Source organism: Salinivibrio sp. PR6 (assembly GCF_001995955.1).
Classification (GTDB): domain Bacteria; phylum Pseudomonadota; class Gammaproteobacteria; order Enterobacterales; family Vibrionaceae; genus Salinivibrio; species Salinivibrio siamensis.
Genome location: NZ_MUFA01000012.1, coordinates 1 through 57,671 on the forward strand (window position 1 = coordinate 1; position 57,671 = coordinate 57,671).

Below are 57,671 nucleotides of genomic sequence, written 5' to 3' on the forward strand. Positions count from 1 at the left end.
CGTCACTAAGCCCAAGTTAAGTGAAGGCTGCAATGTGAATAATCGTTAAAACCGTAAAAAAGCGCGACGTTGACGTTATTTTCGTTAAAAAAAACAGCTAAAAAGGTTGGCCGCTTCAGGATGCAATTACGATTCTCTCCTGATAACGACCCTGGATGGAATTATAATAATATAAAAATCATAAGGTTATGTTTAATTGTCTTTTGGGCGATGCATGTCACACACCAAAACCTGCTTATTTTTTAACGAGAAAAATCAGTATCTATTTTGTTGTGACAAGTCGCGCATTTCTGAGTGATATCCGACATAAAAGGGGATTTTTGCTAAGAAGCATTGCGATTGAAATGAGGTTGGTTCGCAAAGATTATTAATGAGCGATTTTAGCTCGTCAGTCAGAGGACAGGCACGTTAAGAGAACCCAAGAAATACGACTGTCCTCATAAGAGACAGTGTCTGTTCCCGCGAACTATTCATAGGACAGTCACCGAGGTTTGCTCACTTACTTCGATGCGCCTGTCCTGATAGGGCGCTAAAAGGGAGTGCTATAAGTGTCTGTCCCCACAAGAGCTGGTCCCCACAAGAGCTGATAGTGTGTCGGACAGAACGAGGGGCCTGCGGCTAACATGTAGGTGCCTGTCCTTACAAGAAATGAGAGCGCAAGAAGTACGACTGTCCTCATAAGAGACAGTGCCTGTCCCCAGAAGAAGGGATGCTTAAGAGGGTGGAGAAACGATAGCGGGAACGCAGCAGTGCCTGTCCCGATAGGAGAGGCACTGGGAGAGGGAGCGATTTGGCTGTGTTAGTCTTCTAGCAGTAGCTGGCGAAGTTGTTGGTAATAGGACTCCAGCTGAGTACGGGTCGTACTACGTTTGTCACAATGATCGAGGATAAAGCGAATGGAGCTCAGCACTGTGCGCCATCGCGGGGTTTTTGGCAGGGTTTCGATGAGCAGGTACTTATCCAATGTGCGGGTTTGTAAGCTACTACGGTCAAGGTAGACGCGCCAAAGACCACTTTGCTCGGCAAAATCGAATTTGCTTTTGCCTGTGGCTTCTTCCCAGTAATGCAAGCTGGCTACCATGGCATCAACAATTAGCTGTCTGCGTGCGTTGGCTTTATCTTGTTGTTGGTGTTGCGCTTTTTCAGCGATAGCTTCAAATTCGCCCCCCATGGCTTTTAGCGTTTCAAGTTGGCGCGAGTCTCCGCCTAATGCGTAGCCAGATAAGGCTTCGATGGCGCTTTCTAGGCTCTGTATACGAGACTGAGACACGGGAGCGTCTGTGTTGATGACATACAGGCTGTCAATGTCAGACTCTGCGGGAAAACGCAGCACCATACCGTCGACGTCTCGGGGACGTCCTTCAATATAAATGGTCAGTGGGCCTTGATAGCGCTCCATCTGATTGGCTTGCTCGGGCGCTTTCACTAAGGCTTGGCCATGCATCCGTTTTACCTCGTCTTGCTCACGCTCAAACAAGGAGGCTGCCGCTTGGTTAACAAAGCGAACCTGGCCATCTTTTCGCATACCTAACATAGCTTCAGGAGCGAGAGAGAGCTGTGAAATCAACCAAGACTGGGTTTCGAGTAGACTGGCCTGTTGCCGAGCACTTTGTTCAAGCGCCTGCTCGAGGCGTTGATTTTCTTGGCGGCGCTGTTCCGCTTGGCTAGCGGCAAGATGTGTTGCTATCCGTGCGGCGAGCTCTCTTTTATCAAAGGGCTTACAGAGATAATCATTCGCGCCGACCTCAAAGCCATAGATGCGATCATCAGGCTGATTTAAGGCGGTTAGCATGATAATCGGAAGTGCAGCATGGTCATAGCGTGCACGCAGCTGCTCACAGACCTCGAATCCACTCATTCCGGGCATTAGCACATCGAGTAAGATGAGATCTGGCTTTGTGGTGGCGATATGAGCAATCGCTGTACGTCCATCACTGGCTGTACTGACCTGATAGCCTTCAATATTAAGAAAACTGGTCAGTACTTGTTGGTTGGTTGGCTCATCATCGACCACTAAAATATGTAAGCCATTGTGATTATGCTGGCTTTGCGAAACAACGTCCGAAGAGGAGTGAGAGAGGGTTTCTCGCGTGTCATCTTGATGAATGTGTTGGGCAGAGACGGCGGAAAGCTCGGTGGTCAACACCGGAGGCTCATTGACGCTCGGAAGGGTGAAGCTAAAGGTGGTCCCCACTTGCGGCTGACTACTGACGTACAGCTGGCCGCCCATCAGCTCAACAAGTTGACGACTGATGGATAGACCGAGGCCTGCGCCGTGTTGATAATGATAGTGGCTACTCACTGCTTGTGCGAGCGGTTCAAAAACGGTGCTTAGCTGTTCCGCGGGGATCCCTTTACCCGTATCAACCACTTGGATGCGAACGCGATCGTCCAAGGTGTCGGCGCTAATAACAATCTTACCCGCATCGGTGAACTTAATCGCATTTCCCAGTAAATTGTACATAACTTGCTCAAGCCGTTGGGGATCCGCGTGTACCCAGATTGGCGTGTCGCTAAGCTGATTAATGATGTCTAGCGGCTTCTCTTTTTTCAGGTGCTTGGCGAGTGACAGCACAAGCTGTGTGATGGCGTTGAGATTGACAGGACCTTGCTCCAAATCCAATTGCCCATAGCGCATTTTATGGTAGTCCAAGAGATCATCAACCAACTTGGCCAAGCGCTGGCCGCTGTTGACGATAATCGACAGTTGATACTGATGATCGCGACTAATCGGACCGTTCGCACCGTCAATCAGTGCTTCGGCAATCCCTATCATGCCGTGTAAGGGGGTACGAAGTTCGTGAGAGGTGGTGGCCAGGAATTCATCTTTCAGCTTGTTGGCGACATGCAGCTCGTCATTCTGAGCACGTATGGTGGTGATGTTAGCTTCTAAGGCCTGGTTTTGTTGGCGTATTAAGGCCAGTTTTTCGCGAATGGCATGGCGCATGCGGGCAAAGCTCACCGCCAAACGCCCGATTTCATCACGACGACGCGTGTGGTGGATTTGGGTATCAAGGTCACCTGCACTGACTTTTTCTGCCGCCCATGTAAGCTGAAGCAGCGGGCGAGTAATAAAGTTGGACATATAGTGCGAGGCAATGACCACCGCGAGAATCGCAAGTAACATGGCAACGATAAAAAGCTGTTGCAGCTGGTGGATTCGAGCGTAGGCCACTTGCGTAGGGACTTCAGCCACTAGCCCCCATTTGAGACCGTGGGCGTGAATGGGGGTGTAGGCAGCGAGCATGGTTTGGCCTGATTGGGTTTGATAGCGGGTGACGCCCGTTTCTCCGGCTAATGCTTTTTCTATGGCAGGCGTGTTATTGACAAGCTGACTGTTGCTGGTTGAATGCGCTCGAGTCTTGCCGTCATCGCCGACGAGGTGTGTTTCAATCGCATTGGTTTCTCTGGGGGCCATTAGCCTGGTAAGGGCATGATTAGGAAGCCGGAAGATCGCGTAGCTATGCAGGTACCCTTGCTGAATAATGGGGGCGCCAAGCCATGCAACGGGTGCGTCGGTATCTTCAGCAGAAAAGTCCGAGATAATCACCTTAGGCGTCGGATCTAACTTCCCTTTTGTTTGTTGCGTTTGTTGTTTTAGGGCCGCGAAAGTGTGTCCCAGTCGTGCATTGCGATGCGGGCCTGAGAGTAGGTTAGTGCCAAAATTGTCCAGCTTTTTCACCGAATAGGTGACGTTGCCTTGCTTGTCGACCAAGAGGAGGTCGTCAAAATCTGCGCGAGCGAGCAAAGCTTGATAAGCGCGGTGGTAGCGTTTGTGTAGTAGCCGATAACGCTCGGTGGCGGAATAATTGGGATCGTCCTTGTGCACAGGCGTTTTGACCCTTTCACCGGACCCAAGGTAATAGCGGCGTTGTGCGTAATCACGAGCGGCGTCGATGTTTGGTCGTAGTCGCTGAAAAGCATTGACCAAACCATAAAAATGCCCACCACTGGCGTAGGCGAGCTCTGAAGCAACAAATCCAAGGACTTCCGCCTCTTTCGCCTCAAAGTAATCGTTGATTTGCTGCTGCTTACCGTCGCGAACCGATAAAAGGTGTGCCGTGCTTTGTTCTTGTAGATCTTGGCTATGGGCGTTAAGAAAAAACAAGGCGACCAAAATCAGAGGGAGGAGGCTCAATAGCAGGAAGGCCAGCATCAAGGTGTGATGGAGGCGTTTAAATGGGTAAGCAGTAAACAAGGTTTTCATAAGCAACAGCATCTTCCCTACAGCAACGTTCCAATGTCGTGGCCAGCGTCTAAGCCTCTGATGAGCCTGTTTCTCGCGCGACGACACGACAATCATTGTCTGCCTTGACGTTACTGAGTTTTTTCGCTTTGACAAGGAAGTCGCGATGGAAGCGTGTGGATCGACGCACTTTTCCGTGTATCGCTGCAAGATTGCGTATGTTTTGCCCACGTTATTTCATGGAACAACGGTCAAATAAAAAAGGCCTCGACAGATGCCGAGGCCTTTAGCATTCCGAAAGCAAACGGAATTAGTACTGAGGTTTGGTCGCCGGTGCGTAGGCAGACGCTCGTGCCTCGGCGCTACCTGCTGCTTTCGCTTCTGGGTTAGGCGCTTTAAAGGCAGCGATTGCCACAGGGCTGTGATCAACCGTTTCGTTCGGTGCCGGAGCCTTCATCATTGGTGACGTAGCGCGGCGGTATTGAATCGTTGCCGTCGGGGCGTTGATTTCCGCTTCGCGCTCAATCACTTTCTCGGTCACCAAATCGACCTCTGAGTCTTGCTCAGGGGTTGTCGCTGGCGCGTCTGGCGTCGCGACCTTAGGCGCAGCGTCGATCACAGGTGTTGCTTGGCTTTGTGCTGGTTGCGGTGCAGGCTCAGGGGTGTTTATCGAAGCCATTGGTTGGGTCGACACTGTGTCCGTCTCCTCCGATTTAGCTTGCATGATAATGACTTTACCCATGGCCATTTCTGGACGAGCAACACCACTGACAATGGCCTTATTGTTTTGGCGCTTGTCTTGGCGGCGGCGATCTTGCTTCACTTTCACCGGTTGCTCTGCCGACCACACCTTGCCCATTGCCATTTCGGGTGACGCCATACCGGTGGTGAGTGGCATTGGGCTTTTCACCATTGGGCGACGGCGACGACGCTGTCCACTGGCGCGAAGGTGGCGCGGTGAGCGACGGTTACGGCGCTTGTCCTGCTGACCTTCTTTCTTCGCGTTATCAGGCTGCTGCTTGGCTTGTTGTGCCACTTCCGCCCCGACCTGTTGCAAGTCTTTGCTTTGATCAGATGTAGCGTCTGTGGTGGCCTGCGTCTCCGCATTGTCTTTGTTGATACGTACGCTGCGGTTCAGCTTACGACGCTGGCGACGTTGTTTAACCTGTTCGGTTTTCTCCGACTTTTGGTCTTGCTGCTTGTTGCCTTTATCCGCATTGTCAGACTGTGGCTTGGTTACCTTGGCCTCATCTTGTTGCGTCGTAGGCTTTTTCGCTTTGTCGTTGCGGTTATCGTTACGGGTTTTCTTCCCTTTACGATTGTTATCGCGACGCTCTTCTTGCGGCTTATTCTGGCGGCGTTGTTTGTTGTTACGTCCACGTTCGCCGTTGTTGTTATCACTTTGCTCATCGCGGTTCTGTGGCTTATGGCCACGCGACTTATTGCGTTGGTTGTGTGAGTCGTGTGATGGCTTCTGGTTTTGCTTCGTCTGAGCTGGCTCAGGCGCAGCGGCAGGCTGTGACGACGCGGTTGCGGTATCCTCCGCTGGCGCGGCAAACAGGCGAGAGAAAAACTTACCAACTGTCGCAAACAGGCCTGGCTTGGCTGTCTCGGCTTCAGTGGCAGACGTGGTGGTTGCGCTTGGTGCCGGCGAGCTTGGCGCTGCAAACCCTTGTAATACAGGTTCTTCACGTTTTTTCGCTGGACGCGCTTGTTGTGGCTCTTCGCGTGCTTCTACTTCTCTGAGCGCATCAATCTGGCTTGGCAGCTGATAAGACAGGTTCGCCATTTCTTCACCGCCGCGGACGCGAACCACATCAAAGTGTGGCGTCTGCATGTCGGCATTGGGTACCACGACCACTTTGACATTGTGGTATTTCTCAATGTGCTGGACCGAGCGGCGTTTTTCGTTAAGTAGGTAAGAGGCGACGGGGACAGGGACGATACCCAGTACTTGCGCCGTGTTCTCTTTCATTGCCTCTTCTTCCATCAAACGAAGAATGGACAATGCTAGCGATTCGTTATCACGAATTACACCGGTGCCTTTACAGCGCGGGCAGATATGATGACTGGCTTCTGCCAGAGACGGGCTGAGGCGCTGACGTGACATTTCCAGCAAACCAAAGCGTGAAATGCGGCCAATTTGTACCCGTGCACGGTCCATGCGGACAGAGTCACGCAATTTGTTTTCCACCTCGCGCTGGTGGCGGACAGGGGTCATATCAATGAAGTCGATCACGACCAAGCCACCCAAGTCACGCAGACGCAATTGGCGTGCAATCTCTTCTGCTGCTTCGATGTTGGTTTGGCGTGCCGTCTCTTCAATATCACTGCCTTTGGTGGCTCGGGCAGAGTTAATATCGATTGAGGTTAGGGCTTCGGTAGGATCAATGACAATTGAGCCACCTGAGGGTAAGCGCACTTCGCGTTGGAAAGCAGATTCGATCTGACTTTCAATCTGATAGTGGCTAAATAGCGGCACTTCGCCTTCATAAAACTTGATGCGGCTGACAAAGTCAGGACGAACCAGTTTGATGTGCTCTTGGGCGCGCTGGAAGACCTTTTCACTGTCGATCAAAATTTCACCGATATCACGGCGCAAATAGTCACGGATTGCACGGGCAATCACGTTACTTTCTTGATGGATCAGGAAAGGCGCAGGGTTGGCGCCAGCCGCTTCTTTCACCGCTTGCCAATGATTGAGCAGGACTTTCAAGTCCCATTCAAGCTCTTCGGCCGATTTACCCACACCTGCAGTGCGTACAATCAAGCCCATCCCTTGTGGCAGTTCGAGGCCAGACATGGCTTCTTTTAGCTGACTGCGTTCTTCCCCCTCGATGCGACGAGAAATCCCGCCAGCACGTGGGTTGTTTGGCATTAATACCAAATAGCTGCCCGCAAGCGAGACAAATGTAGTTAGTGCAGCCCCTTTGTTGCCGCGTTCTTCTTTGTCCACTTGGACAATCACTTCCTGGCCTTCTTTCACCACATCTTTGATGTTTGGACGGCCTTGATAGGTGTAACCGGAAGGGAAGTATTCGCGAGCAATTTCTTTTAGAGGGAGAAAACCGTGTCGTTCGGCGCCATAGTCAACAAATGCCGCTTCCAGGCTAGGTTCGATACGGGTAATGCGTCCTTTATAGATATTAGCTTTTTTCGATTCATGGCCAGGACTCTCGATATCGAGATCGTATAGCCGTTGACCGTCAACCAATGCGACGCGCAACTCTTCCTTCTGAGTTGCGTTAATCAACATTCTTTTCATCTGATTTTTCTCATTTATTTATCATTGTTATTAGCGGTTGATGACGAGAGCAGTCGTCAATGCTGCCTGACCCCAAGTCTGATATGGTGCAGCCTCCCGGCTGGAGAAAATCAGGGGTGCGCTCGGGCAAGTTTTAATCGGCCAGCTGCAACGGTTTTTATGGCTCACCGGATTACGCAGTTGGCGTCCGCCGTTTTTACCGATGGCGGAGAGCTCTGACACTGACTAACAGTCTCGTGTCAACACACTAAACGGGTGCTTTTGGTTTACGTCTTACGCCAATTGCCGCGTAACGCCTTAAAAGCATTCGGAATTATGGTTCTTTTACGGATATAACCGTATACAGCTATCACTTGATTGACTCATCGCAGACCAGGTCTTTTGTCGAAAAGTGCATGTTCCACTGATGAAATCGCTGTCACAGGCGATAAGCTGTGTTTCAGATAAGCGTTTGCTTTTCTGATTAACGCCGCAACTATAGCAGGGAGACTAAAGTCCAGCAATCGGCTTTATTCGCTTATGTTGTGTTGGTAGTAAAACCGCGCAGATGTGGTGTTTTTTTGCACGATAATGCCTTGTGCCGCTCGCGGTTACAGGGGGGAACACAACCCGCTGCTGTGCTAAGTGAGGGGTGACTTGCCGTAGCAGGTGCATGTCGCTGTGCTTAGCGGTAGAATGAAGGTTATGACAGAACAAAAAACTCAAGTGCGATTCATCGACATCGATGACGACATCGCCGGCCAACGAATTGACAATTTTCTGCGAAATCAGCTGAAAAACGTCCCAAAAAGTATGATTTATCGCGTACTTCGTAAAGGAGAAGTGCGAGTTAATAAAAAACGCATAAAACCAGAGTATAAGCTGCAAGCCGGAGATGTGGTGAGGGTGCCTCCCATCCGCCTTCCAGAGCGCGATGAGAAAGCCGCGCCCAGTACTAAATTAGACAAAGTGGCCGCGCTTGAGCATTGCATTCTTTATGAAGATGACCATCTGTTGGTGCTCAATAAACCTTCGGGGACAGCGGTGCACGGAGGAAGTGGGTTACAATTTGGGGCAATAGAAGCGATGCGCGCGCTTCGCCCTAAGGCACGTTTTTTGGAGCTCGTACACAGGATCGATCGAGATACGTCTGGGATTTTGCTGATTGCGAAGAAACGTTCCGCGTTGCGTCATTTGCAAGCGCAATTTCGCGAAAAAACAGTACGTAAAGACTATTACGCCTTGGTGATGGGCAAATGGCCCGCTAAACAGCGCAAAGTAACGGCACCTTTATTGAAAAATGAGGTGAACAGTATTGTACGCGTCAATCCTAAGGGTAAGCCGTCAGAAACCCGTTTTAAAGTGCTTGAAAGCTTCGCTGAAGCAACCTTAGTGCAAGCAAGCCCTGTGACTGGGAGAACGCATCAAATTCGTGTGCACGCTCAGTATATGGGTCATCCGTTGGCGTGGGACGATCGTTATGGCGATCCACGTTTTGATGCGTATACCAAGTCGTTTGGGCTGGATCGTTTATTTTTACATGCGGCCACCATCCGCTTCCTACATCCGGGCAAGGATGAAAGCATGACGCTTAATGCGCCGATGGAGCCTAAGCTTGAGCGGGCGCTTGAGGGACTACGGACGAAAACAGCATCACTCAGAGGTTAAAGCAATGATAGTTGAATCACCGTTTACTTCCCCTTGGCAACCTGGCGCAAGCGAGATCAAGCAACCGTCGCATTCCGTGATTGCGCCATATTCACTGTTAATCTTTGACTGGGATGGCACTGTGATGGATTCGATTGGGCGCATTGTCTCAAGCCTGGACGCGGCGGCTCGGCTGACTGAGCAGTTGCCTATATTGCCACCAGAACGCTTGCAAACCATGATTGGCTTGAGCTTAGAAAAGGGCTATCAGCGGCTTTACCCTGACGCTGATCCGGCGTGGTATGCCGATTGGATTCAGCACTACCGTCAACAGTTTGTCTACGATAACCCGACGCCTTGTCAGCTCTATCCTGGCGTAAAAAACACCCTTATCTCTTTGAGAGCGCAGGGGTTTACGCTCGCGGTGGCAACTGGAAAATCACGCGCTGGACTCGATCGGGCCATGGCGGAAACGGGAACTCACGATTTGTTTTCGGTGACCCGATGCGCCGATGAAACGGCCTCTAAGCCGGATCCTCAAATGTTGGATGAAGTGTTAGCGCAAACAGGTATTCCACGTGATAAAGCACTGATGATTGGTGATACCGGCCATGATATGCAATTGGCCATCAATGCGGATATGGCAAGGCTTGCCGTCACTTGGGGCGTAGAAGGCGCCGCCAGCCTCTCGACCTATGAGCCAGTTGCCGTACTAAACAGCCTAAACGAGCTGGTGAGCTAATTGGCCGCTTTGATTATCCTTAAGTGCGTGTTGATACGGTTGCAAATACGAGTGCGCTGACGATGAGTTAGCGCATTAAATAATTGAGATACCTTCCTTTTCTAACATTTCACGCAAGCGTATCAGTGGGAGGCCTACAAGGGTATTCGGATCACGCCCGTGCATGGCATTGAAAAGGGCAATACCCAAGCCTTCACATTTGAAGCTGCCGGCACAATCTAGCGGCAGTTCTTTGTCGATATAACGAACGATTTCTTGTTCGCTTAGCTCACGAAAATCGACATGAAAGGGCTCAACGTCCGATTGATGCTCTCCCGTATCACTATTAATCAACGCGATTCCTGTATAAAAGGTGACTTGTTTTCCGCTTGCCCGTTTTAGCTGCTCGATCGCTACCTCTCGCGCATGCGGCTTACCAAGTATCTCCTCGTCAATCACACAAACTTGGTCTGAACCGATAATCAGAGCATTATCGAATAGCGGCATCCCCGCCATGGCTTTTTCGAGTGCCAAGCGTTCAACCATGTCGGTGGCACGCTCGTTTTCATGCCGGCTTTCATCGATCGCCGGCGCGAATGCAGTAAACGGAAGCGCAAACTTTTTAAAGATGGCTTGACGATACGGTGAGCTTGAAGCCAGCACAATTTTGGGAGGTTGCGTCGTGTGCATGATCGTTCCTTATATTGCGCGTAGTTGAAGGTGACTAAACAATCTGCGTGGTCGATGATTGTTTATTTTCAACTCTCAGTCTAACCTGAAAAAATAGCGGGCGCGACTTTGAGTCGGGCAAAGCGGGAGAGGTATGCCTGGCTGGCTTGTTGACCGCGGTGAAAGGGTTGGTTTTCATCGTTGCCGGTCTGAGTAAACGAGGCGCCAGAGGCATCCCGATCACCAATGGCTTGTGCGCTTTTGTCTCTATCATCCTTTCGCGCCTGACACAGGTAACATTTTCTTTGACTCCAGCGCATTTGGAGGCTAATATTCGCGCCCTATGCAGAAGGTAAAGCTACCGCTGACGGTTGATCCGTTCCGTTGTGCACAAAAGCAACTTGACTATGATGGCATTGTAGACAAGCAGCGTTTAGTGCGTCTCGGTGAGGCAACCCAAAGCATCGATAGTGATGCGGAAGTGATGCTTTCGTTCGACATTGACGCCCAAGGGCTCAAAACTGTCACCGGTCGTGCGACCGTAACAGTGAGTCTTGAGTGTCAACGTTGTTGGGAACCATTTCCATATCGCTGTGAAACTGAATTCGTTTATAGCCCGGTTTTCAATGATGACCAGGTTGGCAATTTACCGGATGCTTATGAGCCGGCATTAGTCGACGAAAACGGTGAGATTGATCTGATTCAATTAGTCGAAGACGAGTTGATTGTGGCCTTGCCACAAGTCGCCATGCACGAAGACACCGACTGTAAGGTCAGTGCAGACAACATGGTGTATGGGGAAATCCCACTTGCTGATGAGCGTCCAAATCCGTTTGCCGTACTAAAAAACTTAAAGCAAAGTAACGAGGAGTAGGGTCAATGGCCGTACAAAAGAACCGTAAAACCCGTTCTAAGCGTGGTATGCGTCGTTCACACGATGCACTGGGTACTCAAGCTGTATCTGTAGACAAAACTAGCGGTGAAACTCACCTGCGTCATAACATGACGGCAGATGGTTTCTATCGCGGCCGCAAGGTTATCAACAAGTAAGGTTGACCCTTGACTAGGTTAACCATTGCACTCGATGCGATGGGCGGGGATTTCGGTCCCCAAGTCACAGTGCCTGCCTCCGTGCAGGCATTGTCGCGTTTTGCGGACCTAAATGTGATCCTGGTGGGCGACCAATCTCGCATCCAGGCGTCACTGAATCAACGCCATGCCCAGCATCATTCCCGACTATCTATCGTCCATGCCCCGGACGTTATTCCTAATGACATGCGACCGTCCACGGCGCTGCGTCGGAGCCATGGCACGTCTATGCGTGTTGCACTGGAAAAGGTGGCCAGTGGTGAAGCAGATGCGTGTGTGAGTGCGGGCAATACCGGCGCGCTTATGGCGCTATCCAAATACTTGCTCAAGCTCTTACCCGGCATCGACCGTCCCGCTCTAGTGACAGCCTTACCAGGTGCTAATTATCAACGTAAATGGTTGCTGGATTTAGGCGCCAATGTGGCCTGTGATGCCGATACCTTATTCCAATTTGCAGTGATGGGCGCGGTGTTGGCGGAGGCTGAATTGGGGTATACACCTCGAATCGGGCTGCTAAACATTGGTGAAGAAGCGATCAAAGGGAATGACTTGGTGCGCCGCTGTGCCGATCTTTTGCAGCAAAGCGAGGCAGTGCGGTATACCGGCTACGTTGAGGGCGATCAAATCTATACAGGCGAGACCGATGTGATTGTCTGTGATGGCTTTGTCGGCAACGTGGCGTTAAAAACCAGCGAAGGTGTCGCACGCTTGATCATCGACAAGGTGAAAGCCCATCTCCACCCGCATCCTATTAAGCGTTGGATCGCGAAATGGCTATTTTCTGATCTTTTAAATCAACTCCAACAGCTGAAACCCGACCAGTACAACGGCGCAAGTTTGCTAGGATTGCGCGGCATCGTTGTAAAAAGTCACGGACGCGCTGATATCGCCGCTTACGAAAACGCTATTTTTGAAGCGGTGCACGAGGTCGAACGGCAAATCCCAACTAAGATAAGTGACCGTTTAGAGGCAGTTCTTCTCGAGAGGCATTAGTAGTCTTCATGTATAGTAAGATTTTGGGCACAGGCAGCTATTTGCCTGAACAGGTTCGCACCAATGCTGACCTTGAACAGATGGTAGACACCAGTGATGAATGGATTGTGACCCGTACGGGGATCAAAGAGCGTCGCATTGCTGCACCCACAGATACCGTTGCCTCGATGGCTTATCAGGCCGCCGTGCAGGCGATAGAGATGTCTGCCATTGATAAACATGACATTGACCTGATTATTGTGGCGACCACCAGTGGTGAGCGTGCCTTTCCCGCTGCCGCTTGTGATGTGCAAGCGATGTTGGGGATTAAAGGCTGCCCCGCTTTTGATATTGCGGCGGCATGCTCTGGGTTTGTGTATGCGTTAAGTGTCGCGGATCAATATGTTAAAAACGGGTTAGCCAAAAATGCACTGGTTGTGGGCGCTGATCGCCTCTCACATACCTGTGATCCCGATGATCGCTCCACCATCATTTTGTTTGGTGATGGTGCAGGCGCCGTCGTGCTTTCTGCCGATGAAAATGACGGCATTTTGTCCACCCATTTAAAAGCCGACGGTAAATTTGGCGAGCTCTTGAAACTTAAGTATCCAGAGCGTGGTCAATCGTTAGAGGCCGATGAAGCTTGGCTTTATATGGCGGGGAATGAAGTCTTTAAAGTGGCGGTGACACAACTGGCCAATATTGTGACAGAAACGCTTCAGGCCAACCAAATTGAAAAGACAGACATTGACTGGTTGGTGCCGCATCAGGCCAATTACCGCATTATTAAAGCGACAGCAAAAAAACTGTCGATGTCGATGGATCAAGTGGTATTGACGCTTGACCGTCATGGCAATACGTCGGCAGCGTCAGTACCGACCGCACTGGATGAGGCGGTACGAGATGGGCGTATTCAACGCGGACACACCGTGTTACTCGAAGCCTTTGGTGGTGGTTTTGCGTGGGGATCCGCGCTCGTAAGATTCTAAAATTAATAGGAAAACAGCTATGTCTTCAACAGCTAGTTCTTCAACAGCGACGTCTTCAACTGCGATTGTTTTTCCCGGTCAAGGCTCCCAAACCGTGGGTATGCTCGGGGAGCTCGCCGAACAATATGGTGTTGTCCAGCAGACGTTTGCAGAAGCCTCAGAAGTGCTTGGCTATGACCTTTGGGCATTGGTCCAGCAAGGGCCAGAAGCGGATTTAAATGAAACGCACCGCACACAGCCAGCTTTGTTGACGGCGTCTGTGGCTATTTGGCGCGTCTGGCAATCACAAGGTGGTGCCGCGCCCGCGATGCTTGCTGGCCATAGTTTGGGTGAATATTCTGCTTTGGTTTGTGCGGGTGTATTGGATTTTAAAGAAGCCGTTAAGCTTGTCGAGCTGCGCGGTCAATTGATGCAAGAGGCGGTCCCAGCCGGTGTGGGAGCGATGTCGGCAATTATTGGCTTGGATAACGATGCGATTGCGGCAGCCTGTGAGCAAGCGGCGCAAGGCCAGGTGGTCTCACCGGTTAACTTCAACTCGCCAGGCCAAGTGGTCATTGCGGGTAATAAAGAAGCGGTGGAGCGCGCCAATGCGTTGTGTAAAGACGCGGGTGCAAAACGTGCATTACCGCTGCCAGTGTCGGTGCCTTCTCACTGTGCGCTGATGAAACCGGCAGCAGAAAAACTGGCGCAAGCACTGGAATCTGTCACGTTTAATGCGCCACGTATTCCTGTGGTCAACAACGCTGATGTGGAAACGCCGATAGAGCCGGCTGCAATTAAAGAAGCCTTAGTGCGTCAATTACATAGCCCGGTACGCTGGACCGAAACGGTTGAGCATATGGCGGCTGAAGGGGTGGAACAGCTGTTGGAATTTGGCCCAGGTAAAGTACTGACTGGCTTGACCAAACGCATCAACAAGGCGTTGAGCAGCGCGGCCGTCAATGATAGCGCCAGCCTCGCCACTGCGAAGGCATAAACCGTATTACGAAGACACTTTGTGACTGCCGGTGCATGCCGGCAGAATCAACTAAAAGGGTAACCGAATGAAACTAGACGGAAAAGTAGCGCTGGTGACAGGCGCAAGCCGTGGGATCGGCCGAGCAACGGCAGAGCTTTTAGCGGAGCGTGGTGCCACCGTGATTGGTACGGCGACCAGCGAAAAAGGCGCCGCTGCAATTAGCGATTATCTCGGTGAAAACGGTAGAGGCCTGGCACTCAATGTGACCTCGCCAGAGTCGGTCGCAGAGGTGCTTGATACGATCAAAAAAGAATTTGGCGACGTTGATATTCTGGTTAACAACGCGGGTATCACTCGTGATAACCTATTGATGCGGATGAAAGACGATGAGTGGCAGGACATTATGGACACCAACTTAACGTCAATCTTCCGTTTATCAAAGGCAGTATTGCGTGCGATGATGAAAAAACGCTGTGGCCGAATCATTAATATTGGTTCTGTGGTCGGTGTGATGGGTAATGCGGGACAGGCAAATTATGCGGCAGCAAAAGCCGGCGTGATTGGCTTTACCAAATCCATGGCACGTGAAGTGGCTGCGCGTGGCATCACAGTGAATACAGTCGCGCCTGGTTTTATCGAAACCGATATGACCAAGGCGCTAAATGATGAACAGCGCGCTGCGACGCTGGCACAAGTGCCAGCAGGGCGTTTGGGTGATCCAAAAGAGATTGCTGCAACGGTGGCGTTTTTAGCCTCTGATGATGCTGCTTATATGACGGGCGAGACCTTGCACGTCAATGGCGGTATGTACATGATTTGATCGAGACCGTTGCAATCTCGAATGACACACGTCAAACTCCGATTGATTTGTCCCCAAATCGTGGTTTGACCAGCCGTGGAGGTCTTGCAACTTCCACATTAATGAATAAACTACAGCACATATCGCATCTGCGAATCTTGTAAGGACTAGTATTAATATGAGCAACATCGAAGAACGCGTAAAGAAAATCATCGTTGAGCAACTAGGTGTCGACGAAGCAGAAGTGAAAAACGAAGCTTCATTCGTAGACGACTTGGGCGCGGACTCTCTGGATACCGTTGAGCTGGTAATGGCTCTTGAAGAGGAATTCGATACAGAGATTCCAGATGAAGAAGCAGAGAAGATTACTACTGTACAGGCAGCTATCGACTACGTTGTCGGCGCTTCAGCGTAATCTCAGAATCCTACCAGGCGGTCTCCTCGACCGCCTGTGTTCTTTTTAAGCTATTCTAATTTCCAAACTTATATTCTCCGGAGAATATCATCGTGTCTAAGCGTCGTGTTGTTGTGACTGGCATGGGTATGTTGTCACCCGTGGGTAACTCAGTTGAGTCTTCATGGAAAGCTCTGCTAGCCGGGCAAAGCGGTATCTCAGCGATTGAGCATTTTGATGCCACTAACTTTGCTACTCAATTTGCGGGCATGGTTAAGGACTTCAATTGTGAAGACTACATGTCGAAAAAAGATGCACGAAAAATGGACTTGTTCATTCAATATGGCATTGCTGCCAGTGTGCAAGCCATTAAAGACTCCGGACTGCAAGTTGATGACAACAATGCACACCGTATTGGTGTCGCGATAGGTTCAGGCATTGGTGGTCTTGGTTTGATTGAACAAAACCATCGTGCGTATATGGAGAAGGGTCCACGTAAAATCAGCCCCTTCTTTGTCCCATCAACCATCGTTAATATGATTGCAGGGCACGTGTCGATTAATTACGGCATGCGTGGCCCAAACATCTCGATTTCCACCGCATGCACCACAGGCCTGCATAATATTGGTCATGCCGCCCGTATGATTGCATACGGTGATGCAGACGCTATGGTGGCCGGCGGCGCAGAGAAAGCCTCTACCGAGCTTGGTATTGGCGGTTTTGCCGCCGCCAAAGCATTATCAACACGTAACGATGATCCACAGTCGGCCTCTCGCCCATGGGACAAAGATCGTGATGGTTTTGTGCTGGGTGATGGTGCTGGCGTCATGGTGCTTGAAGAATATGAACACGCGAAAGCACGTGGCGCGACCATTTACTGTGAATTAGCCGGTTTTGGCATGAGCGGGGATGCTTACCATATGACGTCACCCAGTGAAGATGGCTCAGGGGCGGCACTGGCGATGGAAGCAGCGATTCGTGATGCGGGGATTAACCCAGCACAAATCGGTTACGTTAACGCGCACGGTACCTCGACACCGGCAGGCGATGTGGCGGAAAGTAAAGCGATCCGTCGTGCAATGGGCGAGGCGGCGGACAGTGTATTGGTCTCTTCAACCAAGTCGATGACCGGTCATTTGCTCGGTGCGGCAGGCTCTGCTGAGTCAATTATCACTGCCATGTCGCTGATTGATCAAGCCGTACCACCAACGATCAACCTTGATAATGTCGATGAGGGTTGCGATTTAGATTACGTACCGCACGAAGCGCGTGACGTAAAAATGGAGTACGCCTTGTGTAACTCCTTTGGTTTTGGTGGCACCAACGGCTCTTTGATCTTCAAAAAGCTGTAATACGCATAGGCGTTTATACAGCCTAAAAAGAGTCTGCTATAGTAACGGCCCGACGATTCGGGCCGTTTTTTATTGTCGGTAAGGTTTTTATTGTCGGTAAGAATAGTTGACTGTCGAGGTTGATAGATGATCTGGGTAAACGGACATCCTTGTCGCGAATTAGCGGTCGCTGACCGAGGGCTCCAATTTGGTGATGGTTGCTTTACCACTGGCCATGTGTATCAGGGGCTATTACTTGATCGCGATGCACATATACTGCGTTTACAAAGCACTTGTGAGCGATTAGCCATTCGCGAGGTTGATTGGTCGGCACTCGCGATAACGCTCGATCAAGCGTGTCAGTATTCGCAGGATGAACAGGTGTTGAAGGTGATTATCACCCGAGGCCGGGGGGGACGCGGTTACAGTCCCAAAGGCTGCTCGTCGCCAACCGTCATTGTTAGCCTACATCCGTTTCCTCGCCATTATCATCATTGGCAACAGCATGGGGTGGCGTTGGCGACGACGCAGATGCAACTTGGCGCGTCACCATTTGCGGGGCTTAAACATCTCAATCGGTTAGAGCAGGTGCGTCTAAAGCTGGCACTGGAAGACGTGGAGGCCGATGATTTCGTGGTCGCGGACATGTTTGGCAACTTGGTTGAGACCACGGCGTCCAATCTTTTCTGGTGCCAAGACCATGTCATTTATACACCTGATTTGGCATATGCCGGTGTGGCGGGACTGATGCGAGAAAAAGTGATGGCCGTGATTGAAGGTTTCACGGACTACCAATGTAAAACGGTCGCGGTCGATGAGACGGCGCTGTGGCGTGCCGATGAAGTGTTTATTTGCAATACCTTGATGAAGGTGGTGCCAGTGACATCCATCAATGAAACAAGTTATAAAACGCATACGCTGACAAGGCGATTACAACAGAGGTTAAACGCGTGCTAAAAAAGCGATTTTTGGGGCTGGTGAGCGTATTGATGGCGATAGTCTTGGCCTCAGTCGCTGGGGTGCTTTGGCAAACGAAGGCGTTTATTTCCACGCCGTTATCCTTGCAGACACCTCAGCTATTCACTGTCCCTAGCGGTGCACATTACCATAAGGTCATTGCAAAATTTGAAGAAAACGGTTGGATGGCATCAAGCATCTGGTCGAAGTTTGCGCCACGGATTTATCCAGAGCTGACTCGGGTACAAGCGGGCACCTTTCAGATCCAACCTGGACAAACATTAGCCGAGGCGTTCGCGACTCTGCGTTCAGGGCAGCAATATCAAGATGAAATCACCTTTGTCGAAGGGAGTACGTTTGCCCAGTGGCGCAAGCAGCTTGCCTCCGCGCCGCATCTTGACAAAACATTGGATGGCATGAGTGAACAGGCAATTGCTGATGCGCTTGGGCTCAAACACGATAAATTAGAAGGATTACTGCTTCCTGAAACCTACGCCTATGATGTGGGGGATACCGACATTGCATTGCTAAAACGCGCCGCGCGTGCAATGGAAGTGGCCTTGGAGCAGGCTTGGCAGCAACGTATCGAGGACTTACCGATAGAAACCCCTTATCAGCTATTAATCCTGGCTTCCATCATTGAAAAAGAGACCGCGGTGGCGAGTGAGCGAGAAAAGGTGGCGTCGGTATTTGTTAATCGGTTGCGACGCGGTATGCGTTTACAAACCGATCCCACCGTGATTTATGGTATGGGCGATCAGTATGAGGGGAATATTCGTAAACGTGACTTACGTACACCGACGCCTTATAACACTTATGTGATTAATGGCTTGCCCCCGACGCCGATCGCGATGCCAGGTAAAGCGGCCATCTTTGCCGCTGCCCAGCCAGCCAAAACGGATTACTACTATTTTGTCGCCACGGGTAAAGGCGGCCACCAATTTTCTACCACCTTGGCCGAACACAATCGGGCCGTGCGTGATTACTTAAAAGTGTTGAAGAATCAATGAAGAACCATTTCATCGTTGTAGAAGGCCTTGAAGGCGCGGGAAAAAGTACGGCCATCAATCAGATCAAACAGGTGTTACTCGACGCCGGAATCCAGGATGTGATCACTACGCGAGAGCCCGGCGGTACGCCGCTTGCGGAACAGTTGCGTACGCTTGTCAAACAAGGTCACCCGGATGAACCGCTCACGGATAAAGCCGAGCTTCTCATGCTTTACGCCGCACGGGTACAGCTTGTCGAAAACGTGATTAAACCCGCCCTGGCGAAGGGCCAATGGGTGGTGGGTGATCGCCATGATATGTCATCACAGGCCTACCAAGGTGGGGGACGGGGCATGGACACGTCGCTGATGAAAAGCCTAAAAGAAACGGTCTTGGGGACGTTTGCCCCCTCACTGACCTTGTATATGGACATCGACCCGGAGGTAGGCCTTGCACGTGCGCGGGGTCGAGGTGAGTTGGATAGGATTGAGACCATGCAACTGGATTTTTTTGAGCGCACGCGAGCGCGTTATCTGGCATTGGCAAACGACGATCCCAGTGTGGTGGTGATTGATGCGGGCCAGTCGCTAGACACAGTGACCGCTCAGATTAAAACGGCACTAGAAAATTGGCTTAAGCAGCAACCAGGCGTATGAGTGACAAGATAACATTGGCATACCCAGCGCCTTACGTTTATCCCTGGTTTGAAGGCGTTTGGGCGCATTGGCAGCAACTATTGACGAGTGCGCGCTTTCCGCACGCGCTCTTGTTGGCCGCCCCTCCGGGCAGCGGCCGTCGCGCATTGATAAGCCAGCTTGCCAAGGTGCGACTGTGTGGCCATCAAAACGATAGCGCCTGTGGGCATTGTCATCACTGCCAGCTTTTCGCGGCGGGTAACCATCCTGATATTCACTGGCTCGCCCCCGAGAAACCCGGTAAGCAGATTGGTATCGATGCAGTCCGCAAGGTGCAACGACAAGCGTTGGAAACGTCGCAATTGGGCGGGGCGCGCTTTATTGTTATCGAATGTGTCGAACGTTTAGGGGAAGCCGCGGCCAATGCGTTGCTTAAATCGCTAGAAGAGCCACCTTCAGGGTGTTACTTCGTATTGTTGACAGACTCGCTGGATAGTTTACTTGCGACCATTGTCAGTCGCTGCAGTGTGTGGAAGGCACCGCAGGCTGAAGCTGACACAGCCAAGGCGTGGATCGAGCAAGCATTGCAGCGCTCGGTGCCAGACCATGCGGTAAGCTTATATCGGGGCGCCCCCTTGGCTGCTCGTGACTTTGTGGCATCGGGCGGGTTAGATCATCACCATAGTGTGGTGGAAGGCTTTTCTACCTATGTGCGCGAGAGAACGGGCCTGTTTGACACTATCGAGGTGTTGGTCGCACACTATCCCGCTTCATTGAACTGGCTCAGTCATTTTCTGCTTGATGTACTTAAATGGCGTCAAGGTGTGGGGCAGACCATTGTGCATCGGCATCATCATCAACGGGTTGCCGAGGTGGCCAATGTGCTGACCACCCAGCAAGTTCATTCACTACTACGTGCGCTGCATCAATTACAGCGTCAGTTACAAATTCATACAGGGCTAAATACCGAATTGGTTGTTAGCCAGTGGTTATTATCGATTGGAGAATAACGTGTTAATAGACTCTCATTGCCATCTCGACAAACTGGATTACGACTCGCTGCACCAGAATGTTGCCGATGTTTTAGATAAAGCGCAGGCAAGGGGCGTCGACTATTTCCTTTCGGTGGGGGTAACGCTAGATAGCTTTCCGGCGATGCTAGACATGATCCGACCTTACTCGCATGTTTTTGCCTCATGTGGTGTGCACCCTTTGGATATCGAAAATGGTTTCGATTACGACCGATTGAAAGCCTTAGCGGCTGATGAGCGTGTCGTGGCGGTAGGAGAGACAGGGCTTGATTACCACTATCAGCCAGAGCTTGCTGAGCAGCAGCAAGCGATTTTCCGCCAGCACGTCCGTCTCGCGGTTGAGCTCAACAAACCCTTGATTATCCATACTCGCGCGGCACGTGAAGACACGCTTGCGATTTTACGTGAGGAGGGCGCTGAGCGCGTCGGGGGTGTGCTACACTGTTTTACAGAAAGCTATGAGATGGCAGAGGCGGCGATTGAACTCGGTTTCTACATTTCAATTTCTGGGATAGTGACGTTCAACAAGGCCACAGAGCTGAAAGATGTGGTGCGTCGTATACCGCTTGAGCGCCTGCTGGTTGAAACAGACTCGCCATACTTGGCACCTGTTCCCCATCGTGGCAAGCAAAACCAGCCAGCTTATGTGAAAGAAGTTGCTGAGTACGTCGCGATGTTAAAGGGTGAATCGGTGGAAACGGTCTGTGAGATCACCAGCCGTAACTTTTTTACGCTTTTTTCTGGTGCAAACCCGCAATAATTCAAGTCGCCCGATAACCTTGTCGGGCGTTTTTCTTGCTTAGAACGTCACGCTCCTTTCGCCGCAAGAAAACACCGCTTTTTGATTATCTCGGCGTTGATAAGGCACCATCCCACTTGGTCAATTCTGCGTCATTTTTCGGTTATGTTTGCAACAAAATAACCGATTTATATCGCTAGCCTATCAAAGTTGATCTCGCGCAATTTCACATCTACCTTTTTGAAATGATTAGGAATTATCAATCTATGTCCTAGGCATTACGCGCTGTATTAATTCGTTACGTAAAATAACGTTGGGGGTGAAGGGGTTGCTATTTTTTTGTTCGTATCCTTTCCCCTGGGCAATAGATTTTTTGTCATTTTAAATCATGATCTTATGTTGTTTTTTGCTGTTTTTGTCGCCAATTCTAATTGTGATCTATATTTACTTTTTAATCAGTAAAATCGTCACTGATAGGCAAGGTGATGATTCGCCCCTTATAGTTTGGGTGAGTTCAATAATCACAAATCGTTTGTGCTCTCGGCGCCTGTGGTATCGGTTGGCCTCTTGCGGGGGAATCGGAAGGTTAGTCCGACGAGACACATTGTTAAACGTCCTTGTCAGGAGCAAGAACTATGTCAAAAAACCTCTTTGCTAACCTGCAAAAAGTCGGTAAAGCGCTGATGCTTCCAGTATCTGTGCTTCCGGTCGCAGGTATACTTTTGGGTGTTGGTGCTGCCAACTTTAGCTGGATGCCAGATATTGTCTCACACATGATGGAACAAGCTGGTGGGTCTGTATTTGGTCAAATGGCCTTGCTGTTTGCTGTGGGTGTGGCGCTAGGCTTCACCAATAACGATGGTGTCTCGGGTCTGTCTGCGATTGTCGGTTACGGCATCATGGTGGCGACACTGGACGTGATGGCACCAGTTATGGGCGCTGACGTTATCAAGACAGGGGTACTTGGCGGTATTCTTGCCGGTGGTGTCGCGGCGTGGACCTTTAATCGCTTCTACACGATTCAACTGCCTGACTACCTTGGTTTCTTTGCCGGTAAACGGTCAGTGCCAATCATTACCGGTTTCATCTCTATCGCGCTTGGTGTGATCCTCTCTGTTATCTGGCCACCAATCGGCAGTGCTATCGCATCCTTCTCTCACTGGGCGGCGACACAAGATCCTGTTACTGCATTTGGTATTTACGGTGTGGTAGAGCGTGCGCTTATCCCATTCGGTCTGCATCACATTTGGAACGTACCTTTCTTCTATGAAGCGGGTAGCTGCGTGAACAACGCAGGCGAGCAAGTAAACGGCATCATGACCTGTTTCTTGACCGCAAACGATGTCACTCGTGAAGCAGGTAACGGCTTTGGTCAGTTAGCTGGCGGCTACTTGTTCAAAATGTTCGGTCTACCTGCGGCGGCATTTGCTATCGCACATTCTGCCAAGCCAGAAAACCGTGCCAAAATCATGGGTATCATGGCATCAGGTGCACTGACGTCATTCTTGACCGGCATCACTGAACCTATCGAGTTCTCGTTCCTATTCATCGCGCCAGTGCTGTATGGTATCCACGCTATCATGGCAGGTGCGGCGTATGTTCTGACTAACGCGTTGGGCGTTGTTCACGGCCATACTTTCTCGAACGGTTTTATCGACTTCATCGTGCAAATGCCACGTGCTGAGAACGTGACCACACTGGTGCTACTGGGCCTTGGTTATGCGGTACTCTACTACATCGTGTTCCGTGTAGTGATTCGTGCCCTTGACCTGAAAACCCCTGGTCGTGAAGACGAAGCAGTCGCTGACGTGTCAACCGCGACAGGCTCTGAGCTTGCGGGCGACTTGGTGGCTGCATTCGGTGGTAAAGACAACATCACAGGTCTTGATGCTTGTATCACTCGTCTACGTGTCTCAGTGGCTGACACTGAAATTGTTGACCAAGACAAGCTCAAGCAGCTAGGTGCAGCGGGTGTAGTTGTGGTATCAGGTGGCGTACAAGCTATCTTTGGTACCAAGTCAGACAACCTGCGTACTGAAATGGATAACTGGATGCGCAGCCAATAATTGCATGTGCTAAACCAGGAAATGTAAAAAGGGGTAGCATCTTGCTACCCCTTTTTTTGTTCAACGGGCACCGAGTGAGAGAAAAAACAACATCAAAACGGGCACCAACAAGCTGAGTATGAACCCACTGACAATCGCAATCGGTACACAGCGAATCCCGCCTGTGCTTTGAATGATCGGCAAGGTGAAATCCATCGCGGTGGCACCACCATATCCAATTGCGGTGAGCGGATAGCGCCGGATTAACACTGGAATAATCATAATCGCCACAAGCTCGCGCGCGAGCTCGAGAATAAATGATGCACCGCCGTAGACCGGCCCCAGTCCGTCGCCCATTAAGATCCCTGCCAACGAGTACCAACCGAAGCCGGATGCCATCGCTAACCCGTGATGATAAGGAATATCTAACCACCATGCCGCCAGCAAGCCACCGGGCAAGGAGGTCGCGACAACGAGAGCCGCAATCATCAGCCCACTTTTATTGAGAATGATTTGCTTCAGCGTCATGCCACTGTTGCGGAGCTGAATGCCAATCAATAAGAGCAAAAGTAATAAAATCCCCTCGCTGGCCGTATCGACCCAAGAAAGATCTTGATTGAGTAATAGCCCTACGACTAAGCCAACGGCCACAGCCGCAATCAGCTTACCGGACTCTGACATCATGGCGCTGAGGGTCAGTTTATGTTGGTGGCCATGGGTCTCGGTTGGGAAGAGCTTATCGAGAACAGGCAGGGCAAGCAGGTTGGCCGCGCCGATACAAATGAAGAAAGTGGCAGCGAAATACAAAATGGTGGAAATATGTTGCCCGAGGTTATCTAAGCCTGCGAGGCTTAAGCCCATCAACACTAAAATGACCATCACTAGCCGCATCGTCAGGGTATTGACTGCGTTGAGGTAGCGCGCCTGCTTAATGGGGATTAAATAGCCGATAATAAGTGGAGAGAAGATGAGTAGCATCCCTGAAAACATCTGATTTTGCTCGGTGTTAAGAAAGTAGAGCTTGAGGTTATCAACCGGTTAATAGGTTGGTCAATAAAATCAGACAAGGGTGGTTAAAGGAAAGACCACCCTGGCTTGGGTCAGATACTGCTTGCGTCCATGACTTGGTTTAGCTGACGAGAGAACTCTTTTTCATCGAGGTTGGATAGCTCATATAAAGCTTCTGCGCCAGGCGCAGTGATTTCCACTTCATGATCCTCTATTGCGTCATCTTGATTGCGAAACATTAACAAGTGATTTGCCATTCTCGCGATATCTAAATAGGTGATATCGGGGCGCGGCTTAGTGTAGAGCTTATTGTTAATGGCGACTTCGATAAAGTCACGGTCAAACTGCCACTGCTTGAGCACAAGACGGCTGCAGTCGCCCGCCAGTGAGAAGAAGACGCGCTCTGCAATGTCAAATTTTAGATAGTGTCCCTGATTCACAAAGCGCTGAAACTCGCCAATCACGCTGTATAAGCCAATATCAGCAAGCAACCCCACAATCAGTGCTTTTTCGGGCTCCACTGAAAGCGGTTCATCACAATAGTTTCTGACTTTTTGCGTCACCAGTGCCATCGCAGCGGCGAGTTCACGAGATTTTTGCGCACTTTTTTTCAATAGTGCGTTGCAGGCCTTGGAAAACGTGGCATCACTCTTGAGCTGATAGACGGCGGCGGCTGTGATGATCCCTAAAACGCGATCAACGCCAAGCCGAGAGACGGCGGTTTGAACATCTTTGCATTGACCTGTGGCGCGGGGAGCAAATAAAGCGGAGTTTGCAGCTTTAAGCACGGCCCCACATAAGCTTGGATCGTCCAACAAGAGGTTGGCAATATCCCGCATGGTAGTATCCGACCGCTTGCTAGCGCGTTGTATTGACAGAACAGCATCCGGTAAAGGAGGTAGGGACAGGCGATTGACACGGATGGTTTCGACGGCACGCTTGTAAAACTCGGTTTCTAGGGAGCGTAAGTACTTATCACGATCCGGTGAGACCCAAAAAAATGAAAGATGATCCATAAGTCCTGATAGTAATTGTCAGCAGACTGCATAGTAATGCGGCGAAGAATAAAAGAGAACCGCCTTTCTCTGAATCAGTGAGCCTGCTGGCGTCTTTGATGATAATTTACACAGTCACTCATCTGTCGCTTAGTCGTCGTCAATAAGTGGATACCGCAATAGTTTATCAATAAACTCGGCCACCAATAAGGCCGTAGGCTGGGAGAGTAGAAGCTGTTTTTGTTTCACTTCGATGGGGAGTAACTCCAACCAGCGCAGGCAAACCCAGCCAATTTCATCATACTGTGTTAACTGGAAGTGTTCGTGGCGTGTCGGATTCGATCGATAATACTGCTGCAGCTTCTCACTCAGATATAGGTAGTGCTTGGGAACAGCATGGCGTTGCCATTTTGGCAACGGTGTATAACGCGCCATATTGACGTCACCTTCACCCGCGTCAATCGCATTCACTTTGACACTTTCAATCCCTTGTAACGTCAACGCGATTTCATGCGCACCATGACGATTGAAGTCTGCAATCTCGCAAAGCGTAACGATAGGAGAAATGGCGTGCGGGCGCTGCTGACCTTCATCCTCATTTTTCATCGCGACCAAAAGGCGAGGTGGTTCGCCTGCCTGTTGGAGCATTTGTAAGTAACACGACTCAGACAGCACATAGCTGTGCAATCCCCCAGGCAATAAATGACTTACTTCTATTAACAGCGGGTGTCTCGACATGTCGGCTCCCTGACTATTAGCTTACCACTATTAATTTAGCGCACTCATCGCCCTGCGTTAAGCATAGATGCATCGAAGACTTTATTTAACGACGAAAAAATGTTTGTAATAAATGTGACAAAAACCGCACTAAATGGAGGGGATATTTGGCGATAAGTGATCAGATGCATAGTATTCGGTTGCCATTTGATGCAACCTCTTTTCGTTAAAATAATCATGCACGCTGACTAACTTATCAGTCACTTTTGTGAGCCAGTTTACGGCTCGATATGAACATCTATTCGCTGAAGGAGAGTTTTCGATGGCGAAGCAATTTGAAGCCCAATTAATGCGTTTTCTGGATAGTTATGGAGAGATGGAGCAACGCTCTATGTTTGGTGGTATTGGTTTTTTCTCTCAAGAGGCGATGTTTGCATTGCTTACCGGAAAGCATGTTTATCTACGAGGAGGAGGCCTGCTCACCGACAAGTTAATCGCCAAAGGCTGCAATAAATTTGTTCATGTAAAGAAAAGTACCTCCGCGGTGGTTAACTATTATGATGTGACCGCGCTCTACTTAGGCCATGATCCCGACTTGCCTACGATGATTGAACAGTCTTTACAGCGTGCGCTCAAAGATAAAGCGCAGAAAACATCGACATCCAGTCTTCGGCTGCGAGATTTACCCAACTTACGATTAACGATTGAAAGAATGCTGAAAAAGTCGGGTGTGAAAGACGTGTCGACGTTCTATAGCATGGCGCCGCAAGAAATGTTTCGTCGAGTGCAAATGACACACGGTAAAGATATCGATATCAATCTACTGTGGAAGCTCGCTGGAGCACAGCAGGGGCGTCATTGGGAATTGATTGAAAAAGATGAACGTGAACGGCTGCTCGCTGACGTCTAGGTGAATGGATAGAGTGTTGGTCGGTGCCAGCCTGGATTGATCGGGCTGGCATTTTTGTAAATGCTGCATGAGTCGCCACGCTAATCGGCCTTTTTAGGGCTCGCTTAGCGCCCAGAGAGTAGTGAAATGTCACGTTTGGATAAATAATCGTCGGTTAGACGCTAAAATGATAATTTTTGCGTGACAGGCGGAAAAACTTATGTAGAATTCAAACCACTTAGCCGAGAGGTGAAGCGCGAGGGCGCGTTGGCAGAGTGGCTATGCAGCGGATTGCAAATCCGTGGACCTCGGTTCGACTCCGGGACGCGCCTCCATGAACTCTGGCTAAAATAATACGGACGCGGGATGGAGCAGTTTGGTAGCTCGTCGGGCTCATAACCCGAAGGTCGGTGGTTCAAATCCGCCTCCCGCAACCAAAGCGACATTAGCTCAGCTGGTAGAGCGCGACCTTGCCAAGGTCGAGGTCACGAGTTCGAACCTCGTATGTCGCTCCAAACATAAAACAGTGGCGTAAGCGGCTGAAAAGATTGTGTGCCCTGGTGGTGGAATTGGTAGACACAAGGGATTTAAAATCCCTCGGCGTTCGCGCTGTGCCGGTTCAAGTCCGGCCCGGGGCACCATTAATAAGCAAGACGGCGACCTTAAGGGTCGCCGTTTTTGTATGTCTTTTCCTTGTTCAGTGCGTACGTTGTGCTTCACAATTTTGAAGAAAACAGACAGGTATCTGCGTTGAATTAACGCTATTTTTTGACTAAAATTTAATCAGTGATGACCAGAGTGACTGTGAAAAGGCGATTAATGCAGAAAAAAACAAAAAAGGTGACGACGGCGATGATAACGCGTGCGGTAGCAAGCTCGACCGCGATTGAGACGCAAGCATCAACCGAAGAAGTGGAGGCAAGGCTTAAAGCGAGCAGGCAGAAATATCAAAACTTAGCGCTCGCTGATTGAGAAAGATGAAAATGTGAGGGGTAAAATGTCGTTAATCAGCCGCTCCATGTGCTGGTAGTCATGCCCGACACCAGCTTGAATTGCCGCAATGTAAAAATCTTTGTTTTCTTCCCAAAGTCGATAGTCCAACAATCCTAATCCCGCCTGTTGGCACAGCACATCAATGAGTAAACGCGATATTCGTCCGTTTCCTTCTCGAAATGGGTGAATAAGAATGAACTCAACGTGACTTTGTGCAAGGTAACGAATGAGCGTCGCGCGCGGCATTACCGATACCCCCGCGTACTGGTTGAGAAAGACGCTTTCAAAATGCTGCAAACAGGCCCCTATCTGCTTGGGGGAAGTAAAACGAAACCCACCTTTACTTAGCTCAACATTCCTCACCTGACCGGCCCATGGGTAAACATTGCCCAGCCATTGTCGATGCCAGCTGGCGAGGGTGCTAACCCTTAATTGGCGTGGGAAATGGCCGCCGGTGAATACACGTTCGTAAAGCTTCGCAAGTAAGACAGCTTCAATGTCTTCCATTTTGGTAGGATCAGTCACCCCCATTTGGTTTTTGAGGACGCGTTCGTTAGAGCCCGGTTGGTATTGTGCCTCACTGGATTGTGTTTGATAGCGGCTCATGGCTTCTCCCTCTACATCGACTCCTTTGATTTTAGTTCAGAGACGTGTGTAAGGGCGCAAGGCGATAAATGCAATGCGTGATCGTCGAATGAATAAGGTGAGTCACTGAGTCTGTTGATCAACAAGGCAACGCTAAGGCTGCCTTGTGATCATCACGCGGTTAGGAGGGCTAAATCATGCTAAAGCATTGTATTTCATTCTGGTGTGCCAAACGGTAGTGGATATCTTGCGGATCCTTATGCCCCGATTGTCGAATAATCACCCCGCGTTTGACCCAGGTCGCCATCATCGCTTCAATACCGTCTGGGCTTATCCCATACTGGTTGGCGAGGTCTGTGCGACTAATGACACCCGCCTGACTGACACTGGCTTTGAGCTTTTGCAGGATCATAATAGGTCTCCTTAAACCAATGGGGATGTTTGCCGACATAGCGCATGAGTGCCACCACGACAATCAGTAAGGCACAAAGGCCAGTGATGTAGAGTGTGGCTGGCGTGGTGGCGACATTCAACTGACTGAATTGGTAGCATAACGTGGCACCGCTTACCGCGAGCAGCATTGACCAGCTCGCCACAAACAGGGCAAACCGGCGACCAAACTCGCGTGTGTAGGCGCCCAGAGCGGCAACACATGGGGTGTATAGTAGGATAACAATGAGATAGGCCATCACGCTGGCGGTGCTAGTGAATTGACGATGCAGATTATCAAACGTTGTCATACTGACTTCTTGCGCTTGTGCGGCGGCCTCGGTGTTTTCAATTTCACCGACATCGATAGCCAATGGATCGGTATAATCAATGCCAAATAAGTTTTCAGGAATGCTCTGGACCGCTTCGACCAACGCTTCTCCGAGTGTGGTCTCTTCTTCGGCTTCTTCGCTGGGCGCATAAAGGTTATTCAAGGTGCCGACGACGGCCTCTTTGGCAAATAGCCCGGTCACCAACCCGACGGTAGCAGGCCAATTATCCTCTTCAATCCCGATAGGTGATAGGGCCGGCGTGATTACTTGTGCGGTTTTCGAAAGGACGGAGGACTCGCTGTCTTCGTGTCCGAACGATCCATCCGTGCCTAACGAGTTGAAGAAGGTCAGAATCGTCACCACGATAACAATGGTTTTACCTGCACCAAGGACAAACCGACGCAGTTTTTGCCACGTGTTGTTCATCACATGGCGTACGCGCGGCAGCTCGTAGTCAGGGAGTGTCATCAGCAGGCTTTCACTATGCCCTGGATAAAGGGTGTGACGCAGTATCAGGCCGGTGATTATCGCAGCGACAATGCCAAGTAAGTAGAGGCCGAAAACAAGGTTTTGTCCGTTTTGTGGGAAAAACGCCGCGGCGAAGAGGGCGTATACAGGCAGGCGAGCGCCACAGGACATAAACGTTGCCATCGCGGCCGCGGTTTTGCGCTCGTGAATCTGTTCTAATGTGCGCGTTGCCATCACGGCGGGGACGGTGCACCCAAAGCCGAGGATTAAGGGAACAAAGGCTTTGCCCGGCAACCCCATTTTTTGCATTAAACCGTCTAATAAAAAGGCGGCACGTGCCATGTAGCCTGTGCTTTCTAATACCGTTAAAAACAGGTACAAGCCTGCAATAACAGGAATAAAGGTCGCAACGGTTTGAATGCCTCCTCCGAGGCCATCGGCGAGAATAGTGACAATCGCCGTCGGCAGTACGCCGTCAAGAAGCTGGTGGGTGCCATCTACCAGTATCGCGCCGGCGGCAATATCGAAAAAGTCGATAAAGGCGCCGCCAATGTTGATGGCAAACACAAACATCGCATAGAGGACGGCGAGCAAAATGGGCAGTGATAAGAAGGGGTTGAGAATGACTTTGTCTAGCTTCTCGGTATTATTGCGACTGAGATGACGAAGCTCGCGGCGAGCCTGGTGAACCATGTCACGAATCGCACTGTAGCGTGTATCAGCAATGACGATGTCAGTGTCTAAGTCTGAAAGGGCTTGGTTTGCCATCGTAAACTGCTGCTGGTCAGCATCGGTACTACCATCAGGCAAGCGTCCCCGCTCTAAGCATTCGAGCAAGTGCGCACGTTGATTCACTTGTGCCGCGGCGGAATGAAGAAAACCGGCGCCAAGCTGGTTTTGAATCCAGTTTTCTAATGGCGCACCGTAGTTCAGGTACATTGCCTCACATACGGGTAAATGGGTGGTCAAGTGGGCGAGCTGATGGCACAGGGTGTCGACGGTCGCCGGTTGACATGCGGTGACGGTCAATACGGGACAGCCCAGCATCGTTTGTAATTTGGCGGTGTCGAGTTGTTGACCATTACGATCAAGCAAATCCATTTTATTGATCACCACCACCATAGGGACACCGCGTTCACGCAGTTGAAGGGTGAGGTATAGACCGCGCTCTAGGCAATTGGCATCTAAGACATTAATAATAAAATCATTCTCACCGCTATCGATGGCGTAAGTGGCAATTTGCTCATCAATACTGGCGTCAAAGCCTGCGTTTAGCGCATAAAGACCGGGTAAATCTGTGATTTGACAGTCGTTATGCGCCAGAGAGAGCGTACCGACTTTTTTGTCGACAGTGACGCCAGCCCAATTCCCGACTTTCTGTTGTGAGCCGGTGAGCGCATTAAATAAGGTGGTTTTCCCGCAGTTTGGGTTGCCTGCGAGTACAATGCGGCGTGAGCTCATCAGAGTACCTCCACGTCAATCAGTTTCGCGACGTCACGACGTACGATCAGTTGTTCGCTATCGAGACGAATTTGAAGTGGATCACCCAGTGGGGCGCGTCTGACAAGCTCAACGCCTGTGCCTGGAATCACGCCCATGACCGCGAGGCGGTGGCGGATAGAGGCAGGCACATGATGGACACTGGTGATACGCGCGGATTGGCCGCGACCAAGCGTGGACAGTTTCATAGTGCGAGATCCAAATAAGAATGGTTTTCATTGGATATTACGCTTAAATTTCACGTTGTTTTTTGCGTCGGATCAAGTTAAGCGGCGAGTGGAAAGTGTGAGAAGTGTCACAACAAGGTAAAGGGTTGATATGGCGAATGATTTGTAAGTGCCACGAAAAAGCCGGAATAAAAAAGCGGCCGATTGGCCGCATTCAGTACTGAGATAGGCTGATGGTTGTCGATTATTTTTGGGACTGATGTGCCGCTCGCTGGTGATTCAGTTTGTCGATCGCGATGGCTAATAGTCCAGACCCATTATCACTGTCAGGGCCAAAGCCTGCGGCCTGTCCCGCTAATAAAGCAAGGGCGTCACTGACATGTGAAACGGCGTACACGTGAAACTCGCCTTTTTCTACTGCGAGTACCACATCTTTGCGGAGCATCAGGTTTTGGATATTGGCTTCTGGGATGACCACCCCTTGAGTGCTGCTCGGCCCTTTAAGCGTACACACATCAAAAAAGCCTTCGATTTTTTCATTTACACCACCAATGGGTTGCGCTTCACCGAACTGATTCATCGAGCCAGTAATGGCAATATCTTGTCGAAGTGGGACATCCGTGATCGCAGAAAAAATCGCGCAGAACTCCGCTATGGAAGCACTATCTCCATCCACACCGCCGTATGATTGCTCAAAAGTAAGATGGGTTTTGAGTGGAATGGTGTCCGTTTTACCCAATAAACTTGCCAGGTATGCTGACAAGATCATCACACCTTTGGAGTGAATACGGCCGCCGAGTTTCACACTTCGCTCGATATCCAGCACTTCTCCTTCCCCAAACGCCGTGGTCGCGGTGATACGGTTGGGTAAGCCAAAGCTGTAATCCGATGTGCTCAGCACCGAAAGGCCATTGATTTGACCAAGTGCCGTGCCATGCGTGTTGATAAGTGTGACGCCGTTTTCCACATTCTGCATCATGCTGTCACGCAATCGACTGACGCGCATATTGCGGCTGGCGAGGGCTTTTTCTACATGCAGGGCACCAATACTGTTTGCTTTGGCGTGGTGGGCCCAATAATTAGATTCACGCAATAGGTTGGCAATATCAGCGGAGTGTAGTGATAAGCGATTTTGATCGTCAGCTTGGCGAGCACTGTGCTCAATAATACGCGCAATGGCACTGCGACTGCAGTGAAGAAGATGACTGTCATGAATAATGCTTGAAATGAACTTGGCGTATTGTTGCTCGGTGCTCTCAGTGCGCGGCATGTCATCTTCAAAGTCGGCGGTGACCCGAAACAGCTCAATAAACTCCGCATCGTAACGTTGGAGTAGCTGATAGGTTTGGTAGTCGCCAAACAAAATGATCTTAACATCCAGAGGAATCGGCGCCGGATCGAGAGACACAGTCCCGCTTAGGGTCACTTCTCGCTCTAAGGCGCTAACACTTAACTGGCGGCTACTGAGGGCCCGCTTGATGCCATCCCACACGTAAGGCTTCTCAAGGACTTTAATCGCATCCATCAGCAACACGCCGCCATTGGCGCGGTGAAGGCTCCCTGAACGAATCAATGAAAAGTCGGTAAACACCGTGCCTTTAAACGTGGCATTCTCAACATAACCGAACAGGTTGTGATAACTAGGGCTATCCTCAACCACGATCGGCGCTTGTGCGTCATTCTGACTGACTAACACATTGACTTGGTAGCGGCGAGGGAGTTTTTTATCCAGCGCCGCATACGCGAGTGCGGCTTGCTCCTCACTGTCTTCAAGGAAAATATCGAGGTGCTCAAGCATGTCAGCTTGCATGGCGTCTAAAAAGGTTAAAATGTCAGGCAAGTCAGCAAAGTTTTTCTTAAGCGGTGCCATTTGCGTGGCGATGACTTCTTGGGCGATATCCTCATCCAAGGCTTTTTGTTTTTCCGCGTACTCAGACTCCCATTCGCCAAGTTGGCGAACAATACCGCGCAGTTCCGTCTCTAGCTTATCGATGACTTTGCCAAAGGCCATCTGCTCGTCGTGTGAGAGGGCGTCAAAGGTCTCCTCGGTATGAGGCTCCTCGCCATTTAGTGCCACAAATTGGTAATCACCTTGAGGGGTGATGGTCAAACTCACATTGTTTTTTTCTGCTGTTTCACTTAATCCCTGAAGGACGCTTTGTTGGCGCTCAGTAAGCTGGTTTTTCAGTGTTTCAGCACGCTGGTAATACATTTCGTTGTCAAATGCCATAGGCAGGGCGTTGGCCAGTTTGCCCATCAGTTGCTCAATATGCTTTTTGAGTTCACTGCCTTTACCCGCAGGCAGCTTCAGTACTTCTGGGGAGCGCGCTTCATGAAAATTAGCGACGTAACACCAGTCATAAACCGGTGACTCACTTTGCCAGTGTTGGTTGAGGTAGCGCATCATCATGGTGCGTTTTCCAAGTCCATTTTGGCCAATGGCATAGATGTTATAGCCTTTCTCTTTGATGGACATGGCGAACTCAACCGCGTGACGGGCACGATCTTGACCCACAATCTCGTCGAGTGGCGCAAGGTGTTTGGTTGAAGTGATGTCACTGTGCTTTAAACTGGACTCACGGTATAAACGATCGCTTGTTAGCGGAGTGATAGCCATAGCGCTTCCCATATTGGCATTTTGTCGGTGATGACTTTCAGTGTAGCGGCTGTAAGTGATTGTTTTAGTGACCTTGGTGGAGAAAGCTGGGATGGGGTCACAATTTTGCTTTGCCTGGTGGTTTTATGTACAAAACGGGCCGTTGGGCCCGGTACGATTGTGCGTTGGAACGGCTTAGTGAGATGCCTTTATCGCGGCGATCAGGGTATCGATATCTGCGCGGCAGATGTCTTTATGTGTCACCAAACGGGCTGGATTGCCGGACAGAGAGACGCGGATCTCCTTTTCCATCAGTCGCATTTGCAGGCGTGTACGATTGATTGTTTCGGCCACATCGACATAAACAATGTTGGTTTGCACAGGATAGCCGCTGGTGGAAAAGCCGTTCAGTTTTTCCAACTCACTGGCGAGGTAATGCGCATTAGCGTGATCCTCTGCCAAGCGTTCCACGTTTTCGGTGAGTGCTTTATAGCCGGCAACGGCCAATATGCCCGCTTGACGCATGCCGCCACCTAACATTTTACGAAGACGACGGGCTTTGTGAATCAGGGCTTTCGAGCCGAGTAGCAGTGAGCCGACAGGAGCGCCTAACCCTTTGGATAGACAAATCGTCATCGAGTCAAAGTGACAACTGATCGCCTTGATGTCCACCTCCAGTGCGACAGCCGCGTTGTAAACCCTGGCGCCATCAAGATGTAGCTGCAGTTGATGTTGGTCGCAAAATGTTCGCGCCTTGGCTAAATAAGACAAAGGTAACACTTTGCCACCTATGGTGTTTTCCAAGCTGAGCAGCTTAGTACGGGCAAAATGAAAGTCATCGGGCTTGATAGCTGCGGCGATTTTATCGAAAGACAAGGTCCCATCTGACTCGTTCTCAATGGGTTGTGGCTGAATCGAGCCCAACACAGCAGCACCGCCTGCTTCGTATTTGTAATTGTGCGCTTGCTGACCACACAAATACTCATCACCGCGCTCGCAATGCGCCATCAGGGCCAATAAATTGGCTTGGGTACCCGAGGCGGTAAAGAGTGCGGCTTCAAAACCATGTCGTTCAGCCGCCCATGTTTCCAGCGCGTTAATGCTCGGGTCGTCGCCATACACATCATCGCCCACAGGGGCGTTAGCCATGGCGTCTCGCATGGCAGCATCGGGCTGGGTCACGGTGTCAGAGCGAAAGTCAATCATGGGGTAACGTCCTTGTCGTCAGTTATTTAAGTGGGTGATGCGCGTTTACGTCTGAGCATAGCAAAAACCCATTGACTAAAAATAGTGACAAATGTGGGTTATTGACTTGGAAAATAAAAAAGGCCTCCGATGAGGCCTTGGTACAGATTGTTATCACAGACGCGCGCGATTAGCTTTTCAACATCTGCCAGTACTTTTGATAGATTTTCACCGCTTCACCGACATCATTGGTGAATTCACCTTTATTAACTGCTTCATCGGATGGGAAGATGGTGCTGTTCTCTTTTAGCTCGGCCTCTAAGTACTCAGCCGCGTTGGTGTTCGGGGCTGGATAGCCAAATTCTTCCACCAATTTCGCCTGATTCTCAGGACGATACATAAAATCGATAAACTGGTGTGCCAAGGTCTTGTGTTCTGCGTTTTTTGGGATGATAAAATTATCCATCCATAAGATCGCCCCTTCCTGTGGGTAGACGAACTCAATGCCTTCGATTTCTTGTTGCGCCATGTAAGCATTGCCGTTCCATTGTTGGCCAATGCTCACTTCACCGGTAACAAACGGCACATGCGGCGCATCAGAGTTGTACACGACCACGTTATCGCGTAACTCACGCAGGTATTCATAGGCTTGTTTAATTTCAGCCTCTTCGGTGCTGTTAATGCTATGACCTTGCGCTTTCAACGCCATGCCAAACACATCACGCACATCATTCAATAGCATGACTTGGCCGTTGAAGTCGTCACGCCATAAGTCAGCCCACTTGGCCACTTTACTGCCATCGACGTAATCACTGTTGTAGCTAATGCCAGTCACACCAAACACATACGGCAGCGAATAGTCATTGTTTTTGTCAAAAGGTTGACCCAGTAGGCCTGGGCGCAATTGATTAAAATGGCTAATTTGGCTCTTATCAATTTTGGCGAGCATCTCTTCATTGACCATTCGCTCAATGAAATAGGTTGAGGCAAACGCCAGATCGTAGCCTTCGCTATTTAGGAGTTTAAGCTTGGCATACATGGCTTCATTACTCTCAAAGGTGGAGTAATTCACGTCGACTTGATACTCCTCTTCGAACGCTTCAATCACGTCCATTGGCATGTATTCTGCCCAGTTGTAGAGGTTGAGTACCTTATCGTCTGCATTAACGCCGCTTGCAAAGATGGCTGAAAGCGCAAGTGTCGTGGCGGTGATTCCGTGAGAAATTTTTTTCATTGTCATGATCCTTCAATGGCTTACTGGCCGAGTACACGTCGAGCGCATCATATTGTACTTGACCTTAGTGTCAACGAGTTTTTTACCAACCTGGATAAAGTGCAATACCTTGCTAACGTTAGCATAACCGTCGCCATCTCCCCCAAATGGTCGGGTAAAGTGATGAGAATAAGGGCTTGCCAGAAAGGGAGGACGGTGCCAGTATTTGCGGCCTTTGAGAGTGTGTTGGCGCTAAGCCATAGTGCTTGTCTTTTTTACTACCTTTTCTTTTTAATACTAAGAGTAACCATTGAGAGCATGGTCAAAACGGTTCGACCTGATAATAACTTCAACGCGGCGACAAATTACTACGTCGCCAGCCAAAACCAAACGCTGTCATTTCCTGCTTTGGCAGGCACACAAGAGGCAGATGTGTGTATCATTGGAGCAGGTTTAACGGGCCTGAATGCCGCCATTGAATTGCGACAGCGTGGCTACAGTGTCACCGTTATAGATGCGCGAACGGTGGCGTGGGGAGGGTCTGGCCGGAATGGTGGCCAATGCCTCGTGGGATATTGCCTTGGGCTGAGAGAAGTTGACGAAACCTATGGGCAAGCTTGGGGCAAACAGTTATGGGACTTGTCGGTTGAAGCCGTTGATATTGTGCGTGAGCGTATCCAGCATCACCAGATTGACTGTGACTTTCAACCCGGCTATATCGAGCTTGCCTTAAATTCCGCGCAGCAAAAGGAGCTGCAAAGCTGGCATGCATTAAAGCAAGGACGTTATCAGTATCCTGATGCCCAGTGGTGGGATAAAGCGCAAGTGGCAGATGTTGCAAATACTGACCGCTATCTAGGCGGATTATACGATCCCAATAGTGCGCACATTCACACGTTAAACTACACGCTAGGCCTCGCTCGTGCCGCGGCGCAAATGGGTGTGAAAATTTATGAGCACACCCCTGCTACACGTTTGGTTAAGGGGCAACTTCATGCGGTGATCACGCCTCAAGGTCGAGTGAATACACCTCGAGTTTTACTTGCTTGTAACGCCTATCTAGAGGGGTTACACCGCCAAGCGCAAGCCAAGGTTCTTCCCGTTGCCTCGTTTATTGCGGTTACCGAACCGCTCGGGGTGCGCATGCCAATTACTAATCGCATGGCGATGTCGGATCTCAACAACTGTTTAGATTATTTCCGCCCGACGGCAGAGGGGCGCTTGTTGTTTGGTGGTGTCAATCATCCCTTTAATCGAGAATATAAGGATTCGACCCAGCGTCTCCACCGGCGGATGACTAAGGTTTTCCCTCAACTGGCCCAGGTAAAAATGGACTATCATTGGGGCGGGATGTTTGCCGTGACCCGCAGTTACATGCCGCACATTGCGCATCTTGGCAATGATATATATACCGCACATGGTTATACGGGGCATGGCGTTGGATTAACCAATATTGCGGGGCGAGTGGTTGCAGAGGCCATCGATGGCCAAGCCAGTCGCTTTGATGTGTTTGCTCGTCTAAAGCATGGCTGGATCCCCACGCCAAAAATGCTACGTAGCCCAGCGCTCGCGCTTGCGATTTGGAAAGCAAAACTCGAGGATTTACTCCGTTGATATCTTGAAAGGAAATAACGTTATCGATTAGGTTTGCTTATGGTTACGATAAATAACACATGTTGTCCTGCCCGTTAAACGCAGTAAGGTAGCGTCTCTATTCCTAGGCGGAGACAAGTGTTTGAGCAACCTGGCTATCATCGATGATATTGCGACGCATGGACTCAGTGTGTGTGACGGATTTTTGTCAGCGCAAGAGGTGCATGACTTGCACACATGCCTACCGGCCCAATGGTCGCAAGCCACCATTGGGCGCGAACAAAAACAGCACACCAATACGCAAATTCGCCGGGATAAAATTCACTGGTTAGAGCGCGGGCGCCAGCCTGCCGTGGATGCATTATTAGCAAAAATGGCTGATCTTCAGCAGGCATTTAATCGTCATCTTTTTTTGGGGCTGTTTGAATATGAAGCGCATTTTGCCAAGTACAACCCCGGCGACTTTTATGCCAAGCATTATGATGCCTTCGAAGGACGGTCAAACCGTAAGGTGACCACCGTGTTGTATCTCAATGAAGACTGGTCTGAACAAGACGGGGGCGAAATCGTCATTTACAACCCTGACGGTAGCCATCGGCAAACCCTATGGCCGAAAGCGGGACGATTGGTGACGTTTTTATCCGAAGCTTTCCCTCATGAAGTGCTTCCAGCCAAAAGGCAGCGTTTTAGTATTGCAGGTTGGTATCGACTGAATGGTATGAGCGGTCAGCGAGTTGATCCAATCCGCTAACGGCAGCCATACTCACTGTCTAACAGTATTGAACAAGGCAGTGTTATATGGCTCGCCCTCCCGAGCAGCAAAGTTTCTTTTCTGATGCGGCATTTGATAGCCACCCGATCACTGATATGCCTGATGCTCAGGTAGACTGGTGGCCGAAGTGGTTGTCAGTGGGCTGTGCTGACACATTGTTTTCAACCTTACTTGCACAAACGCCGTGGCAACAATTGCCGATTTCGTTGTTTGGCCGCACCGTGATGCAGCCGCGTCTATTAGCATGGTATGGTGATCATCCTTATACCTACAGTGGGCTAACGCTTCAGCCGCTGCCTTGGACTCATCCTTTGCGCCAACTCAAAGGCTGGGTAGAGGCGCAGTGTCAGACCCCCTTTAACACTGTCCTGTTAAATCGTTATCGCAGCGGCAGCGATTACATGGGATGGCACCGAGATGATGAGTCCGAGCTGGGGGAGCAACCTACTATTGCTTCTGTCAGCTTGGGCGCGAGCCGCCGTTTTCTCTTTCGTCATCCTAAGCGGCAAGAAAAGCGAGAGGTTTTATTGAATCACGGATCCTTGTTGGTGATGAGAGGTACAACCCAAACTCATTGGCAGCACAGTTTGCCGAAAACACAAAAGCCGACGAGCGAGCGAATCAACTTAACATTTCGCTTCCTTACCCCCTCTGACAAATAGGGCGCCATGCGGACGCCTTTCAATCACGGTGGCTCAAAAAGTTGATAAGAAGGCGAGCCGATGGGTCGCTCGCCGTTACCTATTTGAGCGATTGTGGTTATTCAACAATCAAGCTGACGTCTTGGTAATCCCTATAGCCCCGAAGCAAGACTGAAAACTCACCTGGCGATGCGCCATCAAACCGGCAGATTTCGTTATTTCCGCCTTGATAGGGGCGACAATCCCAGTTATCAGCGCTAACTTGACCACCTTGTTTGACATAAAGGTCCACATCGCCTGTACCGCCGTAGGTGCGGATGACAACATCACTGGTGGTCTCTAACTGGTAGCGATAGGTGCGCTCGCTGCCACGATCCCCTGATATGTTGTTGATAGGCTGCCCAAGTTTGAGGTTATTACCCGGATTAGGCTGCGAGTCTGCGTTGGCTAGCTCTACCGTATAAGCAAGGCCTAGCTTAGTGAATTTGGTTGCATGACGTCCTTCGCTATCACTGTTGGCGAGTGTGTCGCGAGGGGTATGAATATTGGGATTGTAGTCATTGAATTTTGCTTCGAACGGCATGGCTGCAGGATAGCCTGCTTGATGCCAAGACGCGTGGTCGGAGCACGCATATCCGCATGTATCAAAGCCATAGCTAAGTGTAGGCAAATAGGTATCGAGTAATTGAGTGAGATACTGGGTGAGCCCGCTATCGGTATAATCGGTAATAAAGACAATATCTTCTGCTGAGCCTTGGTAGTTGGTCATATCAAGCTGCAACACGCCACGTACATCTTTGCCTTGTTGTTTAAATTGGTTAGCAATAGCTTGCGAGCCACGGAGTCCAACTTCTTCGGCGGCATAAGCGACAAAGGCGATACTGCGTTTGGGTTGAAAGTCATTCTGCGATAAAACACGGATGATCTCTGTCACTGCCGCAATCCCGGAGGCATCGTCATCGGCGCCAGGAGCGATACTTTGCTCGTCTGTGCGTGCACCAATGGTGGAATCGAGATGCCCACCAATCACAACCCACTCATCAGGGCTTTCTGCGCCTTCGATAGTCATCATCACCGACGCTTGGTTATAACCACTGTGCGACACTTGAGAGATTGTCACACCGTTTAATCCCTGAGCGAGTGATTGCCAGCGTGCTTTTATCCAATCGGATGCTTGTGCGCCCGATGTCGTGGTGTAGAAGCGGTTGGGAAAGTCGGTCAGGCGATCGATGGTATTCACGATTAAACTTGATTGAATTTGGTCCAGCCAAGGTGTCACGAGCGCCTGCTGCTTGATAGCTGGTGGTGTAAAGCTTGCGCGGGACACCGGCATATTGCTGGCTGCCATGGCACTTTGTGCTGAGGTGTGCACGATGTAGCCACCACAGCGGTGGTGATTTTCATGCATCTCATGAGACAGCGCGGCCAGTTGCGATTCACTGACTTCACCTACCCATGCTTTGCCATTGCTTGCAACAGCGTGTGACAACATCGGTCTGGCGCCAGCGTGACGTGCCGTTTGTTGCGCATCAGCGCCAATGGAAATCCAGACTTTATCGTCGCCTTGACCCGCGTGAGCAAAGTTGGTGGCCAGCACGAGCGCGAGCATTGTCATTTTGTATTTCATGTTTCCTCCTTGATTTGAATAGTGTCGCATTACTCCTTGCAACCCATTCACTGTAGAGGAAAAAGACATGTTGTTTAAAAATTAAGACAGACACATTGCGGACATAAAACTTGTCACAAAATTGTTAATAAGAGATAAAATGAAGATGAAACAGGGAGTGAAGAATAAAAAGGCAAACCATGCTGAAAAGATCCGCAAACTGGGTGGATTTTGATGTTTTCGTTTGCAAAACAGGCAGGTGACACTTTTTTTAAATAATAAGTGTTGACTCGATCACGTTAATCCGTAGAATGCCTCCCCGTACTCAAGAGGCAGCAGCGTTAAGGCGCGTTGGCAGAGTGGCTATGCAGCGGATTGCAAATCCGTGGACCTCGGTTCGACTCCGGGACGCGCCTCCATGTTTCTCTTAGTGCAGTAAAATTCGGACGCGGGATGGAGCAGTTTGGTAGCTCGTCGGGCTCATAACCCGAAGGTCGGTGGTTCAAATCCGCCTCCCGCAACCAATTTACACAGGGTCATGCAACGCTTAATTGCATAAGGCGACATTAGCTCAGCTGGTAGAGCGCGACCTTGCCAAGGTCGAGGTCACGAGTTCGAACCTCGTATGTCGCTCCAAGTTTTGCCCACATCAAGCAACAATTGATGTTACGGACGCGGGATGGAGCAGTTTGGTAGCTCGTCGGGCTCATAACCNGTCATGCAACGCTTAATTGCATAAGGCGACATTAGCTCAGCTGGTAGAGCGCGACCTTGCCAAGGTCGAGGTCACGAGTTCGAACCTCGTATGTCGCTCCAAGTTTTGCCCACATCAAGCAACAATTGATGTTACGGACGCGGGATGGAGCAGTTTGGTAGCTCGTCGGGCTCATAACCCGAAGGTCGGCGGTTCAAATCCGTCTCCCGCAACCAATTTTAGGTTGCTGAAGAAGCACTTAACGATTGATAATAAGTCAATACGACCTTCGGTCGGCGCCGTTGCACGGCGCGTTAAATCCGTCTCCCGCAACCAATTTTACACAGCGTCATGCAACGCTTAATTGCATAAGGCGACATTAGCTCAGCTGGTAGAGCGCGACCTTGCCAAGGTCGAGGTCACGAGTTCGAACCTCGTATGTCGCTCCAAGTTTTGCCCACATCAAGCAACAATTGATGTTACGGACGCGGGATGGAGCAGTTTGGTAGCTCGTCGGGCTCATAACCCGAAGGTCGGTGGTTCAAATCCGCCTCCCGCAACCAATTTTACACAGCGTCATGCAACGCTCAATTGCATAAGCGACATTAGCTCAGCTGGTAGAGCGCGACCTTGCCAAGGTCGAGGTCACGAGTTCGAACCTCGTATGTCGCTCCAATCTCCATGCTTTCCCTCATCACCTTTACCCAATATGACGTGTCTCTTCAGGCACAGCGTAGCGCCTTGTATCACTTGTCGCGTCTAGAAGCATTGTTTCTAGCGTGACGGTTTCGTCAATCTGCGAAAAGTGGGCAAGGCCGACTGAGTAAATAAACGGATAGCGTTCTAAAGATAATCGGCGGCAAAGCCTGAGATAGAAGCGATCCAATTGTGCTTCGACTGCATCGACATCCTGTTGAATCAATAATACCGCAAACTCACAGCCCTCTAGGCGCCCAATCCAGCCTAAGTCACCGAACACATCCGTTAGACAGCCAGCAAATTCTTTCAGCACTTTATCGCCAGCATGCTTGCCATAGCGCTGATTCACGCCTTGTAACTGGCGAACATCAAAGTGTAATAACGTATGTTGATCTTCAATGACAACATCGTCTGTTAGATAACTGTTTACTTCTCGGTAAAAGCCACGTCGATTGAATACGCCTGTTAGCGGATCAATGACATTTTGTTGCGTCATTATCAATTCATGCTCGACGATACGCGCGAGGTCTGACAGCGCGCGCTGACAGGCATCCGTAAGCTCGCGAGGATGATGATCGATGACACAGAGCGTTCCAAGCAGGTGCTCGCTATCTAGGCTAAAAGGAAAGCCTGCATAAAAACGGATATAGGGAGGACCGGTTACCAAAGGGTTGTCAGCAAAGCGACGATCGTTGTGAGTATCCTCAATAATTAATGGCTCTAACTGCTGAATAGCGTGACCACAAATCGATTCGCTTCGACTTGTTTGGTTGACGGCTAAACCACGCTTCGCTTTAAACCACTGCCTCTGTTCATCGACCAAGCTAATGGCGACAACGGGGCAATCCGAGACATATGCAGCGACTCTGACAATCCGCTCAAATCTGTCTTCGTGTCCAGTGTCTAATATACCCAGATCGTGTAATGCGTGTAGTCTTTGCTGCTCATTATGAGTGGGGCGTGCCGGTTCCATGCCTTTTCCTCCTTGTCGCTACTCCTATTGTAGCCAACCACACACAAGGTAGGGGCAATAATTGTTAGTGGCGGTAAATATCGTTAGAAATGCGAATGCTTTTGGTGAAAACTTCAATTAATTCAATCTGATATATAATTTTTTGTCGTTCATATTTTTAAGGGGGCGAGAGGCCGAAAAACTCAGTTTGTAAAAAACTTGTTTCAATGATATTTTCCATCGCTTATTCAGTATTCACACTGTTTGGAAGAGGCGGTGACGCACCCGGATTGATCGTGTGCGTGACAGCGACTCTATACTCTTAGTACTTGTTGTTTTTAGAAGGTTTGCTTATGGCGTTTTTAGCGAGCTGTGATACCCAATATCCGCTGACTCATCCGCATGCGGCGTCTGCTGTGGTGATGGTGCCCCCGCTTCATTTTAAGTTTAATGCACAAACGAGTGAGGATAATGGTTTTCAGCATGCGCCGTCACTGCCGGATGAAGAAGTGAAAACGCGCGCGATGGCCGAATTCAATAACATGGTGATGATCCTCCGCCGCCACGGTATCGATGTGGTGGTCATGGAGTACCCAGAATCTGATCCTGCGACGCCTGATGCGGTATTTCCCAATAACTGGTTTAGTACGCTCCCCAGTGGCGAACTTTACCTTTATCCCATGGCATGCCCAAACCGCCAGCTAGAGGTGAAACCCGAGCGCTTAATGGCTGCATTGGACCGTGCAGGCTATGCCGTCAATCACGTACACAAAGTGAAGTGTCATGACAAAGACGATGCGTTTCTTGAAAGTACCGGCGCGATGGTTATCGACCATCTCAACCAGCGTGTTTACGCGGCGCTTTCACACCGTTGCGACAGTATTTTGCTCACTGAGTGGGCGGCAAAGGTGGGCATGCGACAAGTCGTGAGTTTCAACACGGAGATGAGCGATGGCAATCCCGTTTATCATACCAATGTGATGATGGCAGTGGGTGAAGAGTTTGCCGTTGTGTGCGATGAGGTGATCGAAGCTGGGCAGCGCGACCTCGTGTGTAACACACTGAGCCAAGATAAAACCTTGGTATCCATTAGTGAGTCACAAATGAACCAGCTTTGTGGCAATATTCTACAATTGCGCAATCGCCACGGTGAATCGCTCATCGTCATGTCACTGTCTGCTTACAGTGCTTTTACCGAAGAGCAAAAACGCACGCTGCGCCAATTTGGTAAACTGGTACCTATCGATGTCAACACAATTGAAACCGTGGGTGGGGGAAGCGTGCGTTGTATGATGGGAGAAGTCTTTCTACCTCGTCACCAAGCCGCGATGTCGGGTTAAAGGCCTTGGTTAAAACGTCGGTTTGATAGGCAAAACGGCGACGAATAGTCGCCGTTTTACGTTGCTATTGAGGCTATGAGTGCGCGCGTGTTTTGGCCTTGAGTGGCATTTTGTCAAACGAGACCCCCTTCCATCCGGTGACCATAAAGTTACGAATGTTTTTGTGATCCGTCCCCGAAGGATTGCTCAGCACGTCTTCGCGATAATACCCCCCAAAGCAGGCGAGCGTCTGCGCTTCCGTGAGCTCATGAAGTTGGCAGAATGCGAGTACTTTGCAAGAGCCTGTGTTCTGGCCTGCCTTATTGGCGAGATCACCGTTAGTGAATCGAGTAGGGGCGTAGTCGTAATGTGCATCTATCACCGCCATTGTCTCGTCAAACATTACCATATCTGGGGTTTGCGTGACTTTGGCGAGAAAGCTGTCTAAGGTCATGTCGGTTCCTGAGTTAATAACATGCGAGCTCTCGTCGAGAGTATATGCACGTTGTACCAACTTGTTTAACCAATGTGAAGCCAAGCGACGCGAGTAATGGATAAATATCCATCACTTAAACCAAAATTTTTGTTGCAGTGCTTTACATTAACTCGGGGCAACATTAGTATACCACCCTGTTCGGAGGGATGGCTGAGCGGTTGAAAGCACCGGTCTTGAAAACCGGCAAGGGTTAATAGCCCTTCCAGGGTTCGAATCCCTGTCCCTCCGCCACATATCGAAAAGCCGCTGAGAAATCAGCGGCTTTTTTGATCGTGTAAAGACAGATCCCATCAACATATTCAGCACCTTGCTCTGATCCAGCCTCTTCTGTTTGATACTGTAAACTTAGTCTGGCGACTCTTACCGTCGCTCGCCTCCTACAGTCGCCCCAATACTGGAGTGTGATGATGATTAATTACTTACCACTCGGTGCCATCACGCCAAACGACTTTATCCCTATCTTCAATAAACCCAGTATTCGGCAGCATCTTATCGAACATGCCCCTTTTGATGCACAGAGCATCAAAACATGGGTGAGAGAGAAGAGACACATTGATACTCAAGACGGATGTTTGGTTAGGGCGGTGAGTGTCAACAACTGCCTCGTAGGATGGTGTGGTATTCAGCGTGCTGAATGTGGTTTTGAATTGGCGATCGTGTTGGATACCTCGCACTGGGGACTTGGGCGGTATGTATTTAAGTTTCTACTCTCGCGCGCTGAACAACTTGGTCATCAAGTCGTTTATCTTCATTTGCTGCACACCCGTCGAGAATCCACGTTTTTAACGCAACGTGCTCTACGAGTATTTAAAACACATATGTTGGGTGAATGCTTTACCACTTACGAGATAAAAGTAGGGGACTAGCGGCGTGTGACGCGAGCGTCTGGTTGACGCCATAACAAAGAGTCAGCATTTCACTGGCAACTATTTCCCCCTTGTTCTTTACTTTGTTTTCTGCGGATTGCGAATACAAAGAGGAACGTCCATGAAAATATTACTCTGCCTTTTAGGTTTTTTCTCTAGCTTTGGTGTGTTGGCCGATGCGCAACCCAGCGTTGTAAATGGGCAAGTAACGGACATCGCAGAAGACCACATGATGGTTGAGACGGGCAATGATATTTATAAGATTATGGCTGACCCTGACATGCTTGATGAGCTTGAACCTGGCATGAACGTTGAGGTCACTGGCGAACATCATATGCAGGCCAGAGAGGTACGTATTGATCATAAAAACCGTAAAAACCCATTGGGGGAATAACCATGCCTGAAAAATTGGACGGTGGCGTGCTAGAATTCACCTTAATACGCAAATATATGAATATTCGCGTTTTTGTTTGAGCATTATGAACATGGAACTGTGATGTCTGAATTTACACGTATGCCGTTGCCTTTGCCGTCTGACTTTGATCGCGACAACGACCAGTTACTACTTCACTCTTGTTGTGCCCCTTGTTCGGGAGAGGTGATGGAAGCCATTGAAGCGAGTGGGATCCGTTACAGCATCTTTTTTTATAATCCCAACATACATCCAGCTAAAGAATACGAAATTCGTAAGCAGGAGAATATTCGTTTTGCAGAAGATCATGACGTGCCATTTATCGATATGGATTACGACACCGATAACTGGTACGCCATAGCAAAGGGGATGGAGTTTGAGCCCGAGCGCGGAATACGATGTACCATGTGCTTTGATATGCGGTTCGAGCGTACAGCGCGATATGCCGCCGAACATGGTTTCCGGTTTATCAGTAGTTCACTGGGTATCTCGCGCTGGAAGAATATGCAGCAAATTAATGATTGTGGCCATCGCGCAGCGGCTCCCTATCCAGATGTCCAATACTGGGATTACAACTGGCGCAAACAAGGAGGTAGCCAGCGCATGATAGAAATCAGTAAGCGCGAGCGTTTTTACCAGCAAGAATACTGCGGGTGTATTTATTCGCTGCGGGATACGAATAAACATCGCCTAGCGCAAGGACGCGAGCGAATTAAGCTCGGCGTGCAATACTACGGCGACGATTAAAACTAAACTGCTGACAATAGCGAAAGGCGCCGTTTGGGCGCTTTTCACCATTGATGAAGAACATCCACTGCATTGCAATATGTGCGCAAACTAACAGCTTGGTGATGCTTTTCCTTACAGGTTGGGCAAAAACACCTAATATGTTAAGAAATTGTACCGTGCGATAAAGGCTCGTGACTGAACTGATCTCTCATCCCGAATGGCTACTGCTTGTGCTGGCCCCCGTGTTTTTCTTATGCATGTTGGGGGAGTACTGGGTAGCGCTGCGCCGCGGAAAATTGGGCGATAATGCCCGTTATTACGTGCCGGAAGTGCTTTGCAATTTTACCTTGGCGGGGCTGCATCAAGCTGCAGATTTACTGACCGGGCTGCTGATTGCCAAGGTGTATTTGTGGTGGTTTGGCTGGCGGCTGTTCGATATTGAAATGTCGGTAGGCTTGTTCTTATTACTGATGATCGCGCAGGATTTTTGTTATTACTGGTTTCATCGCGCCAGCCATCGTATTCGCTGGATGTGGGCGGCGCATGTGGTGCATCATAGCTCTGAGCGGATGAACTTTAGCACCGCGTTTCGCCAAAGCTTAATGTACCCGCTGGCAGGGATGTGGCTGTTTTGGTTGCCCCTGGTGGTGATTGGGTTTCCGCCGCAATGGGTGGTGTTTGTTGTACTGCTGAATTTAGGGTTACAGTTTTTTGTTCACACTCAATGGATAAAGACACTCGGGCCTGTGGAGTGGATTTTTAATACCCCGTCTCATCATCGCGTTCATCATGGCGTGAATCCTCAGTACATCGACAAAAACTACGCGGGCATTTTAATCATTTGGGACAAGTTATTTGGCACCTTCGAGCCGGAATCTGAACCGGTTCGCTATGGGATCCCCAAGCCAGTGAATAGTTTCAACCCTCTGGTGGTAACTTTTGCAGAATGGCAACAAATGTGGCGAGACGCCACGCAACCCGATCTGAGCGTTCGGCAACGATGGCAGTGCTTGTTTGCACCGCCAGAACGAGACACCAGGAGCTGATAATCGCTAGTTAGCCTAGCGTGTCTTCTCCGTGAGATACTGAACAAGACACCTCTATTGCGCCTGAATGCGTTATAATACCGCCCACATCGACAACATTAGGGGCACTATGAAACATCGTACCTTCGTCTTTATTGGCATGGCTATTTTTGCTGTGACCATCACCATTTTGATTTCGTGTCAGCGCCCCCAAGCTCCCCTTGTGCCTGATTTCCAATCCTTTGCCGCGGGGGCTGAGCGTAAGCAGGCGTTTTTTGATTACTTCACGCCTGTTGTTAATGCCATTAACAGCCAGGTACTGGCGGATCGCACCGCATTAATGGCATGGCATGCGCGTAAAAGTGAGCTAAGTAGCCGAGAAATAAAACGTGTCCGAGCGCTCGCCGAACAGTATGAGCTGGAGGGTTTTGATGTCGGCCAAGAAGCCGACTGGATGGCATTGATTCAACGGGTGGATATGATTCCTCCGTCGTTGGTGTTAGCGCAGGCGGCGAACGAGAGTGCGTGGGGCACGTCGCGGTTTGCACGGGAAGGGAATAACTACTTCGGCCAGTGGTGCTTTAGTAAAGGATGTGGACTGGTGCCCAAGCAACGTGCGGAAGGGAAAGTGCACGAAGTCGCAGCGTTTGATAACCCGCAAGCCTCGGTACAAAGCTACATCAATAACTTGAATACCCATGCCGCGTACCAAGGGCTACGCGAGATCCGCGCCAGCTTGCGTGAGCAGAATAAACCGCTGTCAGGCGCAGCACTCGCCAATGGGCTGGTACGCTATTCAGAGCGTGGTCAGGCCTACGTGAAGGAGTTGCAAGCGATGATCCGCCACAACCAACTGGATAGGCTCGACCAGCCATCATCCTCATCCAATAACGACTAGGACAGCCAATGATTACCCGTTTGCCTCGGTGGGTTGAAGCCGGGGCGTTTGTGTTAGCGCTGATCGCCGGTACCATCAATGCGATCGGTCTGTTGGGCTTTGAACATCAAGCCGTGTCGCACGTGTCAGGCACCGCGACGCAATTTGGCTCGGGGTTGTTTGCCGGCCAGTGGACACAAGTTATTCAACTGGGTGGCTTATTGTTGGCTTTTTTCCTCGGTGCCGCGATTTCCGGGTGCTTATTGCATGGCAGCACGCTTAAATTGGGCCGCCATTATGACTCGGCACTGTTTGTCGAAGCTGGGCTGATTATGGTGGCGTTTTATTTTCTGTCTCGCGGGTTTGCCATCGGTCAGTTAGCAGCCTCGGCAGCGTGCGGCTTGCAGAATGCGATGGCGACCACCTACAGCGGCGCGATCGTGCGCTCAACCCATTTAACCGGCATCTTTACCGATTTAGGATTAATGCTAGGGGGCAAGCTACGCGGCAATCCAGTCGATAAGCGCAAGCTGATGCTCTTTTTACTGATCGCGTCTGGCTTTATCGTCGGCGGGGTAGTGGGTGCGGCGCTTTTTGCGCACTTCCATTTTGCTGCCCTGCTGTTTCCCGCAGGGTTATGTTTTGTAGTGGCACTGTGTTACCGCGGGTACATGACACGTCAGCGTTTAGTGGCTGGCACCAGTAGCAAGTAACTATACAAATCATTAACAATGCGCGTTTTCGCGCATTTTCTTAATGTGTTTGTTGTGCATCGCATTGAATTTGCCAACTTGACGGAGCCTTCGGTGCGATCGTCGGGCCTTTCCCTTGTAGCGGTGGCTTCCCGTGTCACCATTCGCGCGTCTTTTGGCGGCCAAAAGTTTGTCTTAAATCAAACAAGTGTGAGTTTGTGTTTCGAATTCGCGCATTGTGTGATGATCTCGCCGTCTTTGTGACACGGAAAATGCCACACTCCCGTTACGATACAGTAACAAGGAGGCCCCATGCCAAATAGCCAGTATATTGAAACGGATGTGGTCATCATCGGTGGGGGTGCAACCGGCACCGGCATCATGCGAGATTGCGCACTGCGTGGCATCTCATGCATTTTGCTCGAACGTGACGATATTGCGGCAGGCACATCGGGGCGCAATCATGGACTGCTGCATTCTGGGGCTCGTTACGCGGTCACAGATACCGAATCGGCCCGTGAATGCATTCAAGAAAACACCATCCTTAAAGCCGTTGCTCGCCACTGCGTGGAAGACACCAGCGGACTTTTTATCACCTTGCCGGAAGATGATTTAGCGTACCAAGACACCTTTATTGCCAGTTGCGATAAAGCCGGTATTCCGACCCGAAAACTGACGCCACGTGAAGCGTTAGCGTTCGAACCCAACGCGAATCCAGCGATGATTGGCGCGGTACAGGTGCCGGATGGCATTATCGATCCCTTTCGTTTGTGTGCCGCGAACGTACTGGACGGCAAAGAGCACGGTGGCAAGGTGTTTAACCATACCCGAGTGACGGGATTAATTCGTCAAGGGGCGACGGTGCAAGGCGTGCATTGTTTGCATACCCTCACCGGCGAGCGTTTTGCCATTATGGCGAAGCAAGTGATCAATGCCGCAGGGATTTGGGGGCAGACAATCTGCGAGTATGCCGATCTGAATATTAAAATGTTCCCCGCCAAGGGCTCATTGCTGATCCTCGATTATCGGATTAATAACCGGGTGATTAACCGCTGTCGTAAGCCGGCGGACGCTGACATCTTGGTGCCCGGTGACACCATTTCCTTAATCGGCACCACCTCTGAGCACATCGAGTACGATCAGATTGATAAGCTCGCGGTGACGCCACAAGAAGTGGATGTGCTGATGCGCGAAGGGGCTAAGCTCGCCCCCATCATGGCCAATACACGCGTGTTGCGCGCCTATGCGGGCGTGCGGCCTTTGGTCTCGGTAGATGACGACGGCAGTGGTCGTAATATCAGTCGCGGCATTGTGTTACTCGATCACCAAGCACGCGATGGGCTGGAAGGCTTGGTCACGATCACTGGTGGCAAGCTCATGACCTATCGTTTGATGGCCGAGCAAGCCACAGACTTGGTGGCTGAAAAGTTGGGTAACCGCAACCGTTGCCAAACTGCGATTCGCCCGCTACCGGGCTCTGAGCCTTCTAAAGGGATCCGTAAAGCCAGTGCTAGCTTGGTGAAACCTGTCTACCAATCCGCCTATTACCGCCACGGTGAGCGCGTTAGCCATTTTTTAGATGAAAGTGACGACAGCCAAGCGGTGATTTGCGAATGCGAAATGGTGACCAAGGGCGAGGTGAACTATGCGATTCAATCGCTGGATGTGAAAAATCTCACCGATCTGCGTCGGCGCACTCGTCTGGGTATGGGGCCTTGTCAGGGCGAGTTGTGCAGCTATCGTGCCGCTAGCTTATTCAGTGAACTGGCAGGGATAGATGGCCAAGCCAGTGCAGGGCTGCTGGTGGACTTTCTCGAAGAGCGTTGGAAAGGCGTGAAACCGATTTTTTGGGGCGATGCGCTACGCGAAGCCGAATTTAGCTATTGGATTTATCAAGGATTGTTTGGCGCCGGTGAGGTGCCAACGCCGCCGAAGGCACCGCGCAGTAGCGCTGAGATAAAGCGTGCTGCACCGACGTCAGCGGCTGATCAGGAGGTATCACAATGATCCACTACGATATCGCAGTGATTGGTGGCGGCATTGCCGGGTTTACTGCCGCATTGCGATCACTGGAAGCGGGCAAGAAAACCGTAATGATTAGCGCCGGACAAAGCGCGCTACATTTCTCGTCAGGCTCCATTGATGTATTGGGCCATTTTCCCAATGGTGAGCCGGTCAGTCAGCCTTTTGAAGCGATTCCGAAACTGGTGCGCCAGCACCCTGAGCACCCATATGCCAAAGTCAGTTTAGAGGAAGTCACCCAGTCACTCGCTTGGTTCCAACACCAACTGAGTGCGCAAAAGGTGTGTCTGTATCATCAAGAAGATAACGCCAACCACGGCCGCATTACGCCATTAGGTACTGTGCGCCCGACTTGGCTATCGCAAGGGCATGTGTATCAGCATCGCGGCCCGCGTCGTTTCTCTGGTTTGTGTTTTGTGGCCATTGAAGGCTATCGCGATGCGCAACCGACGTTAGCGAAAGACACCATTACCGCGCAACGTGATTTTGCATCCTGCCCAAGTCGCACCATTACGCTGTCGATTCCGGGAGCCGAGCGATTACGCCGTAACCGCAATGAGCTACGCTCGGTGGATCTTTCTCGTTTATTGGCTGAGCCTGATGCCTTTGACAGTCTGTGCGAGCAACTAATCGCGCAGTCCGGCCCAGATGAGCTGGTGATTTTACCCGCCATCATTGCCGATGTGGCCGGCGAGCGGGGGATGGATGCGCTTAAACAGCGCACCGATCGCTGTTTTCACGAAGTGCCGACCATGCCGCCTTCTCTGCTGGGGATCCGCATTGAGCGTGCGTTACAGCGGGCCTTTGCTAGCGCGGGTGGGGTATTGCTGCGCGGCGATCAAGTGACTGGCGGTGAGTTTGGCGACAACGGTCGCCTTACCGCCTTGCATACGCGTCAGCTCGAAGATATTCCGTTAACCGCAGAGGCAGTGATCTTGGCGACGGGCAGCTATTTTAGTCGCGGTCTCAATGCCGACCGCACTCAGGTGAGCGAACCGACGTTGGGATTAGACATGGTGCAAAGCCCTGATCGGAGTGAGTGGCGCAACGACGACTTTTTCAGTCAGCAAAGCCACCCCTTTATGGCCTTTGGCATTAACACCGACAACCAACTACGTCCCACCGCACGCGGCAAGCGCTGCCAAAACCTGTTTGTGTGTGGTGCGGTACTCAGTGGTTACGACCCCGTCTATGAAGGCTGTGGCGGTGGCGTTGCGATCGCAACCGGCTACGCCGCCGCGCAACGTGCGCTCGCGGTGATGGCGAGCGCTAAGGAGGCGTCCCATGCTAACTGAATGGCTGAAACAGCGTGGCTATAGCGACCATGCCCCGCAACCCACCAGTTTTGACCAATGCATTAAATGCACGGTCTGTACTGTGTATTGCCCGGTATCAAAAGCGAACCCTGCGTATCCTGGCCCCAAAGAGTGTGGCCCGGATGGTGAGCGTCTGCGGATCAAAAACCCTGAGTATTATGATGACCTGCTCAAGCTATGCACCAACTGCAAACGCTGTGAGACCGCCTGTCCTTCCGGGGTGAAAATTGGCGATATCATTGCGGTGGCGCGCGGTAAACACGGCAAGAAAAATATCAATCCTAAGCTGATGCGTGATTACGTGCTGAGCCATACCGACTTGTTTGGCACGCTTGCCAATCCAGTGGCACCGTTGGTGAACGTGATGACGGATCTGAAACCGGTGAAAGCGGTGATGCATGCCACGATTGGGGTGGATAAACATAAATCTCTACCCAAGTATTCGTTTGGCACCTTTCGGCGTTGGATGAAAAGCCAAGCGGCGACACAGGTGAATTATCCTAAACAAGTCAGTTACTTTCATGGCTGTTATGTGAATTTTAACAATCCGCAGCTTGGTAAAGACTTGGTGAAAGTGATGAATGCGATGGGGTACGGCGTGCAATTGCTCGAAAAACATAAATGCTGTGGCGTGCCTTTAATTGCCAATGGCTTTTACGATAAAGCGCGCCGTAACGCGACCGCCAATACGGCGATGATTACCGATGCGGTTGCCGAGCATCGCCCTGTAATAGCCACCTCCTCATCGTGTGCGCTGACGTTAAAAGAAGAGTATCCCCACGTACTGGGAGTAGATAACGCCCACGTGGCAGGGCAGATCAGCTTTGTGACCCGCTTTTTACTCAAAGCGGCCATGAATGGCGAGATGCCCAAGCTCAAGCCGATTAATAAGCGAGTGGTTTACCATACCCCTTGTCACTTGGAACGCAGTGGTAATGCGATGTTTACCATTGAGCTATTGCGTATGATCCCCGGGTTAGAGGTGATTGTGCTCGATAGCGAGTGTTGTGGTTTGGCAGGTACCTATGGGTTTAAAACCGAGAACTATCAAACCTCGATTGCCATCGGTAGTGGCTTATTTGCTCAGATTGAAGCCGCGCAGGCGGACTTTGCGATCACCGACTGTGAAACCTGTAAATGGCAAATTGAAGAAAACACATCGCTGGAGGCCTTGCATCCGGTGAGTGTGCTGGCGATGGCGGTTGGAGAGCCAGTAGCACCGTAATATTCGTCGCAAAGAAAAACGCCACCCAATGCGGTGGCGTTTTTTTGGTTTGCTAAATGCGGTTTAGCTGCTCGCTTGTGATGGTGTCGAGGCGGTGGATTTACCCACCGACTCTGCCAGTAAAGACTTCATCACGCTGATGGTCATCAAGATCACTAACACACTGATGGGCAGGGCAGTGACCATGTTCGCGGTTTGCAGGGCTCTTAACCCACCGGCAACCAACAATACGGCAGCGACGGCACCGATCATAGTGCCCCAGAATACTCGAAAGCGTTTAGGCGGGTTATCATTGCCCATCGACAGAATCGTGGTAAGCACAAGGGTGCTCGAATCGGACGAGGTAATGAACCAACTAAATAGCAAGAAGATCATCATGGCGTTGAGTATCCATCCCCAGATCCCGCCGCCAGTAATGCCATCAGCGGTGGCAAACAGCGCCGCGGGTAAGTCCCAACCATTGACCAAATCAATAATCCCAGCGGTGCCAATCCCGGCATCAGCGACAAGCTCTTGATGCAACGCGTTACCGCCAAAAATCGCCAGCCAAGCAAAAATCATTAGGGTTGGCGCACACAGCACGCACACGACAAACTCTCGTAAGGTGCGGCCGCGAGAAATACGCGCAATAAATAGGCCAATAAAGGGCGCCCAGCCAATCCACCAGCCCCAATAGAAAATGGTCCAGGCATTTTGCCATGCAGAGGGGCCTTTCGCCTCCGGGAACCACAGCCCCATCGGGATAAACTCGACCATATAGTCGCTCAGTGATGCCCCAAATATTTGCACTAACCAAGCCGTAGGCCCGCCGAATAAAAAGTAGGCAATCACCAGTGCGGAGACGATGATATTCCACTCAGAAATGATTCGGATCCCTTTGCCGACGCCAGAGAGAGACGACAAGATAGAGGCCACAGAAATCAGTGCAATAAGGATAACTTGAGTCGCGATACCTGGATCGATGCCAAATAGGCGATCGAGCCCCACGGCAATCTGACTGACACCGAGCCCCAGCGAGGTGGCGACACCGAACACGCAGCCAAGCACCCCCAAGATATCGATAATATGGCCGATGGGCCCGTAAATGCGGTTACCAATCAGTGGGTGCACCGTGGAACGTAGTGCCAGAGGCAGCTTTTTCCGAAACGAGAAATAGGCGAGCGCGAGGCCCACAATCACATACACCGCCCAGCCGTGAAAGCCCCAATGGAAGTAGGTGACACGCAACGCATCGGCGGCGCGATCAAAGCCCATGGTGGTGGCACCGGCCATATCTGCATACGGGTTGTTGGGGTAGCCGAACGCACCACTTGTATCAAAGTAGAGCGTGGGTTCGGCTACCCCAAAAAACAGTATGCCAACGCCGACACCCGCGGAAAACAACATGGATAGCCACGAGAAGGTGCTAAACTCGGGCCGGTCGTCGTCATCACCTAAACGAATGTTACCTAAACGCGTAACGGCAATCGTCAAGCTGGCGACTAGTAACAGCACTAGTACCAGCATGTAATACCAACCAAAGGTCGATTCCACCCAGCCACGAGCAGCGGCAAATACACGGCCAGCTAAATCAGTATTAAATCCGGTAAAAAACACGAAGACACAAACCAGAAGCGTGGCGGCGATCATCATATTTTTATGAACACCTTTAAACAGGCCGGTTTGTGTGACGCAATCGGCAAACGGATGCTGCAATGCACTCGCATTGCTCGCATCCGACGTACTTCGTGTTGACATGAATCATTCCTCTTTTAACAACAAAACGCGCAACAATTTACGCAACGCGACCAATCTTTGCAAAAAAAAGAGTCATTAATCACATTATGTTGGATTGAAGTGCTGAGAAAAGCAGCGAAATGTGTCGATAAGACGGCCAGTGGAAGATTGTCTTCGTACACTCAAGACTGATTAAAACCTTAATAGATTGTTTAGGAGTAAGATGATGAAACCACAATCCGCTTCACGCGATACCATGCTGCAACTTGGATACCTTGGCTTGCTGCCTTTTATTGGCGGCGTCCTCGTCACTTGGGCCGATCTGACCTTATTTGGCCTCAGTGGAGAGCAGTTATTTTTAAGCTACAGTGCGGTGATTTTGAGCTTTTTGTCTGGTGTACTGTGGGGGAATGGTATCGATCATTTTTCTCATAAACTGAGCCGAAATGCGTTACTGCTGAGTAACTTGTTTGCACTACTGGCCTGGGGGGCGTTGATTCAAGGGGCGACCCAATATTTGATTGCCACCGGGTTACTTGCCATCGGTTATTTAGCGATATGGTTAGCGGAAAAATGGATCCGAAAAAGTGAGAGTGAGGACACGTCTTCCGCCTATCAAACCATGCGTGGTCGCTTGACGGTGGCGGTTGTGGCCTGCCATGGATTGCTGCTTTTTGTGGTGTGAACGGTAAAAAGACCACCAAGAAAAACCTTACTGAGAATGAACCTATTGCAGTAATAGGCCGTACCCGTTACTTCGTGCGCAAAAAAACAATTAACTTAATAATGAGATTTAGGGCAGCGGGGTAAACAATGACGATCATACAGTATTTACGCGTGGTGTTTCTTGCACTCGGCATTGCGGTCGCGGCGAGTGGGTCGTATCTATTTAGCGAGATAAACACCGTCAAGGCACAGTTTAATGATGTGGTAGAGCGTAATGTTCGCCTGCTTAGCACCGTATCTGATCTTCGCTATTTTACCGTCACTTATCGCCGCTTCGCACTCGATTACGGTTTAACCGATGACAAACAAGCGCATCGCGATATTCTGGTGAAAATTGAGCGCAATGATCAAGAAGTCGGTGAAGCGCTCGACAAAATGAAGGCATTAACGGTCAGTGATAGCAATACAGAGGCGGTAGACACCATTGAGACACGCCTCAACAATTACCGCGACATGCAAAACGATTACATTTCGCTTATCGATAATGGCCGACTGGACGATGCGCGCCGCAAAATGCTGGGCCCTATGCTGGCACCGTTTGACCAGATAGTTGCCAACTTGGCCACGCTGCAAGAGACGTTGGAAGAGCAAGCCAATGCGATAAAGACGCGAGAATCAGAAAAAATCGAGCGACTAATCTATATCGGTATTGCCGTGATTGTTGCACTGATTGTGCTGATGGCGGGTGTGGCGTTATTGCTACAACAGCGTATACGTGGGCCGCTGGCGCAGCTGGTTACCCAAATGCAACGGGTGGAAAGTGGTGACCTTACCCAACGTTTGGATCTTAACGCTTTTAACCGCGACGAGCTGGGACAAGC

50 protein-coding genes and 13 tRNA genes (1 of these 63 running past the window's edge) are annotated in these 57,671 nt (G+C 50.4%); 46 read left to right on the forward strand and 17 right to left on the reverse strand.

Going from position 1 to position 57,671, the window contains the following annotated elements; translation table 11 throughout:
- Positions 1-799 precede the first annotated feature (799 nt).
- Together BZG72_RS10770 and rne are read right to left on the reverse strand one after the other, a co-directional pair.
- Positions 800-4,207: a hybrid sensor histidine kinase/response regulator gene (locus tag BZG72_RS10770; RefSeq protein WP_077666841.1), complete on the reverse strand. Its 3,408-nt coding sequence runs from the start codon at positions 4,205-4,207 to the stop codon at positions 800-802.
- A 289-nt stretch (positions 4,208-4,496) separates the two neighbouring features.
- On the reverse strand, positions 4,497-7,442 hold the full coding sequence (gene rne, locus BZG72_RS10775) for a ribonuclease E (RefSeq protein ID WP_077666842.1): 2,946 nt from the start codon (positions 7,440-7,442) through the stop codon (positions 4,497-4,499).
- Positions 7,443-8,135: 693 nt separating this feature from the next.
- Between rne and rluC the strand changes: the two genes are divergently transcribed.
- Entirely contained in the window at positions 8,136-9,098 is a 963-nt protein-coding gene (gene rluC, locus BZG72_RS10780; protein ID WP_046075430.1) for a 23S rRNA pseudouridine(955/2504/2580) synthase RluC, read from the forward strand.
- A 4-nt stretch (positions 9,099-9,102) separates the two neighbouring features.
- Positions 9,103-9,819, forward strand: coding sequence for an HAD-IA family hydrolase (locus BZG72_RS10785; RefSeq protein WP_077666781.1), 717 nt, complete (start codon positions 9,103-9,105; stop codon positions 9,817-9,819).
- Between the two features lie 75 nt (positions 9,820-9,894).
- Here the strand turns inward: BZG72_RS10785 and BZG72_RS10790 are convergent, their stop codons facing one another.
- Complete coding sequence (locus tag BZG72_RS10790) at positions 9,895-10,488, reverse strand: Maf family protein (protein ID WP_077666782.1); 594 nt, start codon at positions 10,486-10,488, stop codon at positions 9,895-9,897.
- A 322-nt stretch (positions 10,489-10,810) separates the two neighbouring features.
- Here BZG72_RS10790 and yceD point away from each other — a divergent pair, with 322 nt between their 5' ends.
- From yceD to ptsG, 14 genes are all read left to right on the forward strand, one after another.
- The gene (gene yceD / locus BZG72_RS10800) at positions 10,811-11,341 is read left to right on the forward strand and encodes a 23S rRNA accumulation protein YceD (RefSeq protein WP_077578967.1); all 531 of its coding nucleotides are present in this window, start codon (positions 10,811-10,813) and stop codon (positions 11,339-11,341) included.
- Positions 11,342-11,346: 5 nt separating this feature from the next.
- Entirely contained in the window at positions 11,347-11,517 is a 171-nt protein-coding gene (rpmF, locus tag BZG72_RS10805; RefSeq protein ID WP_046075434.1) for a 50S ribosomal protein L32, read from the forward strand.
- A 9-nt stretch (positions 11,518-11,526) separates the two neighbouring features.
- A complete protein-coding gene (gene plsX, locus BZG72_RS10810) occupies positions 11,527-12,549 on the forward strand; it encodes a phosphate acyltransferase PlsX (protein ID WP_046075435.1) in 1,023 nt (340 codons plus the stop codon).
- 8 nt (positions 12,550-12,557) lie between these two features.
- The gene (locus BZG72_RS10815; RefSeq protein ID WP_046075436.1) at positions 12,558-13,517 is read left to right on the forward strand and encodes a beta-ketoacyl-ACP synthase III; all 960 of its coding nucleotides are present in this window, start codon (positions 12,558-12,560) and stop codon (positions 13,515-13,517) included.
- Between the two features lie 19 nt (positions 13,518-13,536).
- Positions 13,537-14,493 (forward strand): ACP S-malonyltransferase, encoded by a 957-nt coding sequence (gene fabD / locus BZG72_RS10820; RefSeq protein WP_077666783.1) that lies wholly within the window; start codon positions 13,537-13,539, stop codon positions 14,491-14,493.
- Positions 14,494-14,560: 67 nt separating this feature from the next.
- Positions 14,561-15,295 (forward strand): 3-oxoacyl-ACP reductase FabG, encoded by a 735-nt coding sequence (gene fabG / locus BZG72_RS10825; protein ID WP_046075438.1) that lies wholly within the window; start codon positions 14,561-14,563, stop codon positions 15,293-15,295.
- Between the two features lie 157 nt (positions 15,296-15,452).
- Entirely contained in the window at positions 15,453-15,689 is a 237-nt protein-coding gene (gene acpP / locus BZG72_RS10830) for an acyl carrier protein (protein ID WP_046075439.1), read from the forward strand.
- Between the two features lie 92 nt (positions 15,690-15,781).
- Entirely contained in the window at positions 15,782-17,020 is a 1,239-nt protein-coding gene (fabF, locus tag BZG72_RS10835; RefSeq protein WP_046075440.1) for a beta-ketoacyl-ACP synthase II, read from the forward strand.
- Positions 17,021-17,146: 126 nt separating this feature from the next.
- Entirely contained in the window at positions 17,147-17,956 is an 810-nt protein-coding gene (gene pabC / locus BZG72_RS10840; protein WP_077666784.1) for an aminodeoxychorismate lyase, read from the forward strand.
- Positions 17,950-18,966, forward strand: coding sequence for an endolytic transglycosylase MltG (gene mltG, locus BZG72_RS10845; RefSeq protein WP_077666785.1), 1,017 nt, complete (start codon positions 17,950-17,952; stop codon positions 18,964-18,966). The genes pabC and mltG overlap by 7 nt, the downstream gene beginning before the upstream one ends.
- Complete coding sequence (gene tmk / locus BZG72_RS10850) at positions 18,963-19,601, forward strand: dTMP kinase (protein ID WP_046075443.1); 639 nt, start codon at positions 18,963-18,965, stop codon at positions 19,599-19,601. Before mltG ends, tmk begins: the two co-directional genes overlap by 4 nt.
- Complete coding sequence (gene holB / locus BZG72_RS10855) at positions 19,598-20,590, forward strand: DNA polymerase III subunit delta' (RefSeq protein ID WP_077578971.1); 993 nt, start codon at positions 19,598-19,600, stop codon at positions 20,588-20,590. The genes tmk and holB overlap by 4 nt, the downstream gene beginning before the upstream one ends.
- A 1-nt stretch (position 20,591) precedes the next feature.
- Complete coding sequence (locus tag BZG72_RS10860) at positions 20,592-21,371, forward strand: TatD family hydrolase (protein ID WP_077666786.1); 780 nt, start codon at positions 20,592-20,594, stop codon at positions 21,369-21,371.
- Between the two features lie 614 nt (positions 21,372-21,985).
- Positions 21,986-23,416, forward strand: coding sequence for a PTS glucose transporter subunit IIBC (gene ptsG, locus BZG72_RS10865; protein WP_046075446.1), 1,431 nt, complete (start codon positions 21,986-21,988; stop codon positions 23,414-23,416).
- Positions 23,417-23,476: 60 nt separating this feature from the next.
- Here ptsG and BZG72_RS10870 read toward each other — a convergent pair whose 3' ends face one another.
- The 3 genes from BZG72_RS10870 to BZG72_RS10880 form a co-directional block, all read right to left on the reverse strand.
- Positions 23,477-24,385 carry a lysine exporter LysO family protein gene (locus BZG72_RS10870; protein ID WP_046075447.1) on the reverse strand — a complete coding sequence of 303 codons (909 nt, stop codon included), beginning with the start codon at positions 24,383-24,385 and terminating at the stop codon, positions 23,477-23,479.
- 110 nt (positions 24,386-24,495) lie between these two features.
- On the reverse strand, positions 24,496-25,419 hold the full coding sequence (locus tag BZG72_RS10875; RefSeq protein ID WP_077639020.1) for an HDOD domain-containing protein: 924 nt from the start codon (positions 25,417-25,419) through the stop codon (positions 24,496-24,498).
- Positions 25,420-25,548: 129 nt separating this feature from the next.
- A complete protein-coding gene (locus BZG72_RS10880) occupies positions 25,549-26,136 on the reverse strand; it encodes an LON peptidase substrate-binding domain-containing protein (protein WP_077607434.1) in 588 nt (195 codons plus the stop codon).
- A 301-nt stretch (positions 26,137-26,437) separates the two neighbouring features.
- On the opposite strand from BZG72_RS10880, the gene BZG72_RS10885 reads away from it, so the two are divergent.
- The 6 genes from BZG72_RS10885 to BZG72_RS16320 all read left to right on the forward strand — a co-directional run bounded on the left by BZG72_RS10885 (position 26,438) and on the right by BZG72_RS16320 (position 27,976).
- A complete protein-coding gene (locus BZG72_RS10885) occupies positions 26,438-27,025 on the forward strand; it encodes a TfoX/Sxy family DNA transformation protein (RefSeq protein WP_046075449.1) in 588 nt (195 codons plus the stop codon).
- Positions 27,026-27,265: 240 nt separating this feature from the next.
- Positions 27,266-27,339 (forward strand) — tRNA-Cys (locus BZG72_RS10890).
- A gap of 25 nt (positions 27,340-27,364) precedes the next feature.
- Positions 27,365-27,441, forward strand: a tRNA-Met gene (locus tag BZG72_RS10895).
- Between the two features lie 2 nt (positions 27,442-27,443).
- Positions 27,444-27,519, forward strand: a tRNA-Gly gene (locus BZG72_RS10900).
- A 39-nt stretch (positions 27,520-27,558) separates the two neighbouring features.
- A tRNA-Leu gene (locus BZG72_RS10905) sits at positions 27,559-27,645 on the forward strand.
- Between the two features lie 178 nt (positions 27,646-27,823).
- Positions 27,824-27,976: a hypothetical protein gene (locus tag BZG72_RS16320; RefSeq protein ID WP_172969963.1), complete on the forward strand. Its 153-nt coding sequence runs from the start codon at positions 27,824-27,826 to the stop codon at positions 27,974-27,976.
- Here BZG72_RS16320 and BZG72_RS10910 read toward each other — a convergent pair.
- The 7 genes from BZG72_RS10910 to BZG72_RS10940 form a co-directional block, all read right to left on the reverse strand.
- A complete protein-coding gene (locus BZG72_RS10910) occupies positions 27,959-28,603 on the reverse strand; it encodes a Fic/DOC family protein (RefSeq protein ID WP_077607432.1) in 645 nt (214 codons plus the stop codon). The genes BZG72_RS16320 and BZG72_RS10910 overlap by 18 nt on opposite strands.
- Positions 28,604-28,772: 169 nt before the next feature.
- Entirely contained in the window at positions 28,773-28,994 is a 222-nt protein-coding gene (locus BZG72_RS10915; protein ID WP_077578975.1) for a FeoC-like transcriptional regulator, read from the reverse strand.
- Complete coding sequence (gene feoB / locus BZG72_RS10920) at positions 28,945-31,272, reverse strand: ferrous iron transport protein B (protein WP_077666788.1); 2,328 nt, start codon at positions 31,270-31,272, stop codon at positions 28,945-28,947. Before feoB ends, BZG72_RS10915 begins: the two co-directional genes overlap by 50 nt.
- Positions 31,272-31,499 carry a FeoA family protein gene (locus BZG72_RS10925; RefSeq protein ID WP_077600411.1) on the reverse strand — a complete coding sequence of 76 codons (228 nt, stop codon included), beginning with the start codon at positions 31,497-31,499 and terminating at the stop codon, positions 31,272-31,274. Before BZG72_RS10925 ends, feoB begins: the two co-directional genes overlap by 1 nt.
- A 223-nt stretch (positions 31,500-31,722) precedes the next feature.
- A complete protein-coding gene (locus tag BZG72_RS10930; RefSeq protein WP_077666789.1) occupies positions 31,723-34,095 on the reverse strand; it encodes a Lon protease family protein in 2,373 nt (790 codons plus the stop codon).
- 174 nt (positions 34,096-34,269) lie between these two features.
- Complete coding sequence (gene ltaE / locus BZG72_RS10935; RefSeq protein WP_046075455.1) at positions 34,270-35,280, reverse strand: low-specificity L-threonine aldolase; 1,011 nt, start codon at positions 35,278-35,280, stop codon at positions 34,270-34,272.
- Between the two features lie 169 nt (positions 35,281-35,449).
- Positions 35,450-36,493, reverse strand: a complete 1,044-nt coding sequence (locus BZG72_RS10940; protein WP_077666790.1) for an ABC transporter substrate-binding protein — start codon at positions 36,491-36,493, stop codon at positions 35,450-35,452.
- 297 nt (positions 36,494-36,790) lie between these two features.
- Here BZG72_RS10940 and BZG72_RS10945 point away from each other — a divergent pair, with 297 nt between their 5' ends.
- The 3 genes from BZG72_RS10945 to BZG72_RS10955 all read left to right on the forward strand — a co-directional run bounded on the left by BZG72_RS10945 (position 36,791) and on the right by BZG72_RS10955 (position 39,499).
- Positions 36,791-38,086 carry an NAD(P)/FAD-dependent oxidoreductase gene (locus BZG72_RS10945; RefSeq protein WP_077666791.1) on the forward strand — a complete coding sequence of 432 codons (1,296 nt, stop codon included), beginning with the start codon at positions 36,791-36,793 and terminating at the stop codon, positions 38,084-38,086.
- Positions 38,087-38,207: 121 nt separating this feature from the next.
- Positions 38,208-38,816, forward strand: coding sequence for a 2OG-Fe(II) oxygenase (locus BZG72_RS10950; protein WP_046075459.1), 609 nt, complete (start codon positions 38,208-38,210; stop codon positions 38,814-38,816).
- Positions 38,817-38,863: 47 nt separating this feature from the next.
- Positions 38,864-39,499 (forward strand): alpha-ketoglutarate-dependent dioxygenase AlkB family protein, encoded by a 636-nt coding sequence (locus BZG72_RS10955; protein ID WP_369795710.1) that lies wholly within the window; start codon positions 38,864-38,866, stop codon positions 39,497-39,499.
- 97 nt (positions 39,500-39,596) lie between these two features.
- On the opposite strand, the gene BZG72_RS10960 is transcribed toward BZG72_RS10955, so the two are convergent.
- On the reverse strand, positions 39,597-41,105 hold the full coding sequence (locus BZG72_RS10960; protein WP_077666792.1) for a M28 family metallopeptidase: 1,509 nt from the start codon (positions 41,103-41,105) through the stop codon (positions 39,597-39,599).
- Between the two features lie 324 nt (positions 41,106-41,429).
- Here BZG72_RS10960 and BZG72_RS10965 point away from each other — a divergent pair.
- From BZG72_RS10965 to BZG72_RS11000, 8 genes are all read left to right on the forward strand, one after another.
- A tRNA-Cys gene (locus tag BZG72_RS10965) sits at positions 41,430-41,503 on the forward strand.
- A 28-nt stretch (positions 41,504-41,531) separates the two neighbouring features.
- A tRNA-Met gene (locus BZG72_RS10970) sits at positions 41,532-41,608 on the forward strand.
- A gap of 36 nt (positions 41,609-41,644) precedes the next feature.
- Positions 41,645-41,720, forward strand: a tRNA-Gly gene (locus BZG72_RS10975).
- Positions 41,721-41,824: 104 nt separating this feature from the next.
- A tRNA-Gly gene (locus tag BZG72_RS10980) sits at positions 41,825-41,900 on the forward strand.
- 37 nt (positions 41,901-41,937) lie between these two features.
- Positions 41,938-42,014: transfer RNA gene (locus BZG72_RS10985), tRNA-Met, on the forward strand.
- 137 nt (positions 42,015-42,151) lie between these two features.
- Positions 42,152-42,227: transfer RNA gene (locus BZG72_RS10990), tRNA-Gly, on the forward strand.
- A gap of 37 nt (positions 42,228-42,264) precedes the next feature.
- Positions 42,265-42,341 (forward strand) — tRNA-Met (locus BZG72_RS10995).
- Between the two features lie 36 nt (positions 42,342-42,377).
- Positions 42,378-42,453, forward strand: a tRNA-Gly gene (locus tag BZG72_RS11000).
- Between the two features lie 25 nt (positions 42,454-42,478).
- Here BZG72_RS11000 and BZG72_RS11005 read toward each other — a convergent pair.
- On the reverse strand, positions 42,479-43,450 hold the full coding sequence (locus BZG72_RS11005) for a sensor domain-containing diguanylate cyclase (RefSeq protein WP_077666793.1): 972 nt from the start codon (positions 43,448-43,450) through the stop codon (positions 42,479-42,481).
- 332 nt (positions 43,451-43,782) lie between these two features.
- Between BZG72_RS11005 and BZG72_RS11010 the strand changes: the two genes are divergently transcribed.
- Positions 43,783-44,769: an arginine deiminase-related protein gene (locus BZG72_RS11010; protein WP_077607426.1), complete on the forward strand. Its 987-nt coding sequence runs from the start codon at positions 43,783-43,785 to the stop codon at positions 44,767-44,769.
- A gap of 73 nt (positions 44,770-44,842) precedes the next feature.
- On the opposite strand, the gene BZG72_RS11015 is transcribed toward BZG72_RS11010, so the two are convergent.
- Positions 44,843-45,202: a HopJ type III effector protein gene (locus tag BZG72_RS11015; RefSeq protein WP_046075234.1), complete on the reverse strand. Its 360-nt coding sequence runs from the start codon at positions 45,200-45,202 to the stop codon at positions 44,843-44,845.
- 182 nt (positions 45,203-45,384) lie between these two features.
- On the opposite strand from BZG72_RS11015, the gene BZG72_RS11020 reads away from it, so the two are divergent.
- From BZG72_RS11020 to glpC, 10 genes are all read left to right on the forward strand, one after another.
- Positions 45,385-45,475: transfer RNA gene (locus BZG72_RS11020), tRNA-Ser, on the forward strand.
- Between the two features lie 173 nt (positions 45,476-45,648).
- Positions 45,649-46,110, forward strand: coding sequence for a GNAT family N-acetyltransferase (locus tag BZG72_RS11025; RefSeq protein ID WP_131828032.1), 462 nt, complete (start codon positions 45,649-45,651; stop codon positions 46,108-46,110).
- A 121-nt stretch (positions 46,111-46,231) separates the two neighbouring features.
- On the forward strand, positions 46,232-46,504 hold the full coding sequence (locus BZG72_RS11030; protein ID WP_046075232.1) for a hypothetical protein: 273 nt from the start codon (positions 46,232-46,234) through the stop codon (positions 46,502-46,504).
- Between the two features lie 102 nt (positions 46,505-46,606).
- Positions 46,607-47,269 (forward strand): epoxyqueuosine reductase QueH, encoded by a 663-nt coding sequence (locus BZG72_RS11035; protein ID WP_077666795.1) that lies wholly within the window; start codon positions 46,607-46,609, stop codon positions 47,267-47,269.
- 173 nt (positions 47,270-47,442) lie between these two features.
- Entirely contained in the window at positions 47,443-48,297 is an 855-nt protein-coding gene (locus tag BZG72_RS11040) for a sterol desaturase family protein (RefSeq protein WP_235606082.1), read from the forward strand.
- Between the two features lie 109 nt (positions 48,298-48,406).
- Positions 48,407-49,174 carry a glucosaminidase domain-containing protein gene (locus BZG72_RS11045; RefSeq protein ID WP_108743054.1) on the forward strand — a complete coding sequence of 256 codons (768 nt, stop codon included), beginning with the start codon at positions 48,407-48,409 and terminating at the stop codon, positions 49,172-49,174.
- An 8-nt stretch (positions 49,175-49,182) separates the two neighbouring features.
- Positions 49,183-49,866, forward strand: a complete 684-nt coding sequence (locus tag BZG72_RS11050) for a YoaK family protein (RefSeq protein ID WP_046075224.1) — start codon at positions 49,183-49,185, stop codon at positions 49,864-49,866.
- Between the two features lie 291 nt (positions 49,867-50,157).
- On the forward strand, positions 50,158-51,852 hold the full coding sequence (gene glpA / locus BZG72_RS11060) for an anaerobic glycerol-3-phosphate dehydrogenase subunit A (RefSeq protein WP_077666796.1): 1,695 nt from the start codon (positions 50,158-50,160) through the stop codon (positions 51,850-51,852).
- Positions 51,849-53,162, forward strand: a complete 1,314-nt coding sequence (glpB, locus tag BZG72_RS11065; RefSeq protein ID WP_077666797.1) for a glycerol-3-phosphate dehydrogenase subunit GlpB — start codon at positions 51,849-51,851, stop codon at positions 53,160-53,162. Before glpA ends, glpB begins: the two co-directional genes overlap by 4 nt.
- Entirely contained in the window at positions 53,152-54,408 is a 1,257-nt protein-coding gene (gene glpC, locus BZG72_RS11070; RefSeq protein ID WP_077666798.1) for an anaerobic glycerol-3-phosphate dehydrogenase subunit GlpC, read from the forward strand. Before glpB ends, glpC begins: the two co-directional genes overlap by 11 nt.
- Before the next feature lie 63 nt (positions 54,409-54,471).
- On the opposite strand, the gene BZG72_RS11075 is transcribed toward glpC, so the two are convergent.
- Positions 54,472-56,145: a BCCT family transporter gene (locus tag BZG72_RS11075; RefSeq protein ID WP_077666799.1), complete on the reverse strand. Its 1,674-nt coding sequence runs from the start codon at positions 56,143-56,145 to the stop codon at positions 54,472-54,474.
- A gap of 202 nt (positions 56,146-56,347) precedes the next feature.
- Here BZG72_RS11075 and BZG72_RS11080 point away from each other — a divergent pair, with 202 nt between their 5' ends.
- Entirely contained in the window at positions 56,348-56,809 is a 462-nt protein-coding gene (locus BZG72_RS11080) for a DUF3429 domain-containing protein (RefSeq protein ID WP_241832545.1), read from the forward strand.
- A 128-nt stretch (positions 56,810-56,937) separates the two neighbouring features.
- On the forward strand, positions 56,938-57,671 hold the 5' end (the start) of the coding sequence (locus BZG72_RS11085; protein ID WP_077666800.1) for a methyl-accepting chemotaxis protein. Its footprint extends 886 nt past the window's final position; 734 of the gene's 1,620 nt are visible here — the first part of the coding sequence; it begins with the start codon at positions 56,938-56,940; its stop codon lies beyond the right edge, outside the window.

What these genes read in the sequence shown, in the direction of transcription:
- BZG72_RS10770 (WP_077666841.1), bottom strand. Translation starts at nt 4,207, where the DNA reads ATGAAAACCTTGTTTACTGCTTACCCATTTAAACGCCTCCATCACACC.
- rne (WP_077666842.1), bottom strand. Translation starts at nt 7,442, where the DNA reads ATGTTGATTAACGCAACTCAGAAGGAAGAGTTGCGCGTCGCATTGGTT.
- rluC (WP_046075430.1), top strand. Translation starts at nt 8,136, where the DNA reads ATGACAGAACAAAAAACTCAAGTGCGATTCATCGACATCGATGACGAC.
- BZG72_RS10785 (WP_077666781.1), top strand. Translation starts at nt 9,103, where the DNA reads ATGATAGTTGAATCACCGTTTACTTCCCCTTGGCAACCTGGCGCAAGC.
- BZG72_RS10790 (WP_077666782.1), bottom strand. Translation starts at nt 10,488, where the DNA reads ATGCACACGACGCAACCTCCCAAAATTGTGCTGGCTTCAAGCTCACCG.
- yceD (WP_077578967.1), top strand. Translation starts at nt 10,811, where the DNA reads ATGCAGAAGGTAAAGCTACCGCTGACGGTTGATCCGTTCCGTTGTGCA.
- rpmF (WP_046075434.1), top strand. Translation starts at nt 11,347, where the DNA reads ATGGCCGTACAAAAGAACCGTAAAACCCGTTCTAAGCGTGGTATGCGT.
- BZG72_RS10815 (WP_046075436.1), top strand. Translation starts at nt 12,558, where the DNA reads ATGTATAGTAAGATTTTGGGCACAGGCAGCTATTTGCCTGAACAGGTT.
- fabD (WP_077666783.1), top strand. Translation starts at nt 13,537, where the DNA reads ATGTCTTCAACAGCTAGTTCTTCAACAGCGACGTCTTCAACTGCGATT.
- fabG (WP_046075438.1), top strand. Translation starts at nt 14,561, where the DNA reads ATGAAACTAGACGGAAAAGTAGCGCTGGTGACAGGCGCAAGCCGTGGG.
- acpP (WP_046075439.1), top strand. Translation starts at nt 15,453, where the DNA reads ATGAGCAACATCGAAGAACGCGTAAAGAAAATCATCGTTGAGCAACTA.
- pabC (WP_077666784.1), top strand. Translation starts at nt 17,147, where the DNA reads ATGATCTGGGTAAACGGACATCCTTGTCGCGAATTAGCGGTCGCTGAC.
- tmk (WP_046075443.1), top strand. Translation starts at nt 18,963, where the DNA reads ATGAAGAACCATTTCATCGTTGTAGAAGGCCTTGAAGGCGCGGGAAAA.
- holB (WP_077578971.1), top strand. Translation starts at nt 19,598, where the DNA reads ATGAGTGACAAGATAACATTGGCATACCCAGCGCCTTACGTTTATCCC.
- ptsG (WP_046075446.1), top strand. Translation starts at nt 21,986, where the DNA reads ATGTCAAAAAACCTCTTTGCTAACCTGCAAAAAGTCGGTAAAGCGCTG.
- BZG72_RS10870 (WP_046075447.1), bottom strand. Translation starts at nt 24,385, where the DNA reads ATGTTTTCAGGGATGCTACTCATCTTCTCTCCACTTATTATCGGCTAT.
- BZG72_RS10875 (WP_077639020.1), bottom strand. Translation starts at nt 25,419, where the DNA reads ATGGATCATCTTTCATTTTTTTGGGTCTCACCGGATCGTGATAAGTAC.
- BZG72_RS10880 (WP_077607434.1), bottom strand. Translation starts at nt 26,136, where the DNA reads ATGTCGAGACACCCGCTGTTAATAGAAGTAAGTCATTTATTGCCTGGG.
- BZG72_RS10885 (WP_046075449.1), top strand. Translation starts at nt 26,438, where the DNA reads ATGGCGAAGCAATTTGAAGCCCAATTAATGCGTTTTCTGGATAGTTAT.
- BZG72_RS16320 (WP_172969963.1), top strand. Translation starts at nt 27,824, where the DNA reads ATGCAGAAAAAAACAAAAAAGGTGACGACGGCGATGATAACGCGTGCG.
- BZG72_RS10910 (WP_077607432.1), bottom strand. Translation starts at nt 28,603, where the DNA reads ATGAGCCGCTATCAAACACAATCCAGTGAGGCACAATACCAACCGGGC.
- BZG72_RS10915 (WP_077578975.1), bottom strand. Translation starts at nt 28,994, where the DNA reads ATGATCCTGCAAAAGCTCAAAGCCAGTGTCAGTCAGGCGGGTGTCATT.
- feoB (WP_077666788.1), bottom strand. Translation starts at nt 31,272, where the DNA reads ATGAGCTCACGCCGCATTGTACTCGCAGGCAACCCAAACTGCGGGAAA.
- BZG72_RS10925 (WP_077600411.1), bottom strand. Translation starts at nt 31,499, where the DNA reads ATGAAACTGTCCACGCTTGGTCGCGGCCAATCCGCGCGTATCACCAGT.
- BZG72_RS10930 (WP_077666789.1), bottom strand. Translation starts at nt 34,095, where the DNA reads ATGGCTATCACTCCGCTAACAAGCGATCGTTTATACCGTGAGTCCAGT.
- ltaE (WP_046075455.1), bottom strand. Translation starts at nt 35,280, where the DNA reads ATGATTGACTTTCGCTCTGACACCGTGACCCAGCCCGATGCTGCCATG.
- BZG72_RS10940 (WP_077666790.1), bottom strand. Translation starts at nt 36,493, where the DNA reads ATGAAAAAAATTTCTCACGGAATCACCGCCACGACACTTGCGCTTTCA.
- BZG72_RS10945 (WP_077666791.1), top strand. Translation starts at nt 36,791, where the DNA reads ATGGTCAAAACGGTTCGACCTGATAATAACTTCAACGCGGCGACAAAT.
- BZG72_RS10955 (WP_369795710.1), top strand. Translation starts at nt 38,864, where the DNA reads ATGGCTCGCCCTCCCGAGCAGCAAAGTTTCTTTTCTGATGCGGCATTT.
- BZG72_RS10960 (WP_077666792.1), bottom strand. Translation starts at nt 41,105, where the DNA reads ATGAAATACAAAATGACAATGCTCGCGCTCGTGCTGGCCACCAACTTT.
- BZG72_RS11005 (WP_077666793.1), bottom strand. Translation starts at nt 43,450, where the DNA reads ATGGAACCGGCACGCCCCACTCATAATGAGCAGCAAAGACTACACGCA.
- BZG72_RS11010 (WP_077607426.1), top strand. Translation starts at nt 43,783, where the DNA reads ATGGCGTTTTTAGCGAGCTGTGATACCCAATATCCGCTGACTCATCCG.
- BZG72_RS11015 (WP_046075234.1), bottom strand. Translation starts at nt 45,202, where the DNA reads ATGACCTTAGACAGCTTTCTCGCCAAAGTCACGCAAACCCCAGATATG.
- BZG72_RS11025 (WP_131828032.1), top strand. Translation starts at nt 45,649, where the DNA reads ATGATGATTAATTACTTACCACTCGGTGCCATCACGCCAAACGACTTT.
- BZG72_RS11030 (WP_046075232.1), top strand. Translation starts at nt 46,232, where the DNA reads ATGAAAATATTACTCTGCCTTTTAGGTTTTTTCTCTAGCTTTGGTGTG.
- BZG72_RS11035 (WP_077666795.1), top strand. Translation starts at nt 46,607, where the DNA reads ATGTCTGAATTTACACGTATGCCGTTGCCTTTGCCGTCTGACTTTGAT.
- BZG72_RS11045 (WP_108743054.1), top strand. Translation starts at nt 48,407, where the DNA reads ATGAAACATCGTACCTTCGTCTTTATTGGCATGGCTATTTTTGCTGTG.
- BZG72_RS11050 (WP_046075224.1), top strand. Translation starts at nt 49,183, where the DNA reads ATGATTACCCGTTTGCCTCGGTGGGTTGAAGCCGGGGCGTTTGTGTTA.
- glpA (WP_077666796.1), top strand. Translation starts at nt 50,158, where the DNA reads ATGCCAAATAGCCAGTATATTGAAACGGATGTGGTCATCATCGGTGGG.
- glpB (WP_077666797.1), top strand. Translation starts at nt 51,849, where the DNA reads ATGATCCACTACGATATCGCAGTGATTGGTGGCGGCATTGCCGGGTTT.
- glpC (WP_077666798.1), top strand. Translation starts at nt 53,152, where the DNA reads ATGCTAACTGAATGGCTGAAACAGCGTGGCTATAGCGACCATGCCCCG.
- BZG72_RS11075 (WP_077666799.1), bottom strand. Translation starts at nt 56,145, where the DNA reads ATGTCAACACGAAGTACGTCGGATGCGAGCAATGCGAGTGCATTGCAG.
- BZG72_RS11080 (WP_241832545.1), top strand. Translation starts at nt 56,348, where the DNA reads ATGATGAAACCACAATCCGCTTCACGCGATACCATGCTGCAACTTGGA.